Annotated in this window: 58 protein-coding genes, 1 tRNA gene and 1 pseudogene (1 of these 60 running past the window's edge); 35 read left to right on the plus strand and 25 right to left on the minus strand. The window is 60.5% G+C overall.

Features of this window, described 5'->3' with window-relative positions; translation table 11 throughout:
* Nucleotides 1–260 precede the first annotated feature (260 nt).
* Nucleotides 261–1,001 (minus strand): SIMPL domain-containing protein, encoded by a 741-nt coding sequence (locus tag ACIPSK_RS03830; RefSeq protein ID WP_162115911.1) that lies wholly within the window; start codon nt 999–1,001, stop codon nt 261–263.
* Nucleotides 1,002–1,355: 354 nt separating this feature from the next.
* Here ACIPSK_RS03830 and ACIPSK_RS03835 point away from each other — a divergent pair, with 354 nt between their 5' ends.
* Nucleotides 1,356–1,670: a GNAT family N-acetyltransferase gene (locus tag ACIPSK_RS03835; protein WP_409518766.1), complete on the plus strand. Its 315-nt coding sequence runs from the start codon at nt 1,356–1,358 to the stop codon at nt 1,668–1,670.
* Nucleotides 1,671–1,715: 45 nt separating this feature from the next.
* Here the strand turns inward: ACIPSK_RS03835 and ACIPSK_RS03840 are convergent, their stop codons facing one another.
* Nucleotides 1,716–1,862 carry a hypothetical protein gene (locus ACIPSK_RS03840; RefSeq protein WP_168724682.1) on the minus strand — a complete coding sequence of 49 codons (147 nt, stop codon included), beginning with the start codon at nt 1,860–1,862 and terminating at the stop codon, nt 1,716–1,718.
* A gap of 255 nt (nt 1,863–2,117) precedes the next feature.
* Between ACIPSK_RS03840 and ACIPSK_RS03845 the strand changes: the two genes are divergently transcribed.
* Entirely contained in the window at nt 2,118–2,309 is a 192-nt protein-coding gene (locus ACIPSK_RS03845) for a hypothetical protein (RefSeq protein ID WP_017965185.1), read from the plus strand.
* 73 nt (nt 2,310–2,382) lie between these two features.
* On the opposite strand, the gene ACIPSK_RS03850 is transcribed toward ACIPSK_RS03845, so the two are convergent.
* Nucleotides 2,383–2,577, minus strand: coding sequence for a hypothetical protein (locus ACIPSK_RS03850; protein WP_017965184.1), 195 nt, complete (start codon nt 2,575–2,577; stop codon nt 2,383–2,385).
* Between the two features lie 335 nt (nt 2,578–2,912).
* Between ACIPSK_RS03850 and ACIPSK_RS03855 the strand changes: the two genes are divergently transcribed.
* Nucleotides 2,913–3,617 carry an FkbM family methyltransferase gene (locus ACIPSK_RS03855; protein WP_162115912.1) on the plus strand — a complete coding sequence of 235 codons (705 nt, stop codon included), beginning with the start codon at nt 2,913–2,915 and terminating at the stop codon, nt 3,615–3,617.
* 252 nt (nt 3,618–3,869) lie between these two features.
* Nucleotides 3,870–4,400 carry a hypothetical protein gene (locus ACIPSK_RS03860; RefSeq protein WP_162115913.1) on the plus strand — a complete coding sequence of 177 codons (531 nt, stop codon included), beginning with the start codon at nt 3,870–3,872 and terminating at the stop codon, nt 4,398–4,400.
* 137 nt (nt 4,401–4,537) lie between these two features.
* Here the strand turns inward: ACIPSK_RS03860 and ACIPSK_RS03865 are convergent.
* Nucleotides 4,538–4,613, minus strand: a tRNA-Ile gene (locus tag ACIPSK_RS03865).
* A 198-nt stretch (nt 4,614–4,811) separates the two neighbouring features.
* Here ACIPSK_RS03865 and ACIPSK_RS03870 point away from each other — a divergent pair.
* Entirely contained in the window at nt 4,812–5,180 is a 369-nt protein-coding gene (locus ACIPSK_RS03870) for a response regulator (protein WP_162115914.1), read from the plus strand.
* A 99-nt stretch (nt 5,181–5,279) separates the two neighbouring features.
* Here the strand turns inward: ACIPSK_RS03870 and ACIPSK_RS03875 are convergent, their stop codons facing one another.
* The 3 genes from ACIPSK_RS03875 to ACIPSK_RS03885 all read right to left on the minus strand — a co-directional run bounded on the left by ACIPSK_RS03875 (nt 5,280) and on the right by ACIPSK_RS03885 (nt 6,966).
* Nucleotides 5,280–5,483, minus strand: coding sequence for a hypothetical protein (locus tag ACIPSK_RS03875; protein WP_017965177.1), 204 nt, complete (start codon nt 5,481–5,483; stop codon nt 5,280–5,282).
* Nucleotides 5,480–6,145 (minus strand): acyl-homoserine-lactone synthase, encoded by a 666-nt coding sequence (locus ACIPSK_RS03880; RefSeq protein ID WP_017965176.1) that lies wholly within the window; start codon nt 6,143–6,145, stop codon nt 5,480–5,482. Before ACIPSK_RS03880 ends, ACIPSK_RS03875 begins: the two co-directional genes overlap by 4 nt.
* A gap of 95 nt (nt 6,146–6,240) precedes the next feature.
* Nucleotides 6,241–6,966 carry a LuxR family transcriptional regulator gene (locus ACIPSK_RS03885; RefSeq protein WP_162115915.1) on the minus strand — a complete coding sequence of 242 codons (726 nt, stop codon included), beginning with the start codon at nt 6,964–6,966 and terminating at the stop codon, nt 6,241–6,243.
* A 123-nt stretch (nt 6,967–7,089) separates the two neighbouring features.
* On the opposite strand from ACIPSK_RS03885, the gene ACIPSK_RS03890 reads away from it, so the two are divergent.
* Nucleotides 7,090–7,284 (plus strand): hypothetical protein, encoded by a 195-nt coding sequence (locus ACIPSK_RS03890; protein ID WP_017965174.1) that lies wholly within the window; start codon nt 7,090–7,092, stop codon nt 7,282–7,284.
* A 115-nt stretch (nt 7,285–7,399) separates the two neighbouring features.
* Here ACIPSK_RS03890 and ACIPSK_RS03895 read toward each other — a convergent pair whose 3' ends face one another.
* The 3 genes from ACIPSK_RS03895 to ACIPSK_RS03905 form a co-directional block, all read right to left on the minus strand.
* Entirely contained in the window at nt 7,400–7,675 is a 276-nt protein-coding gene (locus tag ACIPSK_RS03895) for a hypothetical protein (protein WP_017965173.1), read from the minus strand.
* A gap of 158 nt (nt 7,676–7,833) precedes the next feature.
* Nucleotides 7,834–8,073 carry a DUF2934 domain-containing protein gene (locus ACIPSK_RS03900; protein ID WP_017965172.1) on the minus strand — a complete coding sequence of 80 codons (240 nt, stop codon included), beginning with the start codon at nt 8,071–8,073 and terminating at the stop codon, nt 7,834–7,836.
* Between the two features lie 25 nt (nt 8,074–8,098).
* Entirely contained in the window at nt 8,099–8,305 is a 207-nt protein-coding gene (locus ACIPSK_RS03905) for a hypothetical protein (protein WP_017965171.1), read from the minus strand.
* A 359-nt stretch (nt 8,306–8,664) separates the two neighbouring features.
* Between ACIPSK_RS03905 and ACIPSK_RS03910 the strand changes: the two genes are divergently transcribed.
* Nucleotides 8,665–9,048, plus strand: coding sequence for a hypothetical protein (locus ACIPSK_RS03910; protein WP_026154239.1), 384 nt, complete (start codon nt 8,665–8,667; stop codon nt 9,046–9,048).
* A 220-nt stretch (nt 9,049–9,268) separates the two neighbouring features.
* Nucleotides 9,269–9,682 carry a DUF4174 domain-containing protein gene (locus ACIPSK_RS03915; protein ID WP_017965169.1) on the plus strand — a complete coding sequence of 138 codons (414 nt, stop codon included), beginning with the start codon at nt 9,269–9,271 and terminating at the stop codon, nt 9,680–9,682.
* Between the two features lie 62 nt (nt 9,683–9,744).
* Here the strand turns inward: ACIPSK_RS03915 and ACIPSK_RS03920 are convergent, their stop codons facing one another.
* The gene (locus ACIPSK_RS03920; RefSeq protein ID WP_162115916.1) at nt 9,745–10,455 is read right to left on the minus strand and encodes a GntR family transcriptional regulator; all 711 of its coding nucleotides are present in this window, start codon (nt 10,453–10,455) and stop codon (nt 9,745–9,747) included.
* A gap of 266 nt (nt 10,456–10,721) precedes the next feature.
* On the opposite strand from ACIPSK_RS03920, the gene ACIPSK_RS03925 reads away from it, so the two are divergent.
* From ACIPSK_RS03925 to ACIPSK_RS03960, 8 genes are all read left to right on the plus strand, one after another.
* Nucleotides 10,722–11,810 carry an ABC transporter ATP-binding protein gene (locus ACIPSK_RS03925; protein ID WP_162115917.1) on the plus strand — a complete coding sequence of 363 codons (1,089 nt, stop codon included), beginning with the start codon at nt 10,722–10,724 and terminating at the stop codon, nt 11,808–11,810.
* 53 nt (nt 11,811–11,863) lie between these two features.
* Complete coding sequence (locus ACIPSK_RS03930; protein WP_162115918.1) at nt 11,864–13,162, plus strand: ABC transporter substrate-binding protein; 1,299 nt, start codon at nt 11,864–11,866, stop codon at nt 13,160–13,162.
* A 263-nt stretch (nt 13,163–13,425) separates the two neighbouring features.
* Nucleotides 13,426–14,340: an ABC transporter permease gene (locus ACIPSK_RS03935; protein ID WP_017965165.1), complete on the plus strand. Its 915-nt coding sequence runs from the start codon at nt 13,426–13,428 to the stop codon at nt 14,338–14,340.
* A 1-nt stretch (nt 14,341) separates the two neighbouring features.
* Complete coding sequence (locus ACIPSK_RS03940) at nt 14,342–15,163, plus strand: ABC transporter permease (protein WP_162115919.1); 822 nt, start codon at nt 14,342–14,344, stop codon at nt 15,161–15,163.
* A 1-nt stretch (nt 15,164) separates the two neighbouring features.
* Nucleotides 15,165–15,908 carry an aspartate/glutamate racemase family protein gene (locus tag ACIPSK_RS03945; protein ID WP_162115920.1) on the plus strand — a complete coding sequence of 248 codons (744 nt, stop codon included), beginning with the start codon at nt 15,165–15,167 and terminating at the stop codon, nt 15,906–15,908.
* A gap of 4 nt (nt 15,909–15,912) precedes the next feature.
* Nucleotides 15,913–16,524: a flavin reductase family protein gene (locus ACIPSK_RS03950; RefSeq protein ID WP_017965162.1), complete on the plus strand. Its 612-nt coding sequence runs from the start codon at nt 15,913–15,915 to the stop codon at nt 16,522–16,524.
* A 130-nt stretch (nt 16,525–16,654) separates the two neighbouring features.
* Nucleotides 16,655–17,152: a heme-degrading domain-containing protein gene (locus ACIPSK_RS03955; RefSeq protein ID WP_017965161.1), complete on the plus strand. Its 498-nt coding sequence runs from the start codon at nt 16,655–16,657 to the stop codon at nt 17,150–17,152.
* Nucleotides 17,153–17,284: 132 nt separating this feature from the next.
* Nucleotides 17,285–17,908: a DUF2799 domain-containing protein gene (locus tag ACIPSK_RS03960; RefSeq protein WP_162115921.1), complete on the plus strand. Its 624-nt coding sequence runs from the start codon at nt 17,285–17,287 to the stop codon at nt 17,906–17,908.
* 9 nt (nt 17,909–17,917) lie between these two features.
* Here the strand turns inward: ACIPSK_RS03960 and ACIPSK_RS03965 are convergent, their stop codons facing one another.
* Entirely contained in the window at nt 17,918–19,177 is a 1,260-nt protein-coding gene (locus ACIPSK_RS03965; RefSeq protein ID WP_162115922.1) for an AGE family epimerase/isomerase, read from the minus strand.
* A 273-nt stretch (nt 19,178–19,450) separates the two neighbouring features.
* On the opposite strand from ACIPSK_RS03965, the gene metH reads away from it, so the two are divergent.
* From metH to ACIPSK_RS03980, 3 genes and pseudogenes are all read left to right on the plus strand, one after another.
* Nucleotides 19,451–23,224, plus strand: a complete 3,774-nt coding sequence (metH, locus tag ACIPSK_RS03970) for a methionine synthase (RefSeq protein ID WP_446532628.1) — start codon at nt 19,451–19,453, stop codon at nt 23,222–23,224.
* Nucleotides 23,225–23,531: 307 nt separating this feature from the next.
* A pseudogene (locus ACIPSK_RS03975) lies at nt 23,532–23,764 on the plus strand (type II toxin-antitoxin system Phd/YefM family antitoxin).
* Nucleotides 23,761–24,162, plus strand: coding sequence for a PIN domain-containing protein (locus ACIPSK_RS03980; protein WP_162115924.1), 402 nt, complete (start codon nt 23,761–23,763; stop codon nt 24,160–24,162). The pseudogene ACIPSK_RS03975 and the gene ACIPSK_RS03980 overlap by 4 nt, the downstream one beginning before the upstream one ends.
* 3 nt (nt 24,163–24,165) lie before the next feature.
* On the opposite strand, the gene ACIPSK_RS03985 is transcribed toward ACIPSK_RS03980, so the two are convergent.
* Both ACIPSK_RS03985 and ACIPSK_RS03990 read right to left on the minus strand, forming a co-directional pair.
* Nucleotides 24,166–24,930 carry a GntR family transcriptional regulator gene (locus tag ACIPSK_RS03985; RefSeq protein ID WP_017965155.1) on the minus strand — a complete coding sequence of 255 codons (765 nt, stop codon included), beginning with the start codon at nt 24,928–24,930 and terminating at the stop codon, nt 24,166–24,168.
* Entirely contained in the window at nt 24,927–25,811 is an 885-nt protein-coding gene (locus ACIPSK_RS03990) for an N-acetylglucosamine kinase (RefSeq protein ID WP_162115925.1), read from the minus strand. The genes ACIPSK_RS03985 and ACIPSK_RS03990 overlap by 4 nt, the downstream gene beginning before the upstream one ends.
* A gap of 524 nt (nt 25,812–26,335) precedes the next feature.
* On the opposite strand from ACIPSK_RS03990, the gene ACIPSK_RS03995 reads away from it, so the two are divergent.
* The 5 genes from ACIPSK_RS03995 (at nt 26,336) to ACIPSK_RS04015 (ending at nt 31,682) form a co-directional block, all read left to right on the plus strand.
* The gene (locus ACIPSK_RS03995; RefSeq protein ID WP_162115926.1) at nt 26,336–27,595 is read left to right on the plus strand and encodes an ABC transporter substrate-binding protein; all 1,260 of its coding nucleotides are present in this window, start codon (nt 26,336–26,338) and stop codon (nt 27,593–27,595) included.
* A gap of 217 nt (nt 27,596–27,812) precedes the next feature.
* Entirely contained in the window at nt 27,813–28,760 is a 948-nt protein-coding gene (locus tag ACIPSK_RS04000) for a carbohydrate ABC transporter permease (protein ID WP_017965152.1), read from the plus strand.
* 9 nt (nt 28,761–28,769) lie between these two features.
* Nucleotides 28,770–29,609: a carbohydrate ABC transporter permease gene (locus tag ACIPSK_RS04005; protein ID WP_162115927.1), complete on the plus strand. Its 840-nt coding sequence runs from the start codon at nt 28,770–28,772 to the stop codon at nt 29,607–29,609.
* Nucleotides 29,606–30,670: a Gfo/Idh/MocA family oxidoreductase gene (locus ACIPSK_RS04010; RefSeq protein WP_162115928.1), complete on the plus strand. Its 1,065-nt coding sequence runs from the start codon at nt 29,606–29,608 to the stop codon at nt 30,668–30,670. Before ACIPSK_RS04005 ends, ACIPSK_RS04010 begins: the two co-directional genes overlap by 4 nt.
* Before the next feature lie 10 nt (nt 30,671–30,680).
* A complete protein-coding gene (locus ACIPSK_RS04015) occupies nt 30,681–31,682 on the plus strand; it encodes an ABC transporter ATP-binding protein (RefSeq protein ID WP_018074097.1) in 1,002 nt (333 codons plus the stop codon).
* Between the two features lie 95 nt (nt 31,683–31,777).
* Here the strand turns inward: ACIPSK_RS04015 and ACIPSK_RS04020 are convergent, their stop codons facing one another.
* The 6 genes from ACIPSK_RS04020 to ACIPSK_RS04045 all read right to left on the minus strand — a co-directional run bounded on the left by ACIPSK_RS04020 (nt 31,778) and on the right by ACIPSK_RS04045 (nt 37,260).
* Entirely contained in the window at nt 31,778–32,083 is a 306-nt protein-coding gene (locus ACIPSK_RS04020) for an NIPSNAP family protein (RefSeq protein WP_162115929.1), read from the minus strand.
* Between the two features lie 187 nt (nt 32,084–32,270).
* A complete protein-coding gene (locus ACIPSK_RS04025) occupies nt 32,271–33,332 on the minus strand; it encodes an ABC transporter ATP-binding protein (protein WP_162115930.1) in 1,062 nt (353 codons plus the stop codon).
* 12 nt (nt 33,333–33,344) lie between these two features.
* Nucleotides 33,345–34,133 carry an ABC transporter permease gene (locus ACIPSK_RS04030; RefSeq protein WP_026154237.1) on the minus strand — a complete coding sequence of 263 codons (789 nt, stop codon included), beginning with the start codon at nt 34,131–34,133 and terminating at the stop codon, nt 33,345–33,347.
* Nucleotides 34,130–35,023 carry an ABC transporter permease gene (locus ACIPSK_RS04035; protein WP_003561109.1) on the minus strand — a complete coding sequence of 298 codons (894 nt, stop codon included), beginning with the start codon at nt 35,021–35,023 and terminating at the stop codon, nt 34,130–34,132. Before ACIPSK_RS04035 ends, ACIPSK_RS04030 begins: the two co-directional genes overlap by 4 nt.
* 70 nt (nt 35,024–35,093) lie before the next feature.
* Complete coding sequence (locus ACIPSK_RS04040; RefSeq protein ID WP_162115931.1) at nt 35,094–36,197, minus strand: ABC transporter substrate-binding protein; 1,104 nt, start codon at nt 36,195–36,197, stop codon at nt 35,094–35,096.
* 190 nt (nt 36,198–36,387) lie between these two features.
* Nucleotides 36,388–37,260, minus strand: coding sequence for a MurR/RpiR family transcriptional regulator (locus ACIPSK_RS04045; RefSeq protein WP_017965144.1), 873 nt, complete (start codon nt 37,258–37,260; stop codon nt 36,388–36,390).
* Nucleotides 37,261–37,439: 179 nt separating this feature from the next.
* Here ACIPSK_RS04045 and ACIPSK_RS04050 point away from each other — a divergent pair, with 179 nt between their 5' ends.
* The 6 genes from ACIPSK_RS04050 (at nt 37,440) to ACIPSK_RS04075 (ending at nt 45,082) form a co-directional block, all read left to right on the plus strand.
* On the plus strand, nt 37,440–38,210 hold the full coding sequence (locus ACIPSK_RS04050) for an N-formylglutamate amidohydrolase (RefSeq protein ID WP_162116159.1): 771 nt from the start codon (nt 37,440–37,442) through the stop codon (nt 38,208–38,210).
* Nucleotides 38,211–38,330: 120 nt separating this feature from the next.
* Nucleotides 38,331–39,881, plus strand: a complete 1,551-nt coding sequence (locus tag ACIPSK_RS04055) for an amino acid permease (protein ID WP_017965142.1) — start codon at nt 38,331–38,333, stop codon at nt 39,879–39,881.
* A gap of 153 nt (nt 39,882–40,034) precedes the next feature.
* Complete coding sequence (locus tag ACIPSK_RS04060) at nt 40,035–41,399, plus strand: glutamine synthetase family protein (protein WP_162115932.1); 1,365 nt, start codon at nt 40,035–40,037, stop codon at nt 41,397–41,399.
* 206 nt (nt 41,400–41,605) lie between these two features.
* On the plus strand, nt 41,606–42,991 hold the full coding sequence (locus tag ACIPSK_RS04065) for an aldehyde dehydrogenase family protein (RefSeq protein ID WP_162115933.1): 1,386 nt from the start codon (nt 41,606–41,608) through the stop codon (nt 42,989–42,991).
* On the plus strand, nt 42,988–44,139 hold the full coding sequence (locus ACIPSK_RS04070; protein WP_162115934.1) for an iron-containing alcohol dehydrogenase: 1,152 nt from the start codon (nt 42,988–42,990) through the stop codon (nt 44,137–44,139). Before ACIPSK_RS04065 ends, ACIPSK_RS04070 begins: the two co-directional genes overlap by 4 nt.
* 229 nt (nt 44,140–44,368) lie before the next feature.
* The gene (locus ACIPSK_RS04075) at nt 44,369–45,082 is read left to right on the plus strand and encodes a ParA family protein (RefSeq protein ID WP_162115935.1); all 714 of its coding nucleotides are present in this window, start codon (nt 44,369–44,371) and stop codon (nt 45,080–45,082) included.
* Between the two features lie 73 nt (nt 45,083–45,155).
* Here the strand turns inward: ACIPSK_RS04075 and ACIPSK_RS04080 are convergent, their stop codons facing one another.
* Nucleotides 45,156–46,556 (minus strand): L,D-transpeptidase family protein, encoded by a 1,401-nt coding sequence (locus ACIPSK_RS04080; RefSeq protein ID WP_162115936.1) that lies wholly within the window; start codon nt 46,554–46,556, stop codon nt 45,156–45,158.
* Between the two features lie 469 nt (nt 46,557–47,025).
* On the opposite strand from ACIPSK_RS04080, the gene ACIPSK_RS04085 reads away from it, so the two are divergent.
* From ACIPSK_RS04085 to ACIPSK_RS04095, 3 genes are all read left to right on the plus strand, one after another.
* Nucleotides 47,026–47,865, plus strand: coding sequence for an aldose 1-epimerase family protein (locus ACIPSK_RS04085; RefSeq protein ID WP_162115937.1), 840 nt, complete (start codon nt 47,026–47,028; stop codon nt 47,863–47,865).
* Between the two features lie 71 nt (nt 47,866–47,936).
* Nucleotides 47,937–48,275 (plus strand): TIGR01244 family sulfur transferase, encoded by a 339-nt coding sequence (locus tag ACIPSK_RS04090; RefSeq protein ID WP_162115938.1) that lies wholly within the window; start codon nt 47,937–47,939, stop codon nt 48,273–48,275.
* Between the two features lie 71 nt (nt 48,276–48,346).
* The gene (locus ACIPSK_RS04095) at nt 48,347–48,691 is read left to right on the plus strand and encodes a RidA family protein (protein ID WP_018446572.1); all 345 of its coding nucleotides are present in this window, start codon (nt 48,347–48,349) and stop codon (nt 48,689–48,691) included.
* 147 nt (nt 48,692–48,838) lie between these two features.
* Here ACIPSK_RS04095 and ACIPSK_RS04100 read toward each other — a convergent pair whose 3' ends face one another.
* The 4 genes from ACIPSK_RS04100 to ACIPSK_RS04115 all read right to left on the minus strand — a co-directional run bounded on the left by ACIPSK_RS04100 (nt 48,839) and on the right by ACIPSK_RS04115 (nt 53,702).
* Entirely contained in the window at nt 48,839–50,497 is a 1,659-nt protein-coding gene (locus tag ACIPSK_RS04100) for a thiamine pyrophosphate-binding protein (RefSeq protein WP_162115939.1), read from the minus strand.
* 13 nt (nt 50,498–50,510) lie between these two features.
* Nucleotides 50,511–51,713, minus strand: a complete 1,203-nt coding sequence (locus ACIPSK_RS04105; RefSeq protein ID WP_162115940.1) for a CaiB/BaiF CoA transferase family protein — start codon at nt 51,711–51,713, stop codon at nt 50,511–50,513.
* 73 nt (nt 51,714–51,786) lie between these two features.
* Nucleotides 51,787–52,743 carry a DMT family transporter gene (locus ACIPSK_RS04110; protein ID WP_162115941.1) on the minus strand — a complete coding sequence of 319 codons (957 nt, stop codon included), beginning with the start codon at nt 52,741–52,743 and terminating at the stop codon, nt 51,787–51,789.
* 29 nt (nt 52,744–52,772) lie between these two features.
* Nucleotides 52,773–53,702: an alpha/beta fold hydrolase gene (locus ACIPSK_RS04115; protein WP_162115942.1), complete on the minus strand. Its 930-nt coding sequence runs from the start codon at nt 53,700–53,702 to the stop codon at nt 52,773–52,775.
* Between the two features lie 158 nt (nt 53,703–53,860).
* Here ACIPSK_RS04115 and ACIPSK_RS04120 point away from each other — a divergent pair, with 158 nt between their 5' ends.
* On the plus strand, nt 53,861–54,601 hold the full coding sequence (locus tag ACIPSK_RS04120; RefSeq protein ID WP_162115943.1) for a ribonuclease T2 family protein: 741 nt from the start codon (nt 53,861–53,863) through the stop codon (nt 54,599–54,601).
* Nucleotides 54,602–54,699: 98 nt separating this feature from the next.
* Nucleotides 54,700–55,448, plus strand: partial view of an energy-dependent translational throttle protein EttA gene (gene ettA / locus ACIPSK_RS04125; protein WP_162115944.1) — the 5' portion only. Its footprint extends 901 nt past the window's final position; the window shows 749 of its 1,650 coding nt (coding positions 1–749); its start codon is at nt 54,700–54,702; its stop codon lies beyond the right edge, outside the window.

Consider the following 55,448-nt stretch of genomic DNA (forward strand, 5'->3'; position numbering starts at 1 on the left):
GCTCATCCACGGTTGTAACCGGAGGGGGAAACGGGCGACTTCGTCACGCCTCTGGCTGGGTGGCCACCCAGCCAGAGGCTCAATCGCTTCCATCGCACATAAAATCTAACATGCAGATACAAGGGGCTGGTCTCGCCGATTTCCAGAGGCAAGATCTCGCGACACTGAACTCTGTTTGTGTCTCAATCCACAGGAAGCCGGTAGACACTGTCAGCAGTTCGAGCGCCGCGGATCTGAAAAGACACGCGGCGTTGTAATGATTATTGCTCGATGGCGAAGGTCACGGTGACGCTGACATTGTAATTGTTCTCGCCGCCCTGGACGGGAACGGCAGCGTCGGAGGCCTCCTTCATCATCGTGGCGCGATAGACCGGCTGCGGCATCGCGCGCGGCACATTCTCGTTGATCTCGAGAATGCGGCCGAGCTTGACGCCGGCGGCTTCACTCAGCGTCTTCGCCTTCTTGACGGCACTGGCGACAGCATCCTTGCGTGCCTCGTCGATCACGGCGTCCGGCTTGTCGTTGGTAAACTGGATATCGCCGCCCTGGTTGATGCCGAGGCTGACGGACTGGTCGATCACCGCGCCGAGCTTGGCGAGGTCGCGCAGGCGGATGGTGATCGAATTGATAGTCTGGTAGCCGATCAGCTGCGGCTGCTGCTGTTGGCCGTCGACCGGCTGCGGATAGTTGTATTGCGGCTGGATGGAAAAGCCCGAGGTCTGCAGGTCGCGCTCGGCGATGCCGCCGCTCTTCAGCGCGGCAAGCACGTCGTTCATCGCCTTGTTGTTTTCATCGAGCGCTTCGCGGGCGGTTTTCGCCTGTTTGACGACGGCGAGATTGACGACGGCCATATCGGGAGCGATGGATGATTCGCCGTCGCCGGTCACCGAAATTACCGGCTCGCGCGGTTTTGCCTCCTGCGCGAATGCGGGCGCTGCGGCGGCGGGCGGCAGCGCCAAAAGGGCGGTCATCAGGACAGTTCTGGTATAGTTCGGCGCCATGTTTTCATTCCTTGGTTGTCGTTTCCCTGAACAGCTTTCTGTCGGTTGATTGTGAAGCTATTGCGGCGGAAAAGACAGGCGCATGCGTAGCGAGAGAAAAATGTGTGGGATGCCTGCGTTGGAGCCTAAGCCCCAAGGACGTCCGCCGAGCCGAAACGGCTGGACCGGAACCGACGGCTCGCTATCATATGGCGACCATCGACGACGAGGAGGCACTGTTCGACACTCGATCCCGTCCCGGCCGAGATCGCCACCGCGATTTCCGACGGCATAAGTGCCTTCAACGAGAGCGCTGAGATCAGACGCGGGGCCTTCACCATCGTCTGGCGGGAGAGTGGAGAGCTTGCCGGCGGGATAACGCGGCTGTTTCCATCTCGGTTCTTTTGGGTCGCAAAATCGCTGCGCCTGAGCGGCATCGGCAGGAAGCTGATGGCGGCGGCGGAAGAAGAGGGCCGCCGCCGCGCCGCCGTCATGGCTTGCGTCTACACGCTCTCGACCCAGGCCCCGGACTTTATCCGAAGCTCGGATATGTCGAATTCGGCAGGGTCAGCGGGCATGCGGGAGGCCGGCCCGTTGACCGGATTTGGTTCCGGAAGGAATATTCCGCCGCGGACTGATCAGGAGCCGCAGACGGCTTCAACATCTGATGTCATTTGGGGTGACATGTGAGATCGCTATCGCGGGACGCGGGTCAGCTGATCGCCAATCGTCCGACTAGGCGCCGAAATCGTCCATGAAAGATGGATGGATGGCGGGCTTGCGCTCTTCGCGGGCGCTCCGAATACGCTGGGGAACAGCACCGAGACCGGCGACGAAACGGGTGAGGAGATTGCGGTTGAAAAGTTTCTGTATGGCACTCATGGCAGTTTACTCATTCTTTTTTTTGTTAGCCGGCAGCATATATTTTGCCCAGGCTGCCATAACAATGGGCAATTTTGCATGACAGTTATGTGACGGTGCATGGCTCGGGCGGGGCTGGCCTAAAAGGTGATCACATTGGCGTTAGAAGGGGCCGCCGAGAGCGTCGGGCGCTATAAATCCTCGTCTGTATTCGCCCTGGCGTGGTAGATTGCCCGCTTGGGGTAAAACTAGGCCCCTTCCGAAGGAGAAGCTCAGATGAACCGATTTTTCGCATTTATCGCGACCGGAACGCTGATCAGTCTTGCCACGATCATTTCGGCTTGCACTTCGTCCGGAAGCCTCGACCAGACTTCGTCGATCGGCGGCGGTTACTATGAGAGTCAGCCGCTCAACCCGGCCTGTGGGGGTGGGTTCAGGCCGAGTGATGGCCGCTCTTGTAGCTATTAGAAATCTGCGCCGATCGGGGATGATGCCGCCGGACGAAGCAGGGTGATTCAATCAGACTTCTAATTTCCCAGCGCTAGTAGCTGCATGGGCGATCATTGCCGAATCCATCGCGGCAGGCGGGCCGAAGGGCAAAGTCAGCACTATGAGCGGTATAGCCGATCGAGCCCGTTTGCATCGAGTCGTTTGGGCTGGTGCTGCAGGCCGATGCCGACATGGCAATGACGAAGACGGCGGTCATGGCCTCCAATAGTTTGCGAGTTTGAAGCATCTCCTCACCCCTCACTATCCAAGGTGTCCGTATAATCCTGGCAAATAGGGCCATGGGACGTCCTGATCACTGTCGTTGTCGATCAAGATTTTGTTATGGCGGAAAACCCCTTCACCAGCGCTCGCCGCCACGATCATGGTTGCATGGCAACGCCTACAGAAGGGATCCACGGCTAAGTCGGCTTCACCTAAAGAACTAGGCGTGGCGAAATGGCCGCGCAAGGCATCAACTATCGATGATCTAGCCACTGGTTGCCAATTCACCGAAGATGGAAAAATAGGGTCACGCCGCTCGACGAGCGGATAGCGCATGCGTTCGAGTTACCGGGAGCCTACATGCTTCATATCGCCAATATTGCTCCACCTCGGTTCAGGCTATGGACGCGCGCTTCACGAGAATGGCGCCATGGTGAGCCCGAGCTTCGGATCCTCGATAGATTATGCCGTCGGGGCCAGACTGCAATCGATATAGGTGCGAACTACGGTGTCTATTCTTGGTTCCTGTCCAAGTATGCGCGCGATGTCGTCGCCTTCGAACCCCAGCCTAACATGGTCGCTTTTCTGAAGGCTGCGCTTGGTTCGTCGGTTCGGGTCGAGCAGGTCGCACTGTCCGACAGCGCTGGCGTTGCAACGATGCGGATCCCTAGTGATCAGCTCATGGATGGCTGCGCCACGATTGAGGAGCAGAATACGCTTTCGACGCAAAGTGTCGAAGAAATTTCCGTTCCAACCCGGCGCCTGGATAGCTATCGGTTCGGCACTGTAGGCTTCATCAAGATCGACGTTGAAGGGCACGAACTGAAAGTGCTCGAAGGCGCGGAGGCTATATTGCACCGGGATCACCCAAACCTGCTCATCGAAGCGGAAGACCGGCATCGACCCAACGCCGTCGCCAGTGTGATCGACTATCTTAAGCCGTTTGGATATTCTGCCTATTGCCTGAAAGACCGAAAATTTCGTTCCCTGTCGATCGACGAGGTCCGGAAGAGCTCTTCCGAAACGCCTTACAACTACGTTTTTTCCATCCGCGGGGATCTATAAAGCGCCCTTTCGTGTGCCCCGTGCCCACGACCCCCTTCATTAGATGCTGTGATGGCGGCAGCCGATGTTTCGCCCCATATCGCCCCTATGGCCCAATCAATGACTGGCCTTCCATAGACCGAGCGAGCGGAGATTGCAGTTGGCGATTGCGGCCGACTGCTCACAGCCGGCGGCTCCGCTCTCCCTTCTGACACGCCGTGCCGAAAGATGCGGATCAAGGTTGCCTCGGCCACGCCTACAGATGTCGTTTGATTGGACAACAACTATATGGGGAGCCGCAGCCTGTCGAAGGAGTCCCATTCACCCGGTCGATTGCCGATCTGGAGTAGTAGGAGAGAGCGAAGGTCAAGCCCGGTCGACGACGAATTCGCCGAGGTGGTAGCCTTTAGCAAAGGAACTGAGGCGGCCGGCACAAGAGTGGATATCGCTTTTGCGTTGGGCATAGTCGGATCAGGCGCCCGCAAAGCCTTGAAGGTAATAGCTGAGATCCAGAACAAATTTGCCCATAAGCTCGAGATACATTCATTTGACCATCCCGATGTGACGAAGTTGATCGACAAACTTAAATATATCGACTTCGCGATTACCGGGCCGGGCGCCGAAGGCCTAATGCGCCTGTGGAATCGGTCACCGAACTCGGAGGTGACGTCTGGAAGCGGATGGCGTGCATCCGACAATCCTTTCGACCATCGGGGAAAGTTTGAGAAGACCTGTGGGTTTCTGCAGCATTCCTTGCGAACGAGCGTGCCGGGATCGACGCACCCAGATCTTCACGAGAAATGAGTACGCCCGGCGAAGGGCGGTTTGTGCGGCTCAGGACAAGACATTCGAATGCTTTTTTGAAACGGAAAATTCCGAAACCTGGTATCAAAATTCCGGGATTTGCGCCGGCTACACCGGCTGGATTGATACAAGAGGAATGGTGGGCCCGGAGGGACTCGAACCCCCAACCAAGCGGTTATGAGCCGCCGGCTCTAACCATTGAGCTACAGGCCCTTGGCGCCGTGTCCGGCGCTTGGATGCCGGGGCAATGGTTCCCGCAGCACGGTTTCCGCTCTAACGCAAATCTGGAGGAGCCACAAGCGGGGAGCGCATGCATCTGTGGATGATGCATATTTCGCGGGCAGCCCTGGAACCTTCTCGCGCGGGCGACACTTATTCAAGTCACATTCCGCATGAAGAGGGTGATCGCAGATGGTGGCTTTGAACAGCGCCGTGGTGCTCATCGTGGAGGACGAGCCGCTGATCCGGTTCAATATCCTCGATGTGCTGGAGGAGGTCGGCCATGTAGCGCTGGAGGCGGCGAATGCCGACGAGGCTCTGGTGGTGCTGAAAGGCAGGCAGGATGTCGATATCCTCTTCACCGACGTCAACATGGCCGGTTCGATGGACGGCCTGCAGCTTGCCAATCGGGTGAGGGCGATGCGTCCGAATATCGGCATCATCATCACCTCGGGCATGGTGAGGCTCGATCCGATGGCGCTGCCCGCCAATACCGCCTTCCTGCCGAAGCCCTACATGCACGACACGCTGATTTCAACGATCGATGCCCTGATGACGTAAGCACGCCGCGCAGCCGCAAAACGGGGACTGTTTTTGCGGCTGCGCGCGAGGCGCCGGGAGACATGCTCGTCTTCAGGCAGGGCGGAGGGGACCACACCCTCAGCTGAAGCTGCTCCTCAGCGCCTCGTTCTCATGATGGGCCTTCTTCTCGTAGATCGTGAACAGCGCCATCGAGAGGAGATAGGAGAGGAAGGGATCCCCTATCTGCGTGGCGATCTCGCGGGATGCAAGAACATGGCGCTCCAGCGCGCCGATATCCTTCTGCATTGCGGTCTGTGTGGCGGTTTCAGCGAGGCGGTTCATGCTGCCATCTCCAGGAATTGGGTCACGACCGAGCGGGCCGGCACGTGCCTGACATAAAGGGGTAGGGTGAGGCCGAGGGCGGCGCGCATCTTGCGCAGCACCCGGTTCGATACTTCGAAGGCGCCGCAGCAGACGGGATATTTGCCGTAGCCGTCTGCACGGCCGAGTTCTTCCACTTCGGCGCCGGCGCGCTTGTAGACGCGCTTGAGGTAGGGCTCGTAGTTGGAAATCATCGTATGGATGCCGTGATCGAGCGCGCATTCGCAAAGCGCAAGCAGCATCATGGAAAAGGCGCGGCCGGCGTCGACATTGGAGAAATCCTTGGCGATCGCCTCCTCGTCGATGCACATGCGCGTGCCTTCCCAGATGCCGGGGGCGATAAGATTGGCGGCATCGGGAAACGTCTCGCGGAAGACGTCGTAGAGAAGGGTCGGGCCTGTCGTCGGCATCAGACGCATGCCGCCATAGAGCCGGGTGCGGCTGTCGTTGCACCAGACGAGATAGGCGGGGGCGAGCGAATCGTAGCTGTCGCGTTCGTAGGGGCCGATGACGGGAACGTCCCAGCCGAGCGTATCGGCGAAGACCTTCTTGCGCAGGCGAAACATCTGGTCGAGTACGGCAGCGTATTTCTGATACTCATGTGCCTGAACGATAACGAACATTTTGCCCTCCAGCGTTTTCAAGTTCGTGGAAGGCAGAATGGTTCAGGCGGGCCGGATCGGAAATTCCCTCAGATGGGCCCCCTCAGATGAGGGGATCAGGGATTGATGATGCGTAGCTGCACGGCCCGCGAGGCGGCGGCCGAGATCGTGGCGCAGCCGAGCTTGAAGCGGGCGGTCTTCAGATAATCGCGGGTGGTATGCTCGGATATGCCGAGGATGACCGAAATATCCTTGTAATCCTTGCCCAGCGCCGTCCAGTGCAGACATTCGATCTCACGCGGCGACAATGCCGGCACCGGATCGTTTTCGCCATGCAGCTCGTAGACGGCCTTGCGGTGGATCAGGTGGGCGATCTCGATCCATTCATTGCGGCAGCGGCGGACGAGCTCGGCCCATTCCTCGGCCGGTATGCGGGCATTCAGCGACAAGAGCGCACGACGTTGCGCTTTGTCGGCGACGGGAATGGAGTAGCCGTTGCCGCCGATGCCGTGCTTCTGCGCATCGACCAGCATGGCATAAGCCTCGGGCGTCGGCTCGACCTCACTCCAATCGAAGGGCAGCTGGCGTTCGAAGCCCTGTTTGACGATGGGATCGACCTTCACATAGCTATTCAGGAGATAGCGGGAGACCCAGGCATCCGGATAGGTGGTGCGTACGAAGGGCGAATCGATCTTGGCCGCGATCGTCTGGGCGAGATGGTAAGTCACGAAATCAAGGGCATATTCTGCCTGGAGAATGCGGATGCCGGCATCCACATTGGCCGCAGCCTTGATCTGTTCGAAAGCGGGCTCGAACTTTTCGCTGTAGGTATTCTCAATCATTTCCACTGCCCCAATTCCCTCAATCCTACCGTGAGGACCGCCATAAATACAAGGCATCCCCACATATGCGGGGAATGACAATCCGGGCCCCATCTGCTAGCGCCTGTCATGAGGAGACCTCATATGGACAGCAAGAGACCATTCGCGATTGCCGAATGCCAACAGGCCGCCAAGGGCCTGAAATCCAGCTGGCAGGACATGGCAGGCTCCGAAGCGCTGATCCGCGCCCTCGTTGCCGAACGCAACGGCGACACGCCGCTGGCGCTGTTCTGGACCGAGGTCCACCGGGCGCTCTGCCAGGAAAGCAACGCTTTCTGACGATCGCCTTCCCGAGGGGCTCAGGCTTTTCTCCGCAATTTAGACAGGGCAATGATGCCAGTCGGCAGGAAAATCCCACCGCCATCTACCAGATTGCCGATGAAGACGTCTTCATTCATGTCGTGATTCGATTTCGCGGCGAAAGGATCGGGACGTAGCGTTCTGGATCTATGGTTAAGAAATCCGTATCGATTTCATCGATTTGTTCCAAAACGGTTGGCGAAGCGTTTGCAGCAGGAGCAATGGTGCTTGTGGAAACGGTTACATTCCGTCGCGCCTTTGTAGCGCCGGCAGAATTTCGGATATCATCACCGATGTATGGAATGGAATGACTGAAAAGCGTGTGCATCTGGTCTTCAAGACCCATCTCGATATCGGCTTTACCGACCATGCCGAGAAAGTCCGCGGCAATATCACGAGCGCTTCATTCCGCAGGCGATCGAGACGGGCAACCCCAATAAGTGGGGAGCGAATTTCCCGATGTGGTGGCAGGGAGATTTTCAGGCGCGCTTCCGGCTCAGCCTCGGCTGAGCCGGAGGCAGGGAAGGCTTAGCCGACCTTTGTCGAAGGATTGACCCAGTCCTGACGCGGCACTTCGGGCCGCTGCGGTTTCGGACGAAACTTCACCAGCACCTCGCGACCATCGACAGAGGCTTGCGTGCGTTCCAGCGCATCGCGTTCGGAAACGGCCTGGCGCCAATGCTCGTCATCGCGGCCATCGGGCCGGCCCTGTTCTTCCCAAATCGCGTAAGCTCTCTTGCTGATCCATTCGTGGCGTCTGTCGCTCATCGATCCATTCCATTCATCAAAAGCGTTATTCGGCAATTCTGTCCTGCAGGACCGGTGGCCGGCGCTTGGCTGCCATCAGCAGGTCGAGCTCGATCGAGGAGGGCCCGAAACGGGTGAACAGGCTCTCAGCCTGGTCGTTTCGGAGGCCGTATTTGGAGGCGAATTCATCAAGGCTGTAGGGACGGCCGCGCAGGATTCTGCTCCGGCGCTCCGGTTCACGTATTTGCGTCATTGGTGGTAACCCCAGTCGGTTTGGCGGATGCGGGAACAAAACAGATTACAATGCCAAAAGTTCCGTGATTTCCAGCGATCTCTGCCCTTTGTCCCATTCCGGACCGATCTCAGGCGGGAGGCAAAAATATTTGACGAATGGCGCACGCCAAGAAAATTTCCACTAAAACATGCAAGAATATCATGGCGTTATGGAATTTGCTTCCATGCGCTGGGATAAATGGGCTTTACCCCAGCGCGTTACCCTATAGAATCAATCGTGTTATTCGGTTCGCAGGGGCAGCAAAACGTTCCGTTCCCCGCGTTTGGCGCGACCGATACCGGAGGACTTTGGCTTCAATCCATCAAGAGGAGACAGACATGATCAATGCACTGCCGCCACTTCATGACGGCCATGCGCCGTTCGACCTCCAGCAGCTGTTTCGCGAAGCGCTCTATGCCTTCGAGGAATGGGACAGTGAATTGACCGAACCGATCGTGACCTACGAAGGACGGGTCATGCCCATCAGCTTCGTTTTCGAAGCCATGCGCGAATGCACCGACATCGTGCCGATGAACATCGTCGGCGCCGTCACCGAACGGCTGACCAAGCCGTGGGAAGGCGAAGGCCCGCTCGACCAGATGACCTTCTCGACGGCGGCGCGTGTCATGCGCGTTTTGGTGCGCAAGCGCCTTCACGTCACCGGGGTTGCGGATATCGTCGCCGTTTCGGCCCACGCGTCCGAAGACCAGGGCCGCGACTGATAGGGTGAGGATCGCGGCCATGGCTGCGATCCTTTTTCGCTTTTTGGCGGAACCTCGCTTATTCCCAGCCGTTTAATTCGGCAGGCACAGCCCGCCACTACAGCGCCCTTTCCGAGAGTCGCAAAGGGCGCTGTAGCACGTGGAATTGCTGCATGATCCATTCCTAGATCGATCCCGATTTAAGAATTATGCAGTGGTGACGGGCGAGGAATGAAGCACCATGCTAAAATCTATTGTTCATGAAATCATCGGTACACCCAGGCGTGAGCCTGAGCTTCCGCAATCGCTCGAGCAGTTTCGCGATAGGAAACGGGTGCTGATCATCTTTGCCGATGCGCAAGATGACCGCGCGCTTATCCAGGACGAATGGCTGCGCAAGGCGCATATGCGCTTGATCGAGGAAGACGTCGAGGTGTTCAGCATCGCCGGCGGCGGCGCGTTTGCGCTGTTCGACGATGACTGGGAACTCGATGCCGACGATATTCGCGAGCGGCTGCAGGGGCCGCCGTCCGGCGAGTTCGGGCTGATCCTGATCGGACGCGACGGAACCGTTAAGCTGCGCTCGAGCGAGCCGATGAGCGCCGAGGATATCTTCGCTGCCTTTGAGATGTTGCCGAAGAAGACGCCTTGGTAGCGTTTCGAAAGCCATTTGAAGCGGGCGCGGTGAAGCATCCGCGTCCCGCGTCTTTTGCATGTTCAGAGTTCGAAGGCTTCCTTGAGGCCCAGGCTCTTGCGTTCGCGCAGGTCGAGATCGGCCTCGATATGGGCGATGTGATGCAGCATCAGCTGGCAGGCGCGGTCGAGTTCGTCGGCTTCGATCGCCGAGATGATGTCACCGTGTTCGGAATGGCCGCAGCTCGATGCGGTCGACTGCCCGTAGAGCGCAATCACCAGAGACGAGCGGGCGACAAGCTCTTCCATGAAGCGCTGCATGATTGAGTTTCCCGATAAGGCCGCCAGCATCAGATGAAAATCGCCCGATGCCTTGATTTCGGCGCGGCGCGCCGTCTGGCCACGCTCGCTCATCAGGCGGCCTTCTTCCAGCAGAAGCTGTCGCAGATGGGTAATGTCATCAGGCGTGATCCGCGCCGCTGCCTCGCGCAAAATGCCGGGTTCGACCAGCCGGCGGGCGGAAAAGATCTGACGAGCCTCTTCCGGCGAGGGATAGGCGACGAAGGCGCCGCGGTTCTTCTCGACGCTGACAAGACCTTCATAGGACAGCGCCTGCAGGGCGGCGCGGGCAAGCGTGCGGCTAACATTGAAGAGATTGCCGACGTCGCCTTCCGAAAGCTTGGTGCCGGGCGAGAGCCTGCGCTCGACGATCGCTTCGCGAATGGCATCGCGGATCTGTTGCGCGCCTGTTTCGGCGGAGTCTTCGGCCTGCTGAGCCTTGGCGGCGGATTTCATGAAATTTATTTCCCGATGGTCGGCAAAGCATAGCCATGTTCGCAGCAAAAGTTAAACAGATTTTGTCCCGGAACTGGTGGTTAGATTGTATACGATAATTTGCACAAATTGCGCACGATAGCCTAAATCATGTGCAGATAGCGCTGCGCCTATAATTTGCTCTCTCAATGGCGCTTTTGATAAAGTCATTGTGTTGCAATGGCTTACCTCAAGACAAGGAGTCTGGCACGGCAGATGCATCGTCTTTTCCGAACAGGGGAACGCAGATGTCGAAAGCGGCAGAGATCGATATAGTATCCGTTTCGAAGGCCTATGGCGCGACGATGGCGGTCCATGCGATCAGCTTGAAGATTCCGGCCGGCTCCTATTGCTGCTTCCTCGGTCCGTCGGGCTGCGGCAAGACCTCGACGCTGCGCATGATCGCCGGCCATGAGAGCATCTCGTCGGGCGACATTAGGCTCGGCAATGTCGTTGTTACCGATTTTCCGCCGGCCAGGCGCGGCACGGCGATGATGTTCCAGTCCTACGCGCTCTTCCCGCATCTCGATTTGATCGACAACGTCGCCTTCAGCCTCAAGATGAAGGGCGTCGACAAGCAAGAGCGCCGGGCCAAGGCGCTCGAGATGCTGAAGCTGATGCAGATGGAGGGTTATGCCAACCGGCGTCCGGCCCAGCTTTCCGGCGGCCAGCAGCAGCGCGTCGCGCTGGCGCGCGCGCTCATCACCGATCCGGAAGCGCTGCTGCTCGACGAGCCACTGTCGGCGCTCGATCCGTTCCTGAAGATCCGCATGCGTGCCGAACTCAAGAAACTGCAGAAGACGCTCGGCATCACCTTCGTGCACGTCACCCACAGCCAGGAAGAGGCGATGGCGCTCGCCGACGTTATCGTCATCATGAATGACGGCCGGATCGAGCAAGCGGCGGCACCGCGCGAGGTCTTCGAGCGGCCGGCGACGGCCTTCGTCGCGCGGTTTATGGGCGATCACAACGTGCTGTCCGGCCGGGTGACCTCGAGCGAGAACGGCGTGCTCGTCATGACCGTACCGGAAGGTCAGAGCTTTTCCGTGCGCGGGACGGGCAGGGAGATCGGCGAGCCGGTCGATATCGGCATCCGCACCGACCGCGTGCGGCTGCAGGTGGCGAGCGAATGGACACTCGGCTTCGATGGCATCGTCTCCAACATCGAATATCGCGGCTCTTCCGTGAAGATCACCGTTCTCGGAGCCGGCAGCGACGACTTCACCGTTATCGCTGACGACGCTGAATATTTCGCCCGGCCGGTTGCTGTCGGCGACACCGTTTCGCTCAGCTGGGCGCCCGAAGATGCCGTGCTTCTCGGCCGACCTTCTGCATAAACCATCACCATCAAGAACCATGAACCCTCCATATCAAGAAAAGGGGAACTGACATGACGACTGAAACGACATCGACCAAGGCGGAGAAGGGTCTTTCCCGCCGCACGCTGCTGAAGACGGGTGCTGCCGCCGTCGGCGCCATCGCCGGCTCCGGCGCGATCACCGGCTTTCCCACTATCTGGGCGAAGACGAACATCACGCTCCGCCAGTTCGGCACCGGCGTTTCCAACATCAATGCCATCGCCGAGAAGTGCAAGGCCGATCTCGGCATCACGCTGGAGATGACGGCGACCGATTCCGACGCCGCCGCCCAGCGCGCCGTCACCCAGCCTGATAGCTACGACATTGCCGACATCGAATACTGGATCGCCAAGAAGGTGTTCCCGACCGGCGTCATGCAGCCGATGGATGTCAAGAGGCTGAAATATTACGACAAGATCGTACCGCTGTTCATCAACGGCAAGCTGAAGGCAGACAGCGTCATTGCCCAGGGCACGGCGCCGCACACGGTCGGCTTCGTCGAGGCGCAGGGTTCCAAGAAGTTCGCCAAGGAGCCGACACAGTGGATGACGATGGTTCCGACCATCTACAATGCCGACACGCTCGGCATCCGCCCCGACCTCACCGGCCGTCCGATCACCAGCTGGGCCGATATTCTCGATCCGGCCTTCAAGGGCAAGACCGCGATCCTCAACATCCCGTCGATCGGCATCATGGATGCGGCGATGATCATGGAAGCCTCGGGCAAGATCAAATATGCCGACAAGGGCAACATGACCAAGGAAGAAATCGACAAGACGATCGAGTTCCTGATCAAGACCAAGGGCGACGGCCAGTTCCGCGCCTTCTGGAAGTCGTTCGACGAAAGCGTCAACCTGATGGCCTCGGGCGAAGTCGTCATCCAGTCGATGTGGTCGCCGGCTGTCGCCGCCGTCCGCTCCAAGGGCATCGCCTGCACTTTCCAGCCGCTCAAGGAAGGCTACCGCGCCTGGGGCGGCGGTCTCGGCCTTGCCTCGCATCTCAAGGGCGCGGAGCTCGATGCCGCCTATGAATACATCAACTGGTACACATCGGGCTGGGTCGGCGGCTACCTCAACCGCCAGGGCTATTACTCCGCCTGCATGGACACCGCCAAGCAATTCATGTCGGCCGATGAATGGGGCTACTGGATCGAAGGCAAGCCGGCTGCCGGCGACATCCTGTCGCCTGAAGGCAAGGTCATGGAGAAGGCCGGCGCCGTTCGCGACGGCGGCTCCTTCGAAGCCCGCATGGGCGCGGTGGCCTGCTGGAACTCCGTCATGGACGAGGACCGCTACATGGTCCGCCGCTGGAACGAGTTCATCGCGGCCTAAGGCAGGTCGAGAGGGCGGAGAGCTACTGTCTTTCGCGATGCTCAAGAGGTCGCTTCGCTCCGCCCCCTCATCCGACCCTTCGGGCCACCTTCTCCCCGCTGGGGAGAAGAGGGAGTCCGTGGCCACGTCGTGAGACAAAATCAAGGTTCGCGGTGGCCTAGGCGCTGCCGCGAATCTCTTCTCCCCAGCGGGGAGAAAGTGCCGGCAGGCGGATGAGGGGGCGGCACGCACCTTCGTTCCAAATCAGAACGGAGAACCGGATCATGGCGACCATCGCAGCGGAAACGGAGGAGGATGGGCAGGGCGCGCGCGGCGGGCGTGGGCTGAGGCTTTCTCCATCGGCGATATCCTATCTCCAGGCGACGCCGCTGTTCGTCATTCTCGGCTTCTTCTTCCTGCTGCCGATCGCCATGATCGCCGTCGTCAGCTTCTGGGACTACGACTTTGCCGGCCTCTATCCCGATTTCCTGACGATGAACTACACCGAGACGCTCGGTTCGTGGGTGACGTGGAAGACCTATCTCAACACGCTGAAATTCACAGCGATCGTCTGGTCGCTGACGCTCGTCATCGGCTTCTGGGTCGCCTATTTCCTGGCCTTCCACATCCGCAAGACCTCGACGCAGATGATCCTCTTCCTCGTCTGCACCGTGCCGTTCATGACGTCGAATATCATCCGCATGATCTCGTGGATCCCGGTGCTCGGGCGCAACGGCCTCGTCAATTCGACGCTGATCGAGATGGGCATCATCCCCAAGCCGATTGAATGGCTGCTCTATTCCGATTTCGCCGTCGTGCTCGCCATGGTGCATCTCTATACGCTGTTCATGGTGACGCCGATCTTCAACACGCTGATGCGCATCGACCGGTCGCTATTCGAGGCGGCGCGCGATGCCGGCGCCTCCGGCTGGCAGGTGTTATGGAATGTCGTCATCCCGCTCGCCAAGCCCGGCATGGCGATCGGCACGATCTTCGTCGTCACGCTCGTCATGGCTGATTTTTCGACGGTACAGGTGATGTCCGGCGGCCAAAGCGCCTCGGTGGCGCTGATGATGAAGAACCAGATGTCGCTGCTGCAATATCCGGCCGCTGCCGCCAACGCCGTGGTGCTGCTTGCCGTCGTGCTGTTGATGGTCGCGGCCATCCTGCGCGTCGTCGACATCCGCAAGGAGCTTTGAGATGAACCACGAAAAACGCGGCCTTGAATTCTATTTGCTGGCGATCTTCTTCATCATCTTCGTGCTGTTCCTCTACGGCCCGCTTTCGGCGATCCTGATCCTCTCTTTCCAGGGGCCGGACGGCGGCCTGACCTTCCCGATGAACGGCGTTTCCACGCACTGGTTCTTCAACCTGTTCGAGAAGCAGGCGGTCGGCGATTTCGGCGCCTCCTTCCGCCGCTCCTTCACTCTCGGGCTGATGGTGATGGCGGTGACGGTCGTCGTGTCGCTGCTCGCCGGCCTCGCCTTCCGGCGCCGTTTCCCAGGTTCGACAGCCCTGTTCTACGCCACGGTCGCAAGCCTCGTCGTGCCGTCGATCATCATCTCGCTCGGCATCGGCGTCGTCTTCCAGGAGGGTGGCCTCAAGCCTGCCTGGTATTCGTCGGCCTTCGGCGCCCATCTGACCTGGACGCTGCCTTTCGGCGTGCTGATCATGTTTGCCGTCTTCAACCGTTTCTCGCCGGCTTATGAAGAGGCGGCGCGTGACCTTGGCGCCAGCTCCTGGCAGACGTTCTGCCATGTCGTGCTGCCTATGATCGCCCCCAGCCTGATCGGCGTCGGCCTGTTCGGCTTCACGCTCTCCTATGACGAATTCGCCCGCACGCTGATGACATCAGGCACCTACAACACGCTGCCGCTCGAAATCTATGGCATGACGACCAACGTCACGACGCCGGTGCTCTATGCGCTCGGCACGGTGACGACGCTGTTTTCCTTCACAATCATTCTCCTTGCGCTCGGCATCATGACGATGCTCAGCCGGCGGCAGGCAAAGATAAACTGACATGCGCATCCTCATCGTCAATCCGAACACCACGGCCTCCATGACCGACAAGGCCGCGACCGCCGCGCGTGCGGTGGCGGCATCCGGTACGGAGATCATCGCCGCCACCTCGCGCATGGGGCCGCTTTCCATCGAGGGACATTACGACGGGGCCTTAGCGATCCCCGGTCTGCTCTCCGAACTCAAGGAGCGACAGGCGGCGGGTTATGACGCGGCCGTTATCGCCTGCTTCGACGATACCGGGCTCGAAGCGGCGCGAACCTTCGCCGATGTGCCGATCCTCGGGCTCTGCGAATCTGCGGTGGTGACGGCGGGCTTTCTGGCGCAGCGCTTCACCGTGGTGACGACGCTGGAGCGGTCGCGGGTGCTGATCGACAATCTGGTGCGCCGCTACGGCATGGGCGACCGCGCCAAGGTGCGCGCCTCCGACATCCCGGTGCTGGAGCTGGAAGATCCGGCCTCGGGTGCGATCGGCAAGCTCAGGGCCGAGATCGAGCGGGCGCTTTTGGAAGACGGCGCCGAGGCGATCGTGCTCGGCTGCGCCGGCATGACCGATCTGGCGCGAGAGCTGCAGGAGATCTACGGCGTGCCTGTCGTCGATGGCGTTACCGCCGCCGTCAAGCAGGCCGAAGCGCTGGTGTCGCTCGGACTTTCCACCAGCAAGCGCGGCTCCTACGCCTCGCCGCTGCCGAAACCTTTTGCCGGGGCGATGAGCGGTTTCTCGCCGGTCCTCAAGGTCGGCTGAACCGATGTCCGTCTCTTTCGATTTCAAGCAGCTCACCGAGCGCCAACGCTACAAGCTGATGATCGGCACGATCATCCCGCGGCCGATCGCGCTGGTGACGACGGTCGACGAGAATGGCCGGATCAACGCCGCACCCTTCAGTTTCTTCAACTGCCTTTCGGCCGATCCGCCGATCCTTGCGATCGGGGTCGAGAACAATGCCGACATGTCGTTCAAGGACACCGGCCATAATATCCGCATGACCGAGGTGTTCACGGTCAATATCGTCTCCTTGGCCATCGCCGAGGCGATGCATGTCTGCGGCGCCAAATATCCGCGCGGCGTCGACGAGCTGAAGGAAGCCGGCCTGACGGCGATGCCGGGCGAAAAGGTCGCCTCGCCCTTCATCGCCGAGGCGCCGGCCGCTTTCGAATGCCGGCGGCATGTGACGCTGGAGCTCGGCCGCTCACGGCAGATCGTCATGGGCGAGATCGTCTATGCGCATTACCGCGACGGGGTCGTTGATCCGGAAAGGCTGCATGTCGATCCGGCTGCGGTCGATGCGATTGCGCGGCTCGGCGGCGATACCTGTGCCACCATCCGCGACCGTTTCGAGATGCTGACGCCGAAGCTTTGACACAGAGCATTTCCGTTTGCGCAGTTTTGCTGGAATTGCTCCAGGGATAGGTCCAAGTTTTTGCTTTACTTTTTTGCTCCTCGCGAGAATGGTCGGCTACGGATCATCGCGGCAGAGGAGCGCTTTACCCATGATAATCGAGGACGATCTCAGCCGGATCGCGGAGCAGGAGAAAGTGCTGAGCTTCGATGCCTTCGACCTGACGACGGCATGGCAGCTCGGCAAACTCCTGCAGGAACTCGCCACCGAGCGCGGCCTCGGCATCGCGATCGACGTGACCTTGCATTCGATGCCGGTCTTCTATGCGGCGCTGCCGGGTGTAACGCCTGATAACGTCAACTGGGTCCGGCGCAAGCGCAATATGGTGCTGCGTTATTTCCGCAGCAGCTATGCCTGCGGCCTGAAGCTGCAGAAGGATGGCAAGACGGTCGAGGATAACGGGCTTTCCGGCGCCGACTATGCGCCACATGGCGGTAGTTTCCCGATTAACGTCAAGGGTACCGGCTGCATCGGCGCGGTCACCGTCTCAGGACTGCCGCAGCGTGACGACCACAATCTCGCGGTCGAGGCGCTGGCGCTGATGCTCGCCAAGGATCTGGATACGCTACGGCTCGCCCCGACGCTTTGAAGAGGCCTCTCCCGCCGTAATTTTGACAGAAAAAAGCCATGAAAACTGCAAAATCGCGTCGCCGCTCCGGTGACGCGGGCTTGTCCCGCGGCTAGGATGCGGCATCGCCCTCCTCATCCTACCCGGGACACCATGATCCGCTTGTTTCTTGCGCTTGCCGCCACCATCGGCTTCGGCCTTTTCCTTGTCTCCTGCAATACGCTGTCCAAGGAGGAATGCGTCGCCGCCGACTGGCGGGTGATCGGCGAGAGCGACGGGGCGGCAGGCTACGAGCCGCAACAGCGCTTCGCCGCACATGCAAAGTCCTGCGAGCGGATCAAGATCGTGCCCGATCAGACGATCTGGTTTCAGGGATATCAGACGGGGCTGGTGCGCTACTGCACGCCACTCAGCGGGCTTGCGCGCGGCCAGGCGGGCAGCGGCTACGCCAATGTCTGCCCGCCGGAGACCGCGCCCGGTTTCCTGCGCGGCTTCGGCCTCGGCAGCAAGCAGCACGAGCTGCAGGCACGCCTTAGCTCGATGCAGAACGATTATAGTTCGAAGGAGACTGATATCGACGATCTTTCCGACAAGCTGCGGGATGCCAAGGATGGCGACCGCACGGAACTTCGCCGGCGGATCGAGGATCTGGAAGACGACATGCACGACATCCGCCGCGATCAGCGCGACGTGCAGGACGAACTCGACCGTATCAGCAGTGACGTCGGATGGTTCCAGCGGAACCCGAACGCCGAACTGCCGGCGCCGGGTTACTGATCCCCGACCTCAGAGCTTCCCGCCGGCCTCGGCGATGCCCTTTGTCAGGCTGCCCGTTGCCGGGAAAAGCGGAATGAGGCAGGCCTGCAGGGCGTGATAGATATCGCCTTTGCCGGGGAAGAGCGAGTGGGAGGGAACGAGATGTTCCGTCAGCTCCTCGTGCCAGCCGCCGTTCTTGTGATCGATGAAGGCGCGCTCGATCACGTTCCAGATCTTGCGGTAGCTCTCCTCATGGAAATCGCTGGGCAGGTGCTCGTTGAGGAAATGTGCGGCAGCCGCACCTTCGCAGGCTGGCCACCAGAGCTTGTTGCGCTTGGCGGGCTTGTCGTCCCAATCGAGCGTATAGAAGAAGGCGCCCTTGTCGTTGTCCCAACCGAGCGCCATGGATTGGGCGAACAGCGCCTTGGCCGCATCCGGCATCCATTCGATCCGTTTGCCGCCGAGCGCCCAGAGCTGCAGGATGAGGCGGGCCCATTCCAGCCAGTGGCCGGGCGTCGTGCCGGCCGGGCGGAACATTTCGTTCGGATGATAGTAAGTCTTGTCGAGGTTCCATTCGGCGTCGAAATGCTCGGCAACGCGCCAGTCCACCGAACCGGCGGCGCGGCGGATGACGAGATCGGCGATGCTTTCGGCCTTGGTCAGGTATTCCCTGTCGCCGGTGGCTTCGAAGGCGGCCATCAGTGCTTCGGTCAGGTGCATGTTGGAGTTCTGGCCGCGATAGGCGCCGCCGTCGAGCGGCTGCCAGTCGGCGGTGAATTCCTCGGCGATGGCGCCGTGCTTCGCTTCCCAGAACTTCGTGTTGAGGATCTTGGTGATATCGGCGAGCATGCCGTCGGCAAGCGGATGGCCGATGGTCTTTGCCGCTGAGGCGGCGAGCAGCACGAAAGCATGGCCATAGCCCTGCTTGTTGGAATCGACGGGACCGTCATTGTTGAGCGACCAGAAATAGCCGCCGTTTTTCCGGTCGCGATGATGGTTCCAGATATAGTCCATGCCGTGGTCGACGACGTCGGAGGCTCCGGGGCGCCCGAGCAGCGCACCGATCGAGAAGCAATGCACCGCGCGCGCCGCGATATGGATGCCGCGAACCTGGCCCTCGGCGTCGAGAGGCCTACCTTCGTCGTCGAGATCGTAAAAGCCGCCCTTGGGATTGACCGAATTGTGCTGGAAGAAATCGAAGAGACCGTTCGCTTGGGTCAGCAGCCAGCCGCGGTGATAGGCGCGGGTCGTCCAGTTTCCAAGCACGGCGTTGCCGGTTGCGGGTGCCATGATGCTCCTCCGATTTCGTGCACAAAGCGTTGTAAACGCCTATATAGGGGTCGGACGAGTCTGTCATCCGGCTATCGCATTGGCCCGCAAAGCGGGATCGTTCTTCGGAGGCACGATGCGTCGATTCAAAACTATTACAACGTCCTTTGCGCGTCTGAAAAGACGCGCGGCGCTGTAGGCTTACAAAGCACGAAATTGACAGGCATATATTGACATAAAGATATCTTTATGTGATTTGGACTGTCTGGTCTTACGACGTCAAGGAGCCTTCCCGTGTTTGATAATCTCTTTGGTCCGGAAACGGGCAAACGTGACGGCAGTGAAGTTTTCGCAGCTTTGAGACAAGCCGCGAGCGAGCGCATCCTTGTTCTCGACGGCGCCATGGGCACGCAGATCCAGGGTCTCGGCTATGACGAAGACCAGTTTCGCGGGACGCGCTTCATCGGCTGCGCCTGTCACCAGAAGGGCAATAACGACCTTCTGATCCTGACCCAGCCGGACGCGATCGAAGAGATCCATTACAGATACGCCAAGGCCGGCGCCGATATTCTCGAGACCAACACCTTCTCTTCGACCCGCATCGCGCAGGCCGATTACGAGATGGAAGGTGCCGTCTATGACCTCAACAAGGAAGGTGCGGAGATCGTGCGCCGGGCGGCACAGCGCGCCGAGCGCGAGGATGGCCGCCGCCGTTTCGTTGCCGGCGCCATCGGGCCGACCAACCGCACCGCCTCGATCTCGCCCGATGTCAACAACCCCGGTTTCCGCGCCGTCACCTTCGACGATCTGCGTTCCGCCTATGGCGAGCAGATCGACGGTCTGATCGACGGCGGCGCCGACATCATCCTGATCGAGACGATCTTCGACACGCTGAACGCCAAGGCTGCGATCTTCGCCTGTGAGGAGCGCTTCGAGGCCAAGGGCGTGCGCCTGCCGGTGATGATCTCGGGCACGATCACCGATCTTTCCGGCCGCACGCTGTCTGGTCAGACGCCGTCGGCCTTCTGGAATTCGGTGCGCCATGCCAATCCCTTCACGATCGGCCTCAACTGCGCGCTCGGCGCCAATGCGATGCGCCCGCATCTGCAGGAGCTTTCGGGAGTTGCCGACACCTTCATCTGCGCCTATCCGAATGCCGGCCTGCCAAACGAATTCGGCCAGTATGACGAAACGCCGGAGCTGATGGCGGCGCAGATCGACGGCTTCGCTCGCGAGGGCCTCGTCAACATCGTCGGCGGCTGCTGCGGCTCGACGCCGGAGCACATCAAGGCGATCGCCGAGACCGCTGCGAAATACAAGCCGCGGCCGATTCCGGAGCATCGCCCCTTCATGTCGCTGTCGGGCCTCGAACCTTTCGAACTGACCAAGGACATCCCCTTCGTCAATGTCGGCGAGCGCACCAACGTCACCGGCTCGGCCCGCTTCCGCAAGCTGATCACCAACGGCGATTTCACCGCAGCGCTCGACGTCGCCCGCGATCAGGTCGAGAACGGCGCGCAGGTGATCGACATCAATATGGACGAAGGGCTGATCGATTCCGAAAAGGCGATGGTCGAGTTCCTCAACCTGATCGCCGCCGAGCCTGACATCGCCCGTGTGCCTGTGATGATCGACTCGTCGAAATTCTCGATCATCGAATCCGGCCTGAAGCGCGTCCAGGGCAAGCCGATCGTCAATTCGATCTCGCTGAAGGAAGGCGAGGAGAATTTCCTCGCCCAGGCGCGGCTGCTGCACAATTACGGCGCTGCCGTTGTCGTCATGGCCTTCGATGAGACGGGGCAGGCGGACAGCTACCAGCGCAAGGTGGATATCTGCACGCGCGCTTACAAGCTGCTGACCGAAAAGATCGGCTACCCGCCCGAGGACATCATCTTCGACCCGAACATCTTCGCTGTCGCGACCGGCATCGAGGAGCATAATAACTACGGCGTCGACTTCATCGAGGCGACGCGGACGATCCGCGAGCGCATGCCGCTGGTGCATATTTCGGGCGGTGTTTCGAACCTGTCCTTCTCGTTCCGCGGCAACGAGCCGGTGCGCGAGGCGATGCACGCCGTGTTCCTCTACCATGCCATCCAGGCGGGTATGGACATGGGCATCGTCAATGCCGGCCAGCTTGCTGTCTACGACAACATCGATCCCGAACTGCGCGAAGCCTGCGAGGACGTGGTGCTGAACCGCCGTCCCGACGGAACCGAGCGGCTGCTCGAAATGGCGGAGAAATTCCGTGGCGGCGCGGCACGCGAAGGCCGCGTCCAGGATCTTTCCTGGCGCGAATGGAGCGTCGAGAAGCGCCTCGAGCATGCGCTGGTCAACGGCATCACCGAATATATCGAGGCCGATACCGAGGAGGCGCGCCAGCAGGCCGCTCGGCCGCTGCACGTCATCGAAGGGCCGCTGATGGCCGGCATGAACGTCGTCGGTGACCTGTTCGGCTCGGGCAAGATGTTCCTGCCGCAGGTGGTCAAGTCGGCGCGCGTGATGAAGCAGGCGGTGGCCGTGCTGCTGCCCTACATGGAAGAGGAAAAGCGTCTCAATGGCGGCGAGGAACGCCGGTCGGCCGGCAAGATCCTGATGGCGACGGTCAAGGGCGACGTGCACGATATCGGCAAGAACATCGTCGGCGTCGTGCTTGCCTGCAACAATTACGAGATCGTCGACCTCGGCGTCATGGTGCCGGCGACGAAGATCCTCGAAACGGCCATTGCAGAGAAGGTCGATGTCATCGGCCTCTCCGGCTTGATCACGCCGTCACTCGACGAAATGGTGCATGTCGCCGCCGAGATGGAGCGCCAGGGCTTCGAGATCCCGCTTTTGATCGGTGGGGCAACGACCAGCCGCGTGCACACGGCCGTGAAGATCCATCCCGGCTACAACAAGGGTCAGACGGTCTACGTCACCGATGCGAGCCGCGCCGCCGGCGTCGTCTCCGCACTGCTGTCGCCGGAAACGCGCCAGAGCTATGTCGACGATATCCGCACTGAATATGCCAAGGTGGCGGCCGCCCATGCGCGCAGCGAGGCCGAGAAGGTGCGCCTGCCGTTGCCCCGGGCTCGCGAGAATGCCCACAAGATCGACTGGTCTGCCTACCAGCCGGTGAAGCCGCAGTTCTTCGGCACGCAGGTGTTCGAGGATTACGATCTGGCTGAGCTTGCCAAATACATCGACTGGACGCCGTTCTTCCAGACTTGGGAGCTGCGCGGCCGCTACCCCGCCATTCTCGACGACGAGAAGCAGGGCGAGGCGGCGCGTGCGCTCTGGGCCGATGCGCAGGCGATGCTGAAGAAGATCATCGACGAGAAGTGGTTCCGCCCGCGCGCCGTCATCGGCTTCTGGCCGGCCGGCGCGGTCGGCGACGATATCCGGCTGTTCACGGACGAGAGCCGCAAACACGAGCTTGAGACCTTCTATACGCTACGCCAGCAGCTTTCGAAGCGGGACGGGCGGCCGAACGTGGCGCTCTCCGACTTCGTGGCGCCTGTCGCAAGCGGAGTTCAGGATTATGTCGGCGGCTTCGTGGTGACGGCGGGGATCGAGGAAATCGCCATCGCCGAGCGTTTCGAGCGGGCGAACGACGATTATTCGTCGATCCTCGTCAAGGCGCTGGCCGACCGCTTCGCCGAAGCTTTTGCCGAGCGCATGCACGAGCAGGTGCGACGCGAATACTGGGGCTATGCCAAGGACGAGACGCTCAGCAAGGAGGATCTCATCACCGAAGCCTATGCCGGCATTCGCCCGGCGCCCGGTTATCCTGCTCAGCCCGACCACACCGAAAAGGCAACACTGTTCAAACTGCTAGACGCCGAAAAAGCGGCCGGCGTGAAGCTGACGGAAAGCTATGCGATGTGGCCCGGCTCCTCGGTCTCCGGCCTCTATATCGGCCATCCCGACTCCTATTATTTCGGCGTCGCCAAGGTGGAGCGCGATCAGGTGGAAGACTATGCGGCCCGCAAGGGCATGCAGGTTTCGGAAGTCGAGCGCTGGCTCGGACCGGTGCTGAACTATGTGCCGCGCAAGGCGGACGAGCAGATCGAGGACGCGGCCTGATTGCCGAGTCTTCGCGGTCGCTTAGAGCATGATGCCGAAAAGTGTGAGCGGTTTTCGGACGACATCATGCTCTAACTATATAATGTAGAACAGGATTCAGATTTTAGGCCGACCCGGCCTAAAATCATCCTGTTCTATCGCGGCGTCCTCAGAGATTGATTCAATCAATGAAAAGCCGGAAGGTGTTCTCCTTCCGGCTTTATGACTTTGATGCCGCTCATAATTACCCGCATTCAGGCTATTTGAATTTGACGCGGAATTGACGATGAGGTGGTATGCTTAGCCAAGTTAGCTAATGAGAGCGACGATGCAAGTTACCATCCATGCCGCAAAGACCAATCTGTCGAAATTGATCGACGCTGCCCTTTCCGGTGAGGAGTGGTGATCGCCAAGGGACGCAAGCCTGTCGTGAAGATCATTCCGATTGTGCAGTCTTCCTTCAAGATCGGGCTGCTCAAGGGACAAGTTGTTGGAAGCGGCCCCGACTTTTTTGAGCCAATGGATCAGGACGAGCTTGCGCTTTGGGAAGGGGGCGAGTGAACTCGCTCCTGCTCGACACCCATGCTTGGGCATGGTCGCTGATCGGCGATGAGCGGCTCTCGGCCAAGGCAATTGCTCTGATCGAAAAAGCGGAGACGATTTTCGTCAGCCCAATATCGCTATTTGAAATCGGGCAGAAGGTTGATCTCGGCAAATGGCCGGAGATGGAGCCTTTCATTGGCCGGTTGCCGGAACTGCGGCATGAACAGGGTGGCATTGCCGCGGCATTGACACCGGAAATCTGTCTGACCGCAGCCATGATGGACTGGACACATCGCGATCCGTTCGACCGGTTTCTTGCCGCGACCGCCATGCAGAATGGGATACCGCTTATCTCCGCCGATGCGATCTTCGATGATCTTGTCGGAAATCAGCTCTGGATCGCCCGCTTCTGGTAGGGCTTACGTCACTGCTATCGTCAGTTCCGCGACAAAATCATAGGCATCGCCGCGATAGAGCGAGCGGGTGAATTCGACGGCGCGGCCAGAGCCCAGGTAGGAGATACGCTCGATCGACAGGCCGGCCGCGCCGACGGAGACGCCGAGAAGCTGGGCGTCGGCCTCCTTCATATTGGTTGCCGAGATACGCTGCACCGCGCGCACCGGGCGGACCTGGAGGCGTTCGAGCTCGGCATAGAGCGAATTGGTGACGGCTGCGGGATCGGGCAGGAACTCGCCGGAGACGCTGGCATTCTCGATCGCCAGCGGCTGGTCGTCGGCGATGCGCAGACGGGAGAGACGCGAAACCTTGACGTCGGTACCGAGGCCAAGGATCATCATCTCGTCGGGCGAGGGGGTGTGGATGCCCTTATGCAGCCATTCGGAGCGCGAGGACATGCCGCGGCGCGCCATATCCTCGGTAAAGGAGGTAAGCTGCGACAGGCGCTGCTCGACCTTGGAGACCGGCTTGGCGACGAAGGTGCCCGAACCGTGACGGCGCACCAACAGGCCGTCGGCGACGAGTTCGTCGATCGCCTTGCGCACGGTGACGCGGCTGACGGCGGCGAATTCGGCGATGTCGCGTTCCGGCGGCAGCGCATCGCCGTGACCAAGCGTGCCGGTGCGCACGGCTGTTTCGAGCGTGCGGCGCAGCTTGACGTAGAGCGGCCCCGTGCCGGCTGCCTGCAGGCGCTCCAGAGAAAGGAGGGTGGCGAGGTCATCGGTCATGCCGCACCTCTCTGGCCGTCGTTCATGAGCTTGACCGCAAGCTCCACTGCGCCCTGCAGGGCATCGCCCTTCGGTCTGGCAAGCAAAGGCTTGTAACGTTCAGAAAGCCACGGCTCATAAGCTTCGGCAAGACCGCCGAGCAGGCAGATCGACGGGCATTCGGGCCAGAGCAGTGCTTCGAGACTTTCGCCGATCGCCGTTGCCGCCTCCGTGACGATGGCGACTGCCACGGCATCGCCCTTAGCCGCATGTTCGAAGACGGTGGGGGCGTAAAGGGCAAAATCCTTCGGTCTTGCCGAATGGGCGAATTCGGCGATGCGCTCGGGATCGTTGCCGTATTCGGTCATGACCGCGTCGGTGATCGGCGATGCCGGGCGCACCCCGTCATGGGCGAGCAGCGATCGTTCCAGGAGATCGCGGCCCAGACGGGCACCGCTTGCCTGGTCGCCGACAACGAAACCCCAGCCGCCGATGCCGTTCAGCCGGCCATCCCTACGGGCATTATAGACCGAGCCGGTGCCGAAGGCGCCGACGATGCCGTCGGCATCGCCGAGCGCGCCCTGCAGGGCGATCAGCGCATCGGTGACAACGCGGCCTTCGGCAAAGGGCAGGGCCTTTTCGATTCGCCTGCCGTAATCGCCGACATTGGCGCCGGCGACGCCGACGACGGCTGCGACGGAGGAAAGGGTTTCAGCGGCAAGCCCGGCATCGCCGAGCGCCTGCCGGGCGGATTCGATGATGTTGAGAAGAGAATTTTCCAGATCCGACAGAATGTTGGCAGGGCCGGCTTTGCCGCGGCCGATGACATTGCCGTTCCTGTCCGTGACTGCGGCCCGGCAGCTCGTTCCGCCGCCGTCTATGCCGATTGCAAGCTCCGTCATCGGGCCTCCGAATGTGCCGTTCGCCATCGTTTTCAATACAATACCAAAAAAATACCATTTACCAAGTGGGAATGATGGAGAAAACCCATCTTTTTATCATGTTGATATTATTTAATAAAATTTTTAAATCGATTTTATCTGGCCAAAAAGTTAAATTCGTCTGGACAATTGGTATTTTTTTGGCCTTAATTCGGTAACAAGGGAACAGCATTTCGAGGCCCACGAAAATCGGCAGCTAAGCCAAGCCGGAACCGCTTCGAGGATGATCAAGAGAACGACCTACCGGCCCGTCAAGCTGGTGGCGAAGCTCAGGCATTCATCGGCTTTCCCCATCATTTCGCCGCTCCCGTGTAGCCGGGAAGGCGCACAGTTCGGCCGCAGGCGTCCGCCTTCGTGTCCGTCGAGCTTTCGGGATCGGCATTGCTGACGGTCCTCCAAGGGGCGTTGGGTGTTGCCTCAGACACACCGATTGCTTGTTTCAGATCGAAAACAGCGCCTAGCGGCGCTTAAAACAGGAGAGGGAAATGAAAAACACTGCTCTGAAAAGCTTGCTGCTTGCCTCCAGTCTGCTGACTTCAGCGGGGCTCGTCCATGCCGCCGACGTCACGCTGACGGTCGAAAGCTGGCGTAACGACGACCTGCAGATCTGGCAGGAAAAGATCATCCCGGCCTTCGAAGCCAAGAACCCGGGCATCAAGGTCGTCTTCTCGCCGACCGCGCCGACCGAATACAACGCCTCGCTGAACGCCAAGCTCGATGCCGGCTCCGCAGGCGATATCATCACCTGCCGTCCGTTCGATGCCTCGCTCGAACTCTTCAACAAGAAGCAGCTCGTTGACATCACCAGCCTGCCTGGCATGGAGAACTTCTCGCCGGTCGCCAAGGCCGCCTGGAGCACCGACGACGGCAAGTCGACCTTCTGCGTGCCGATGGCTTCGGTCATCCACGGCTTCATCTATAACAAGGATGCCTTCGACAAGCTCGGCATCTCGGTGCCGAAGACCCAGGACGAATTCTACGCAGCGCTTGACAAGATCAAGGCCGACGGCACCTACATCCCGCTCGCCATGGGTACGAAGGATCTCTGGGAAGCCGCCACCATGGGCTACCAGAACATCGGCCCCAACTACTGGAAGGGCGAAGAGGGGCGCAAGGCTCTGATCGAAGGAAAGCAGAAGCTGACGGATCCCGAATGGGTCAAGCCCTTTGAAGAGCTTGCCAAGTGGAAGCCCTATCTCGGCGACGGCTTTGAAGCCCAGACCTACTCCGATAGCCAGAACCTATTCACGCTCGGTCGTGCAGCGATCTATCCGGCCGGTTCATGGGAAATCGCGCTGTTCAACAGCCAGGCTCAGTTCAAGATGGGTGCTTTCCCGCCACCGGTTCCAAAGGCAGGTGACACGGGCTACATCTCCGACCACCCGGATATCGGTGTCGCCCTGAACGCGAAGAGCACCCATGCCGAAGAAGCCAAGGAGTTCCTCAGCTGGGTCGCTTCGCCGGAGTTCGCCGATATCTACGCCAACTCGCTGCCGGGCTTCTTCAGCCTGAACTCCACCGCGGTCAAGATGTCCGATCCGCTTGCTCAGGAATTCGTTTCCTGGCGCGGCCCGTACAAGTCGACGGTGCGCTCGACCTACCAGATCCTGTCACGCGGCACGCCGAACCTTGAAAATGAGACCTGGGTCGAATCGGCCAACGTGATCAACGGCACGGATACGCCTGCGGTTGCTGCCGAAAAGCTCCAGAAAGGCCTCGACAGCTGGTACAAGCCGGCCAAGTGATGTGATCAGGGGCGGCGTTTGCAGCCCCTCATCCGGCCTGCCGGCCACCTTCTCCCCGCTGGCGGGGAGAAGGAGACTCGCAGCGATCTCCCAGCCCGATATCGTTTCTCAGCAGGGGCGTTTCCTCTCTTTCCAGGTGGCAGAGAGTTAGGGTGAGGCGCAATCGTTTCCACCTGTGCTGCGCCTTGCGGCCAGTCGACAAGAACAGGCAAAAGCCATGAGCGAAACCGACAACGCGGTCGATATCGTCCCGATCAGGCGCCCGGTGCGCTGGCACATCTTCGTCTTCATGCTGCCGGCCTTGATCGTCTATTCCGCCGTCATGGTTTTGCCGCTCATCGAAACGCTCAGGCTTTCGCTCTACAATACGGTCGATGGGCAGCCGGCCTTCGTCGGACTGGCGAATTTCAAGGTGCTGTTCGGCGATGCGCGCTGGGCGCGCGATTTCTGGAATGCGCTGGTCAACAACCTGATCTTCTTTGCCATCCACATGTGCGTGCAGAACCCGATCGGCGTGGCGCTTGCCGCCCTGCTTTCGGTGCCGAAGCTGCGCGGCGTTGCCTTCTACCGCACGGCGATGTTCCTGCCGACGCTACTCTCCTTCGTCATCGTCGGCTTCATCTGGAAGCTCATCCTTTCGCCGATCTGGGGTGTAGCTCCCTGGCTGATGAGCCTTGTCGGCATGAAGTGGGCCTTCGCACCCTGGCTCGGGCAATCCGGTCCTGCGCTGATCGCCGTGTCGCTGATCTCGAACTGGCAATATATCGGCATTCCGATGATGCTGATCTATGCCGCATTGCTCAGCATCCCCGAAGAGGTGATCGAGGCGGCGGAATGCGACGGCATCACCGGTTGGGCCCAGTTCTGGAAAATCAAGCTGCCGCTCATCCTGCCGGCGATCGGCATCATCTCGATCCTGACCTTCGTCGGCAATTTCAACGCCTTCGACCTGATCTATACCGTGCAGGGGGCGCTCGCCGGACCTGACATGTCGACCGATATTCTCGGCACGCTGCTTTACCGCACCTTCTTCGGTTTCCAGCTTCAGCTAGGAGACCGCTCGATGGGCGCGACGATCGCCACGGTGATGTTCCTCATCATTCTCGCCGGCGTCTCACTTTATCTCTTCGTCATCCAGCGGCGCATGCGTCGCTACCAGTTCTGAGGAGCGCGCATGTCCAAGGCACGCACATCTCCCATCCGCACCGGCCTCGTGCATCTGGCGCTCAGCGCCTATACGCTGGTCGCGCTGTTTCCCGTTTTCCTGACCATCGTCAACTCGTTCAAGGATCGTGCCTCGATCTTCCGCGAGCCGCTGATGATCCCGACGCCGTCGACCTTCAGCCTCGTCGGCTATCAGACGGTGCTCGGGCAGGGCGATTTCGCCACCTATTTCCAGAACAGCTTCATCGTCACGATCGTCTCGATCCTGCTGGTGCTGCTGTTCGGCGCCATGGCGGCCTTTGCGCTCTCTGAGTATCGCTTCCGCGGCAATATGCTGCTCGGCCTTTACATGGCGATCGGCATCATGATCCCGATCCGTCTCGGCACGGTGGCGATCCTGCAGGGCATGGTGGCGGCCGGCCTCGTCAATACGCTGACGGCGCTGATCCTCGTCTATACCGCGCAGGGCATACCGCTGGCGATCTTCATCCTGTCGGAATTCATGCGCACGGTTTCGGACGACCTGAAGAATGCCGGGCGTATCGACGGGCTTTCCGAATATGCGATCTTCTTCCGCCTGGTGCTGCCGCTGGTGCGCCCGGCCATGGCGACGGTCGCCGTCTTCACCATGATCCCGATCTGGAACGATCTCTGGTTCCCGCTGATCCTCGCACCTTCCGAGGCCACCAAGACGGTGACGCTCGGCTCGCAGATCTTCATCGGCCAGTTCGTCACCAACTGGAACGCGGTGCTCGCGGCGCTGTCGCTGGCGATCCTGCCGATCCTCATCCTCTACGTCATCTTCTCGCGGCAATTGATCCGCGGCATCACGTCAGGAGCCGTCAAGTGAGCCAATCCGAAAAGCCGATCCGCGTCCTCGTTGCCGGCCTCGGCAACATGGGCCGCAGCCACGCGCTCGCCTATCACAACAATCCGGGCTTCGAGATCGTCGGTCTCGTCAACCGCTCGACGCCGCAATTGGAGCCCGAGCTGCAGGGCTATACGATCCATCCCGATTTCACGACGGCGCTCGCCGAGCTGAAACCGGACCTCTGCTCGATCAATACCTATTCCGACAGCCATGCTGATTATGCGGTCGCCGCTTTCGAGGCTGGCTGTGATGTCTTCGTTGAAAAACCGCTGGCAACCACGGTCGCCGACGCCGAGCGCGTCGTCGCCGCAGCGGGGAAGGCCGGGCGCAAGCTGGTGATCGGTTATATCCTTCGCCATCACCCTTCCTGGATGAAGCTGATCGAGGAGGCGCGCAAGCTCGGCCCGCCTTACGTCTTCCGCATGAACCTCAACCAGCAGTCCAGCGGCCCGACCTGGGCGACGCATAAGTCACTGATGCGCACCACCTCGCCGATCGTCGATTGCGGCGTGCATTACGTCGACGTCATGTGCCAGATCACCGACGCAAGGGCTGTCGAGGTGCGCGGCATGGGGCTGCGCATGTCGGAAGAGATCGCCGCCGACATGTATAATTACGGTCACCTGCAGGTGCTGTTCGAGGATGGTTCCGTCGGCTGGTACGAGGCCGGCTGGGGGCCGATGATCTCGGAAACCGCCTTCTTCGTGAAAGATGTGATGTCGCCAAAAGGCGCGGTGTCGATCGTCATGGATCCGAACGCCAAGTCCGACGATATCGACACGCACACCAAGACCTCGGTGATCCGTCTGCACACGGCCGAGACAGGCTCGGACGGCAAGTTCATCCGACCCGATCAGGACATGACGATGGAAGGTGAGCCCGGTCATCAGGCGCTCTGCGACCTGGAACAGGCCTTCATGCTGAGGGCGATCCGCGAGGATCTAGACCTAGGCCGCCATATGGCGGATGCGGTAGCGTCGCTGCGCATCTGCCTTACCGCCGACGAGAGCGTGCGTACCGGCCAGCCGGTCAGATTATAAGGAAAGACCTGTGGGATCGCTTCAACTCAAATCCATCCGCAAGACCTATGGCACGCATGAGGTGCTGAAAGGCATCGACCTCGAGGTCAAGGACGGCGAATTCGTCATCTTCGTCGGGCCGTCGGGCTGCGGGAAATCGACGCTGTTGCGCAGCATTGCAGGCCTCGAAGACGTCACGTCGGGTGCCGTCGTCATCAATGGCCGCGATGAGACGCTGACGCCACCGGCCAAGCGCGGAATCGCCATGGTGTTTCAGTCCTACGCGCTCTATCCGCATCTGACGGTCAAGGACAATATGGGGCTTGGCCTCAAGCAGGCCGGCACCGCCAAGGACGAGATCGACAAGCGTGTCAGCAAGGCATCCGGCATGCTTTCGCTGGAACCCTATCTGGCGCGACGGCCGGCCGAACTCTCCGGCGGTCAGCGCCAGCGCGTCGCCATCGGCCGTGCCATCGTGCGCGAACCGGAACTCTTTCTTTTCGACGAGCCGTTGTCGAACCTCGATGCGGCGCTGCGCGTCCAGACCCGCCTCGAAATCGCCCGACTGCACCGCAGCCTGAAGGCGACGATGATCTATGTCACCCACGACCAGGTCGAGGCGATGACGCTTGCCGACAAGATCGTCGTTTTGAATGCCGGGGCGATCGAGCAGATCGGTTCGCCGATGGAACTCTACAAACGACCGGCCAATGTCTTCGTCGCCGGCTTCATCGGCTCGCCGCAGATGAATTTCATCGCGGCCGAGAAAGTCGGCGATCACAGTGCCAAGACGATCGGCGTGCGTCCCGAACATATGACGCTGTCGCGCGAGCAGGGGACTTGGGCTGCGAAGGTCGTGCATGTCGAGCATCTCGGCGCCGACACGATCATCTATCTGGAATCCGACCAGTGCGGCCTGCTGACCGCGCGTCTTTTCGGCGAGCACCAGTATGAGCCGGACGAGATCGTCTATGCGACCCCGGACCAGGCGCATGTACACCGTTTTGACGTCGACGACCAGGCGATCCGCTGAACGCATGACAGAACGAAAGCCCTCGAAGTAGTTTCCGACTTCGAGGGTAGTTCCGCGTGCGGGCTTTTCAGTTACAGTCGACGTGCACGGTTCGATCAGCCGAGCACGGGTCGCATGAAGCTGCGTTCATAGCTGACGATACTGCGGTTGCGTTTGTCGAGTTCGAAAGCGGCCTGACATTCCGGATCGCTTGCCATGTGGGTGCGATAGTCCTCATAGGCGGCAAGGCTCGGGAAGGAAAACAGTGCTACGGCAATGTTATTGGCGCCTTCGGACGGCAGGAAATAACCGTGATGGCTGCCGCCCATCCTGTTGACGATCGGAATCCAGAGCCGGGCATATTCTTCGAATTCGGCAAGCTTGTACGGATCAATCACATAACGCAGGTGGCAGGTAATCATTGATATATCCCATCGCGCAAAAATGTCGGGCGGCGAGCTGCTCAGCAGGTTTGGTTTGCTCAACTTCTGGCACTGGTTCAAGTGCCTTGCGGTGATGGCTGCATCACGTTTGCTGACGGGTCGGACGAGTTGAAATGAAAAAAGGCGCCGTTTTGCGGCGCCTTTTGTCTGAGCGGCATTGGCGAAATCAGTCGCGGATGATGAGCAGGTCGGCTGCCATGAAACGCAGCGTTACCGTTTCGCCAGCCTGCGGCGGGGTAGTGCCCGGGCTGTTGAACATGTCGAAGGAGATGACGTTGCCGCCGACATTCATGCGGGTGCGGATGACCGACCCCAGGAAGTGAGCCGAAACGACCTGGCCGGTCAGCGCCGTGTCGCTCTTGACGCTGTCGGAGAGCGAGCCCGCTTCCGGGCGTAGCGCCAGCGAGATGGTTTCTCCGGCCTTGTGGGCGGCGACCGACTGCTTCAGCGTTATGCCCTGATCGCCGATCTGGATGCGGTTGGTATCGGGATCGACGACCTTGGCCTCGATGATGTTCAGCGTGCCGACGAAGGAGGCGACGAAGCGCGTTGCCGGCGTATTGTAGATCTCGAAAGGCGAACCGATCTGGTCGGCCTTGCCGGCATTCATGACGACGATACGGTCGGAGATCGACAGGGCTTCTTCCTGATCATGGGTGACGAAGACCGTGGTGATGCCGAGCTGCTGCTGGATCTGGCGGATTTCCTCGCGCAGCGACACGCGAATCTTGGCGTCGAGTGCGGAGAGCGGCTCGTCGAGCAGCAACACTTGCGGCTTGACGGCCAGCGCACGGGCAAGGGCTACTCGCTGCTGCTGGCCACCCGACAGTTGATAGGGGAAGCGGTCGGCCAGGTGATCGAGCTTGATCAGGCCGAGCATTTCCTTGACGCGGGCGTCGATTTCAGGTTTTGGGGCGCCGGCGACCTTGAGACCGAAGGCGACATTGTCGTGTACCGTCATGTTGGGGAAGAGCGCGTAGGCCTGGAACACCATGCCGATGTTGCGCTGGTTGGGCTTCAGCGCGCTTTGGTCCTTGCCGTTGATGGTCAGCGTGCCGCCGGTTGGCGTTTCGAAGCCGGCGATCATGCGCAGGACTGTCGTCTTGCCGCAGCCCGACGGTCCGAGGAAGGAGACGAACTCACCCTTCTCGATCGTCATGTTGAAGTTCTTGACGACCTGAACCGGGCCGAAGGATTTCTGAATGTTGGTCAGCGTGAGAAAAGACATGAGCCAGATACCTTAAGCCTTTGCCGGGCGGGCTTTGCCGACGCGGGAAACGATGTTGAGCAGGCCCATGCTGAGCCAGGTGATCGAGAAGGCGATGACGGCAAGCGCCGAAGGCTCATAGGCCTTGTTGGCGCCGACGAGCTGCAGGTAGGGACCGAAGGCCGGACGGTTCAGAAGTGCGGCAAAGGTGAATTCGCCCATGACGATCGCGAGCGTGATGAAAGCGCCTGAGAGCACGCCGCTCATGACGTTCGGGAAAATGCATTTGAACATGATGGTCGTCCATCGAGCGCCGAGGCTTTCGGCCGCTTCCGTCAGCGTGCGGACGTCGATGGCGCGCATGGCGGTATCGACGGCGCGGTACATATAGGGCAGCGACAGGGTGATATAGGAGAAGACCAGCAGGATGTTGGTGCCGGTCGTCGAACCCGTCAGCGGCAGGTAGGACGACGAATTATACATCCTGAGGTATCCGAAGACGATAACGATTGCCGGAATGACAAGCGGCAGCAGGGTGATGAATTCGACGACCGGACGCATCTGCGGCAGCCGCAGCCGCACCCAATAGGCTGTCGGCACGACGAGCAGCATGCCGAAGACGATGGTGAGCAACGCCATCAGCATGGAATAGCCGAAGGTCTCCCGGAACTGAATGTCGGAGAATACCGACTTGTAGGCATCGAGGCTGTATTCGCCGCGACGCATGCGCAATGAAAACTCGATTGTGCCGATCAACGGGATGACGAAATAGGATGCACCCAGAATGACGGCGATCCAGGCTCCGAGACGCTGAGCTTTCATTTCTGCCACCGTTCTGCGCGCATGCGCAGCATGAGGTAAAGGACGTTGGAGACGCCGGTGATGACGATCATGCCGAGCGCGATGGCGTAACCGAGATTGGCATTGTGCAGAACGTCGCCGCGGATCTGCGCATAGAGCAGGATCGGCACGATGTTCAGCGAGCTGCCGGTCAGCGCGAAAGCGGTGGCAATGGCGCCGAAAGCGTTGGCGAAGAGCAGCAGCGTCGTGCCCAGCAGGCTCGGCCAGAGGATCGGCAGCGCGACCATCGTCCAGTACTGGCGGTTGGTGGCGCCAAGGATCTGTGAGGCTTCGCGCCATTCCTTCTTCATGCCGTCGAGGGCGGGCGTCAGAATCAGCACCATCAGCGGGATCTGGAAATACATGTAGGTGATGGTGAGGCCGAAGAAGGACAGCAGATTAAAGCCGGTGCCGTAGAGATTGAAGCCGAACCATTCGCGCAGGAAAATCGTCACAAGCCCGGTGCGGCCGAGCGTTGCGAGAAAGGCGAAGGCGAGCGGCACGCCGGCAAAATTCGAGGCGACGCCGGAGAAGGTCAGCAGCGTCGAGCGGACGGAGGCAGGCAGGCCGCCGAGCACGACGGCCCAGGCGAGGAAGAAGCCGATCAGCGCACCGCCCAGAGCCGACGCCACCGACACACGGATACTGATCGAGTAGGCGCTCATGATGGATGGGGTAAACAGATCACCGATATTCTTCAGCGTCAAATCGCCCTCGGGCGTCAGGAATGCGCCCGCCACAAGATAAAGCGTGGGGATGATCAGGAACAGCAGGGAGAAAATGATGAAGGGTGCAATGCCCAGCCAGTCGATCACGCGATCTCTGTTGATCAAGGGGGCGCTGCGCACCATAGGCGTTGAAACGGTGCTCATGGAAAAGCTCATCCTGGGGCGTCGGAGTGAGAAACCTCCCCGCCTTGCGGCGGGGAGGCAGGATCAGAGGTTACTTGACGGCGGCGCCGACGACGGAATCCCAATTCTTGGTGATCGCTTCCTTGCCGGCAGACTGTTGTTCGAGCGTCGGGAAGACAGCCTTTTCATAGGATGCAGCCGGCGGCAGCTTGTCGAGCAGTTCCTTCGGGATCTTGTTGTTCTTGGCAAGATCGTTGAAGCGGATCGGGTGGCAATAGCCCTTCAGCCAGCCGAGCTGACCTTCGTCGGAATAGAGGTATTCCATCCAGAGCTTCGCAGCGTTCGGGTGCGGAGCGAAGGCGGAGATAGCCTGGACGTAGACGCCGGCAACGACGCCTGTCTTCGGAACGACGACCTCGAAGGGAGGGTTGCCCTTCAGGCTTTCGCCCCAGGAGAGGGCGTTGTAATCCCAGGCAATGATGATCGGCGTCGAGCCCTGGGCGAACGGAGCCGCCTTGCCGACGACCGGCACGAAATTACCGCTCTTGTTCAATTCGGCGAAGAACTTCAGGCCTTCTTCGCCTGCCTTGGCCGCGTCACCGCCGGATGCGGAAAGACCAGCGGCATAAACGCCCTGGACAGCCTGGTTGGCGGCGCGCGGATCGCCCGCGAGGGCGACGCTGTTTGCGTAGTCGCTCTTCTTCAGATCGGCCCAATCGGCCGGCGATTCCTTGACGAGATCCTTGTTCACGAGGAACGAGAGAACGCCGTAATAATCGCCGTACCAGTAGCCGTCGGCATCCTTGGCGGTATCCGGGATGGAGTCCCAGGTGGAGACCTTGTAAGGCTGGATCAGGCCGTCTTTCTTGGCGGACGGGCCGAAAGAGAGGCCGACATCGATGACGTCAGGAGCCTGCGGGCCGGTGTTGCCCTTGTTGGCCTTGATGGCTTCGACTTCGTCGCCCGAACCCGCATCCGGGTTGAGCTCGTTGACCTCGAGGCCATACTTGGCCTTGAAGCCGGCAATGACCTCGCCGTAACCGCACCAGTCGTGCGGAAGAGCGATCGTCGTCAGGGTGCCTTCCTTCTTGGCGGCGGCGATAAGTTCAGCGCTCGGCTCGGCAGCGGCAATCGCGGTCGAAGCCACGATCATCGCAGTAGAAAGCGACAGTAGTCGAGAAATGTTAGAGATCACTGTTGTTCTCCTTCGGGTTTTCAGTGTCTGGCGATGCTGTTAATGAGATTACATGAAGCTTGTGTGACAGTTGGATGACGTTAATTCTGCTGCGAATAGCGGAGGTTGCAGCAAATGTTTTATTTGCGACAACGCCGTCTGCTTTCGCCAAAATCCGTCATTGTTTTTCTTCTGTTTTAGTCTTGTCCTCCTAACCCGGTTTGCGGAAAAGCCTGGTCTGCTCGAACAGGCCCTCCAGTGTCTTCATGCGTTCCTTCGTCTCGTCCCAGGTCGAATTCTGAACGGCCTCGATCAGCGCTTCGACGATGAAAAGGGTGACGACGGAGGAATCCCAGGCCGACGGCGCCTCGATCCGGACGCGGAAGGCATGCCTGGCGAGCTTGGCGGCAGGCGAGCCCCACTGGTCGGTGAAGACGACGATTTCGGCGCCGCGTTTGCGGGCGGCGGTGGCGAGGCTCACCATCTCCTGCTCGTAGCGGCGGATATCGAAGATAATCAGGATGTCGCCGGCATTCATGTTGAGGGCATATTGCGGCCAGCTGCTGGAATTCGACGACAGCAGCGTCGTTGCCGGCCGGATCACCTGCATGTGGGTGAAGAAATACTCTGCAAGCGCGCCGGTGATGCGGCCACCGACGAAATAGAGGCCACGCTTGCGGTCGGAAAGCAGCGCGGCGACGCTGTCGAAAGTCGCGGTGTCGAGATCGGTCAGCGTCTGGCGCAGATTGCCCATGATCGCATCGGCGAAACGGTTGAGAATATGCGTGCCCGGGGCATTCTGCGCCCAGCGGTCGTGCTTGGCGATCGGGTTCGAGATCGTCGCCTCGACTTCCTGATGCAGATGCGCCTGAAAGTCCGGATAGCCCTTGAAGCCGAGTTTCTGCACCATACGCACGACGGTTGGCGTCGAGACGCCGGCGTTCTCGGCGATCGTGGTAATGCTGCCGAGGCCGGAGACCGGATAATTGTCGAGCAGGCTTTCGGCCAGCTGCTTCTCGGCACGCGTCAACACCCCCAAATGCGAGTGTATGACGTCCGAAACCGTCTTCGACGCAACTGTCACGTAACTATGCTCCCCGGGATGGTCTGGCGCCACTTTCCCACTCAAAGTTAACAACGCTGTCACAATCCATGTCAACTACTGTCATGAAAAGAAATTTTCAGCAGATGCTTGACACCGGCCGAAACCTGAAGAATTCTTTTCTTCATCAAGAATTTGTTAAGGGAAAAGGAGTGGCGCCTTTGGTGCTGGCCCGGCCGAAAATCCTCAGTGAAGCGGACGGTGACTGCGTCGGGATCGAACGCATCCACGGCCGGAGCCCGGTGCTTCTGATTTGCGAGCACGCCTCGAATGCCCTTCCAGCCCTTTTCGGCGATCTCGGCCTGCCCAGCGAAGCGCTCTCCAGTCACATCGCCTGGGACCCGGGCGCGCTTGCCGTCGCCCGCAACATATCGCAAGCGCTCGACGTGACGCTCGTTTACCAGCGGTTCTCCCGGCTTATCTACGACTGTAACCGGCCGCCCAGTTCACCCGGCGCCATGCCAAAGACCAGCGAGATCTACGCCATTCCCGGCAATAAGAATTTGAACCCCGAAGAACGGCTTGCGCGCACCGACGCGCTCTATGTGCCTTTCCACGACGCCATTCGCGGGCTGATCCGCGATCGTCGGGCGAGGGGGCAAGACAGCATCATCGTGACGATGCACAGCTTCACGCCGGTCTATCACGGCCACGAACGCGCCGTCGAACTCGGCATATTGCACGATGAGGACAGCCGGCTGGCCGACCGCATGCTGGAGGCTGCGGCCGAGGCGCCGCTTTACAGAACGGAACGCAACGAGCCTTACGGGCCTGAGGACGGCGTCACTCACACGCTGATCCTGCACGGGCTTTCGAACGGCTTGCGCAATGTGATGATCGAGGTCCGCAACGACCTCATCGCAGACGATATCGGTCAAGGGGTCATGGCCGACTATCTGACAGGTCTGCTCCAGCAAAGCCTGGAAGCCTGAGATAAAAAGAAGACCCGAGGGAGCAGTTTAACTGCGGACGTCCGGATGGCGCAAATGCCGCGGACAATTGGCACTGAACCGGTCGCAATTCCGCGGCCCGGTCGTGAACAGGGGGAAGTCATGTCGGACTATACCGAACTGGACAAGAAGCAGGATGTACACATCCTGCATTCCATGGGTTATGCCCAGGAACTCGAACGACGCATGAGTTCGTTCTCGAATTTCGCAATCTCGTTTTCGATCATTTGCATCCTTTCCGGCGGCATCAATTCGCTCGGGCAGGCGACTTCGGGCGCCGGTGGTGCTGCGATCGGTATCGGCTGGCCTCTCGGCTGCTTAATATCCTTCATCTTCGCCCTCGGCCTCGCACAGATCGGCTCCGCTTATCCGACGGCCGGCGGGCTTTATCACTGGGGTTCGATCCTCGGGAATCGCTTCACCGGCTGGCTGTCGGCCTGGCTCAACCTGCTCGGTCTCGTCACCGTGCTTGGCGCCATCAATGTCGGCACTTTCTACTTCTTTTTCGGCGCTTTCGGTCCGCAGTTCGGCATCGAGGACACGCTTCTTCACCGAGTCGTCTTCGTGGCGATCATCACGGCTCTGCAGGCCGGCATCAACCATTTTGGCATTGGTCTCACCGCCAAGCTCACCGATTTTTCGGGGTATCTGATCTTCGCGACGGCGCTGCTGCTGACGATCGTCTGCCTGGCGGCTGCTCCTAGCTGGGATATTTCGCGCCTGTTCACCTTCGCTAATTATACCGGCACCGAAGGCGCATCGCTGGTTTGGCCGGGCACCGTCTCGACCGGCATGGCATTCCTGCTCGGCCTGCTGCTGCCGATCTACACCATCACCGGCTACGATGCCTCGGCGCATACCTCGGAAGAGACCGTCAAGGCCGCCGTCTCCGTACCGCGTGGCATGGTTTCGGCGGTACTCTGGTCGGCGCTATTCGGTTACATCATGTTGTGCGCCTTCGTGCTGATGATCCCGAACATGGACGATGCGGCAAAGCAGGGCTGGAACGTGTTCTTCTGGGCGATGGACGCTCAGACGAACCCAACGATCAAGAGCATTCTCTACTTCCTGATCTTCGTCTCGCAGTTCCTCTGCGGGCTTGCGACCGTCACCTCGGTTTCGCGCATGATCTTCGCCTTCTCGCGCGACAAGGGCCTTCCGGCATCGTCGGCCCTCGCCAAGGTCAGCCCAAATTTCCGCACGCCGGTCGCCGCCATCTGGACGGGCTCGATCCTTTCGGTCCTCTTCGTTTGGTTCACCTCGGCAATCACCATTGCCGGCACGCCGGCCTATTCGATCGTCGTGTCGTGCACGGTCATCTTCCTGTTCCTGTCCTTCGCAGTGCCGATCGCGCTCGGCCTTGTCTCGATTGGAACGGCGAAATGGCCGACGATGGGGCCGTGGGATATGGGGATCGGGCTGTATAAGGTGATCGCGGTTCTTGCCATTATTTCGATGATCCTGATCTTTTATATCGGCATCCAGCCGCCGAACGACTGGGCGCTGGAGATTACCGTCGGCTTCCTCGTGCTGACAGGCATCGTCTGGTTCGCATTTGAAAACCGCCGCTTCAAGGGCCCGCCGATCGGCGACGATATCGCGAAGCGTCAGGCTGAAATCGCCGCGGCTGAAGCGGCGGTCGGCGAAGCCTGAGAAACAAGCTTCCCTCTCAAATGGCGGGGCCGCACTCTGCGGCCCCATCACCGGTCCAACGAAAAGGCATCCGGCCGCCCAATTCCGGCGATGGCATGCCATTTCGTTGCCCCGGTTTCCGATTTTCCCATTTCTCGTTCAGGCGGATCAATCATGAGCAGCTACACAATCGACGATCTCAGGAAGGATGTTGCCGAAGGGCGCATCGACACGGTTCTGGCCTGCCAGGTGGATATGCAGGGCCGGCTGATGGGCAAGCGTTTCCAGGCGGAATATTTCGTCGAGAGCGCCTGGAAAGAAACACACAGCTGCAACTACCTGATCGCCACCGACATGGAGATGGAGACCGTCTCCGGCTACAAGGCGACGAGTTGGGAGAAGGGCTACGGCGACTACACGATGAAGCCGGATCTTGCGACGCTGCGTCGTATTCCCTGGCTCGAAGGCACCGCGCTGGTGCTCTGCGATATGCTTGACCACCATACGCACGAGGAGGTCGCCCACTCGCCGCGCGCGATCCTGAAGAAGCAGGTGAAGCGGCTCGAGGATATGGGCATGAAGGCCTACATGGCCTCCGAGCTCGAATTCTTCCTGTTCGACCAGAGCTACGAAGCGGCGCAGGCTTCCGGCTACCGCAACCTCAAGCTCGTCAGCGCCTACAACGAGGACTACCACATCTTCCAGACCACCAAGGAGGAAGAGGTGATGCGGGCGATCCGCACCGGGCTGCAGGGCGCCGGCATTCCGGTTGAGAACTCCAAGGGTGAGGCATCGGCCGGCCAGGAGGAGATCAACGTGCGCTACGCCGATGCGCTCGCCATGGCAGACCGGCACGCGATCATCAAGAACGGCTGCAAGGAGATCGCCTGGTCGAAGGGCAAGGCCATCACATTCCTCGCCAAGTGGAATTACAATGCCGCCGGCAGTTCCTCGCATATCCACCAGTCGCTTTGGAGCCTGGAGGAAAAGCCGCTATTCTTCGACCATACCGGCAAATACGGCATGTCACCGCTGATGCACAATTACATCGCCGGCCTTCTCTCCCATGCGAGCGAGATTACCTATTTCCTGGCGCCCTACATCAACTCCTACAAGCGCTTCATGGCCGGCACGTTTGCACCGACCAAGGCGATTTGGAGCAAGGACAACCGGACGGCCGGCTATCGCCTGTGCGGCGAAGAGACCAAGGGTATCCGCATCGAGTGCCGCGTCGGCGGCTCCGATCTCAATCCTTATCTCGCCTTCGCCGCGCTGCTTGCCGCCGGCATTGACGGCATCGAGAACAAGCTCGAACTCGAAGCCCCCTTCGTCGGCGACGCCTACGGCGGCAAGGGCGTCCGCGAAATCCCGCGCACGCTGCGCGCGGCCACGACTGAAATGACGGAATCGGCTATGCTGCGTAAAGCCTTCGGCGACGACGTGATCGATCATTACACCCGCGCTGCCGAATGGGAGCAGGAAGAATACGACCGCCGCGTCACCGACTGGGAAGTGGCGCGCGGTTTCGAAAGAGCTTAATAGGCATTTGCGATTTGCTTGCCCCTCACCCTCACCCTATCCCCGTAAAAACGGGGAGAGGGGACGTGCCAAACGCAGCGTCAATGTTGGGGAATGCCGGTGCGGTATGTCCCCTTCGCCCCGTTTACGGGGAGAAGGTGCCGGCAGGCGGATGAGGGGCCACGGCTTCACGCAAATTTTGAAAGTACGAGGACAGGAAACAGATCATGGCAATGATCCAATGTATTTCACCGGTTGACGGGTCGGTCTATGCCGAGCGTGCAGCCCTTTCTCTCGATGCCGCCAAGGATGTGGTGGCGCGCGCCCGCAAGGCGCAGAAAGCCTGGGCGAAACGGCCGCTCGAAGAGCGTGTGCAACTGGTGCTGAAGGGGGCCGCGCGGTTGAACGAGATGGCCGACGTCGTCGTGCCGGAGCTTGCCTGGCAGATGGGCCGGCCGGTTAAGTATGGCGGCGAATACAAGGGCTTCAACGAGCGCTCCAACTATGTCGCTTCGATCGCGGCGGATGCGCTGGCGCCTGTCGTCGTCGAGGAGAGCGAGCGTTTCGAGCGCCGCATCGAGCGCGAGGCGCATGGCGTCGTCTTCGTCGTCGCACCGTGGAACTATCCCTATATGACGGCGATCAACACGATTGCGCCGGCGCTGATGGCCGGCAATACCGTGGTGCTGAAACATGCCTCGCAGACGCTGCTGGTCGGCGAGCGACTGGTGCAGGCCTTCATCGAGGCCGGCGTTCCCGAGGATGTGTTCCAGAACGTCTTCCTCGATCATGAAACGACGTCGGCGCTGATTGCCGCCGGCAGCTTCAATTTCGTCAACTTCACCGGATCGGTCGAAGGCGGGCGGTCAATGGAGCGGGCGGCTGCCGGCACCTTCAACGGCCTTGGCCTCGAGCTCGGAGGCAAGGATCCGGGTTATGTCATGGAGGACGCCGATCTCGAGGCGGCCGTCGACACGCTGATGGACGGCGCGACCTACAACTCCGGCCAATGCTGCTGCGGCATCGAGCGTATCTATGTGCATGAATCGCTCTACGATGCCTTCGTCGAAAAATCGGTTGCCTGGGTGTCGAACTACAAACTCGGCAATCCGCTCGATCCCGATACGTCGCTCGGGCCGATGGCGCATAAGCGCTTCGCCAAGGTGGTGCGCGAGCAGATCGCCGATGCGGTTTCCAAGGGCGCCAAAGCGCTTGTCGATCCCAAGCTTTTCCCTCAGGATGACGGCGGCGCTTATCTCGCCCCGCAGATCCTCGTCGATGTCGACCACTCCATGGCCTTCATGCGCGAAGAGACTTTCGGTCCGGCAGTCGGCATCATGAAGGTGAAGAGCGACGAGGAGGCACTCGCTTTGATGAACGACAGCCAGTACGGGCTGACGGCCTCGCTCTGGACGCAAGATGTCGAGCGGGCAGGGCGGCTTGGGCGCGAGATCGAAACCGGCACCGTTTTCATGAACCGCGCAGATTATCTCGATCCGGCGCTTTGCTGGACCGGCGTCAAGGAGACCGGCCGCGGCGGCTCGCTGTCGATCATCGGCTTCCACAATCTGACGCGCCCGAAATCCTTCCATCTGAAGAAAGTCACAGGATGAGCAGCAACATCACCGCAAACTGGAGCTATCCGACATCGGTCAAGCTCGGCCGGGGCCGCATCGCGGAACTGGCCGACGCCTGCAAGAGCCTCGGCATCAAGAAGCCGCTGCTCGTCACAGACCGGGGCCTTGCCTCGATGGCGATCACCAAGACTGCGCTCGATATCCTAGAAGATGCCGGTCTCGGTCGGGCGATCTTTGCCGATGTCGATCCGAACCCGAACGAGAAGAACCTCGAAGCCGGCGTCAGGGCTTTCAAGGACGGCGGCCATGACGGCGTCGTTGCCTTCGGCGGTGGCTCCGGCCTCGATCTCGGCAAGTGCGTCGCCTTCATGGCCGGCCAGACGAGGCCGGTCTGGGACTTCGAAGATATCGGCGACTGGTGGACGCGTGCGAGCCTTGAGGGGATCGCCCCGATCGTTGCGGTGCCGACAACGGCAGGCACCGGGTCGGAAGTCGGGCGCGCCAGCGTCATCACCAATTCCGAAACCTATGTGAAGAAGATCATCTTCCATCCGAAGTTCCTGCCTGGCGTCGTCATTTCCGATCCGGAACTGACGGTCGGCATGCCGAAGATCATCACGGCCGGCACGGGCATGGATGCTTTCGCCCATTGCCTGGAGGCCTATTCCTCGCCATTCTATCACCCGATGTCAGCCGGCATCGCGCTCGAAGGCATGCGTCTCGTCAAGGAGTTCCTGCCGCGCGCCTATCGGGAAGGCACCGATCTGGAAGCCCGCGCCAACATGATGGCCGCTGCCGCCATGGGAGCGGTCGCCTTCCAGAAGGGGCTCGGCGCCATCCACGCGCTGTCGCACCCGATCGGCGCCGTCTACAACACCCATCACGGCATGACCAATGCGGTGGTGATGCCGGCGGTGCTGCGCTTCAACCGCAAGGCGATCGAGGAGAAGATCGGCCGCGCCGCCGCCTATCTCGGCATCTCGGGCGGTTTCGACGGGTTCTACGACTATGTGCTGAAGCTCCGCTCGGAACTCGGCGTGCCGGAGACGCTGTCGGCGATGGGAATCGCAGCCGACCGCATCGACGAATTGTCGGCCATGGCGATCGAAGATCCGAGCGCGGGCGGCAACCCGGTTGCAATGACGCTGGAAAATACCAAGGCCCTTTTCAAGGATTGCTTCTGACAAGATAAGAGCGGACCAACAGACTGGCCTGGAAAACCTCGGTTTTCCAGGCTTTTTTCGTTACGGTGGCATCCCTATTTTTAGGGATGTGAAAAATACCGGCTGCAGTTTCGCCGCGCGTGTTTCGAATTTGTTAACCATGATTAGAAAGGATGCATTAACCGCACAATGCTCCGATGGTGCGTAAAAGAGCGATTCCGGCTCGCACCATCCCTTCCGAGGACCGAACATGCCTGTCATCACATTCGCAAATACCAAGGGCGGCGCCGGCAAGACGACCGCTGTTTTGCTGCTCGCGACCGAGCTTGCCCGCAAAGGCTATCGCGTCACCATTCTCGACGCCGACCCGCAGCACTGGATTTCGCGCTGGCACGAAATATCAGGTCATGTGGCCAATCTTTCGGTGATCGATTTCGTCACGACTGCGTCGCTGCCGGTGCATATCAGCGAGAACAAGCACAATACCGACTATTTCATCGTCGATCTGCCCGGTGCGCGCAATCCGTTGCTTGCCACCGCCGTCGGCCTTTCCGATCACGTGCTGATCCCGATCCAGGGCTGTGCGATGGATGCGCGGGGCGGCGCGCAGGTGCTCGAACTGCTGCAGTACCTGGATGAGAAGGCCGGCATCAAGATCGGCCATTCGGTGGTGCTCACCCGCGTCAATTCGATGGTGACGACGCGGGCGCTGCAAGTCGTCAAGTCGCTGCTCAGCGAGCGGCATGTGCCGGTGCTGGATACGGCTATCATCGAACGCTCCGCCTTCCGCGACATCTTCGACTGTGGCGGCACGCTGCACACGATCGATCCGATGCGTGTCAGCAATCTCGACAAGGCACGGGAAAACGCCACCTGTTTTGCCGAGGAAATGATGCGCAAGCTGCCGGTGAGGCTGACGGCATCCGCCCGCGTGACGAGCCCGATGGTCCGCTCCGCCGCCTGAATATCTCCTGAATGAAACGACAAGGCCGCCGGAGCGATCCGGCGGCCTTGTCGTTTCTATCGTCAGAATGATTTCAATCGACGAATTCGACCGTCACTCCCGGCTTGACCATTTTGGCAAGCTCTGTCGCATCCCAGTTGGTCAGACGGATACAACCGTGGCTCTGGGTGCGGCCGATCTTCGAGGGTTCGGGCGTGCCGTGAATGCCGTATGTCGGCTTGGAAAGCGCCATCCAGACGGTGCCGACTGGGCCGTTCGGGCCGGGCGGGATGTTGAGGATCTTGTCGTTGGCGCCCTGCTGGAAATTGATCTTCGGATTATAGGTATAACCGGGATTGAGGGCGACACGCTCGACATTTACCAAGCCCGACGGAGAGGGGGTGTCGGTGGAGCCGATCGACGCCGGATAGGCGGCGAGGAGATTGCCGGCGCCGTCATAGGCGAAGACCTGCTTGCGGCCCTTGTCGGCGATGATGCGGGCAACTTCGCCGCTCTTCGGCTCGCCCGGATTGACGACCTTGATGATGGTGCCTGCAACTGTGAAATCGGCGCCGGGGTTCATCTCTTTGAGAAAGGCCTCATCCATGTGGAAGCGTTCGGCCAGCATTTCGGTGGTCGAGGTGTAGGCGAGCGACGGCAGCAGCGCCTTGTGCGAATAATCTTCCGGGATCTCGGCAACGAAGGGACCGGCGGCATCGGCCGGCGTGATCGTGTAGCTGACGACGGGCAGGCCGCCGTTCATGCGCAGCTCTTCGAGAATGGCATCGGTGTCGTTGGGATCGAGCTTCGAGCCGGTCATCTGGTCATAGGCATAGATGCCCTTGGTGACGTTCGAGCCCATATGGCCGTCGATGACGCCCGGAGAGATGCCGGCGCGATCAAGGAAGACCTGCAATGCGACGATCTCGGGCTTCGACTTGTTCTTCAGCGTGATGACGGGCTCATCAGGCGCGGCCCTGGGCTGATCGGCGGGCGGGATCTGCTGGTCGGGGTCGATCGAGGCATAGTCGCCGCCAGGCTGCGGATTGCCGATGCTGTTGTCATCGGGATAGGGCTCGTCGCCGAGCGGCTGACGTTCGATCGCCGCATCGCGCGGAATACCGCCGGTGACGGCGCCGCGCTCGGAATAACGTGTATCGCCATCGGGATTGTTGTCGGGATAATAGGGATCGTTGCCGTAATGGTCGTTATAGACTTCCCGCGGGCCGGGCCGCGGCGGATAGTAGCCGCGGGCGCGCATCTCGGTGGCGACGACATTGCCATAGTCGTCGATCAGCACGCGATTGCCGCTACGGTCGCGGGCGTAGATATAGCCAGCTGGAACATAATCGAGGATTTCGCCGCTTGGCGTCACAAGCACGATATCGCTCTGGCGGCGATCGCGGAACTGCTGTGCGCCTGCCTCCGGCGCTGTAGCCGCAAGGGCAGCCAGGACGGCCGCGAAGTAAAAGGCCGACTTCAAAAAGCGATTCACGTCTCATACCTCGAACAGTGACTGGCAGACACACACCTGCGAATTTTGACGCTAGTATGGAATTTATGAAAGCGTACTGAACAAAATATGAAAATCACTAAGATTTCCTTTTACTCATAAACGTTTGCGTCCTTGTGGCAGTTCCGCAAAATCCACGATTGCTGCAAAAGCACAAGATGGAGACGACGCCGATTGACGAATGGCGACGCGAAACCTAACGCTAGCGCATCCTGCTTTCCGAAAATCGGATTGGATTTTCGGAAAGCAGGATGCGTCGATTCAAAGTGTTAGCGTCATTTGTGCGTCCGAAAGGACGCACGGGCTCTAGAACAGGATGATTTTAGGCCGGGTCGGCCTAAAATCTGGATCCTGTTCTAAGTTATACAGTTGGAGCATGATGTCGTCCGAAAACCGCTCACACTTTTCGGCATCATGCTCTAAGAGCCGACAATTCCCCGAGGAGACTGTGATGATCGAATTTGCCGCCGCAAGCGGGCCGCGCCTGATGCTGGACGAAACATCGGTGCTGGATATCGGCGGATGTATCGTCGACGGCGTCGACATCGCGCCGAAACGCGCCATTCCCGACGACGGTGATACGCGAATCGATCACTCGCTCGAGGGCTTTCTCTTCACCTGCGGGCCGGATCATATCCGCCACCGCCAGCCGATCCCGGGCCGGGATGATGGCAAGGTCTACCCGCTGCACGGATCGGCCGCCGGCCATGCGGCAAAGGTGCTGTGGACGAAATTCGAGAATGGCAACGCCGAATGCCGCGCCGATATCGACATCACCACCATCGAAGGATTGCCGCAGCGCATCGAGCGGCTGTGGCGGATCGATGGGGCGACCGGCGAGGTGCGGCTCGAGGATCTGGTCGTCAATACGAGCGATCGGACGGTGCCGACCTTCCTGATGTATCACATGAACACTGGCGCTAAATGGCTGGACGAGGGCACACGGCTTGAAGGCCAGATGCTGGAGAATGGCGGTTTCCCCTGGGCATTCGGGGAGGAGCCGGGTGGCATCTTCTGCGTCGCGGCGCCGGCTGCGGAGGAGGGTTTTGCGGAGGTCCGCCTCGGACCGATCGCCGCAATCGGCGGTAGGACGCTGCGGGTGCGCTTCCGCGCCGACACGCTGCCCCATCTGCAGGTCTGGCGGAACCAGAAGGCGCCCGCCCATATCATCGGCATCGAGCCGGTTTCGCATCGCTGGATATCGCGCGACGAGCTTCAGGCAGCCGGCGAGTTCAACATGCTGGCGCCAGGAGAGAGCCGCAGCTATGCGCTGACCTTTGCTTTCCTATGAGCGAAGTGTTGTTGACGCTGGCAGACCTCCGTCGTAGACCTTCAACCCACGATTTTTGAGGAGACAAGACGATGGATATTCGCCAGATCGACGATGAATATTCGGTTTCAGGCCAGATCACGCTGGAGGACCTCGACGAGATCAAGGCGCTGGGGTTCAAATCGATCGTCTGCCACCGTCCCGACCACGAAAGTCCCGACCAGACGTCGTTCTCCGTCATTGAGGCGCGCGCCAAGGAGCTCGGCCTCGAGATCGCCCATGTGCCGGTTGGACCGATGGGCGTGACCGAGGAAGCCGTACAGGGCATGGTCGATGCGCTCGATGAATTCCCGCGGCCGATGCTCGGCTATTGCCGCTCTGGCGCACGCTCGACGGCGATTTACCAGAAGACCCACCATATCCGTAATTGAGCCGGTTCCGGGGCCGATTTTGCGGCGTTGAACCTCAGCGCCGCCACCTGCCATTCACTCAGGAGACTATAATGAGCATCAAGCGTATCGACGTCGGCTCGCGCATGAGCGGCGCCGTCATTCACGGCAACACGGTCTATCTCGCAGGTCAGGTCGGCGAGGGCGAAAGCGTCACCGATCAGTGCAAGTCCTCCCTTGCCGAAGTCGACCGCCTGCTGGCTGCATCAGGCAGCAGCAAGTCGAAGATCCTGCAGACGATCATCTACCTGTCCGATATCGCCGATTTCGCCGAGATGAACGCCGTCTGGGAAGGCTGGATCGATCCGGCCAATCCGCCAGCCCGCGCCACCAGCGAAGCCAAGCTCGCTGCGCCGAAATACAAGGTCGAGTTCATCATTACGGCAGCACTCGACTAAAGCAACTCCAGGAAAAGTGCGAAGCGGTTTTCCGTCCGGAAGTGCGCAAAAACAAAAGGTTAGAGCGGCTCTGCGCTTCTATGAAAAGCTGAACCGCTCTAAGTCGCACCATTTCGATTGCCTGAAGCCGGTGAGCGCTGCGCGTGCTCACCGGCTTTTTGTTTGCGCGATTTCGGAAAGCGTGCGTGTCGGCGTGATCGCTTCGGGATCGAGCTTGACCTCGATGATTGCCGGCTTGCCGCTGGCGCGTGCTCGCTCAAAGGCCGGGGCGAAATCCGCCGTCGTTTCCACCGTCTCGCCGTGGCCGCCATAGGCGCGGGCAAGGGCTGCGAAGTCGGGATTGGTCAGATCGGTGCTGCTGACGCGGCCGGGATACTCGCGCTCTTGATGCATGCGGATCGTGCCGTAGATGCCATTGTTGACGACGACTGCGATGATCGGCAGGCCATAGCGGATGGCGGTGGCGAATTCCTGGCCGTGCATCAGGAAGCAGCCGTCGCCGGCAAAGCAGATAACCTCGCGCTCGGGAAACAGCCGCTTGGCGGCCACCGCCGCCGGCAGGCCGTAACCCATTGACCCGGAGGTGGGGGCGGCCTGAGTGTTGAAGCGGCGAAAACGATGGAAGCGGTGCACCCAGGTGGCGTAGTTGCCCGCACCGTTGGTGAAGATCGTCTGCGGTCCGGTATTGGCCTCCAGCCATTCCATGATCGGCCCCATATGGACGGCGCCCGGTCCACTCAAGGGCGGCTTCGACCAGGCGAGATAGGCCTGGTGCAGGCGCGCGGTGCGCTCGGTCCAATGTGGTTTGGCCGGCGCTTCCAGATCGGCGAGTGCGGCGACGAAATCGGCAGGTGCGGCGCAAATGGCAAGATCCGGACGGTAGATGCGGCCGAGCTCGGAAGGGTCGGGATAGATATGCACCAGCGATTGCTGGGGGTAGGGGATATCGATCAGCGTATAGGACGAGGACGGCATTTCCGACATGCGGCTGCCAAGCAGGATCAGCAGGTCGCTTTCCTTGATCTCTTTTGCCAATGCAGGATTGATGCCGATGCCGACATCGCCGGCATAGCAGGGATGGAGATGATCGAACAGCATCTGCCGGCGGAAGGAGCAGCCGACAGGCAGGTGGAAACGCTCGGCGAAGCTCTGAAAATCGGCGACCGCATCGGCATCCCAGCGCGTGCCGCCAAGGATTACCATCGGACGCTCGGCCTTCAGCAATCTTACGTAGAAATCGTCGATCTGGCGGCGGCCGGGATGGGCCTCAACATTGGCATAATGCCTGGCGCGGGGTGCTTCGACCTCATCGCGCAGCATGTCCTCCGGCAGCGTCAGCACGACAGGGCCGGGCCGGCCGGACGTTGCGGCCGCAAAGGCGCGAGTGACGAACTCGGGAATGCGGGCGGCATCGTCGATCTCGCCCACCCATTTGGCGAATTCGGTGAAGGCGCGGCGGAATTCGACCTCCTGGAAGGCCTCGCGCTCGCGTGCTTCCCGCTGCACCTGACCGATGAACAGGATCATCGGGATCGAGTCCTGCCTTGATATATGCAGGCCGGCGGAGGCGTTGGTGGCGCCGGGGCCGCGGGTCACCATGCAGATGCCGGGTTCGCCGGTCAGCCTGCCCCAGCAATCCGCCATCATCGCCGCTCCGCCCTCCTGGCGGCAGACGAGGACGTCGATATCGCTGTCGCGCAACGCGTCGAGCACGGCGAGGAAGCTCTCGCCGGGCACGCAGGAGAGACGTTTGACACCGTTCGCCTTCAGCGCCTCGACGATCAGTTCCCCGCCCGTCTTCTTCATGACGATGCCTTCCTCATGACGATGCCTTTCTCTCGCGCTCGGCGAGTTCCGCCAGAATTTCTGCCTGGTGTTCGCCGAGACGCGGGCTCGGCCTGATATAATGCAGCGGCGTCTCCGACAGCACCACGGGCGTCCTGACACCGGGGATCACGGTGCCGGCGGCATCCTCAAGGTCAATGCGCAGGCCGCGGGCCCGCACCTGCGGATGGGCGAACATTTCCTCGATCGTGTTGATTGCGCCTGATGGAACCGCGTTCTCTTCACAAGCCTTCAGCAGATCCGCCTTCTGCCATTTCAGCGTCTCGGTGGAGACGAGGCGGTGCACTTCGCCGCGATTGCCGACGCGGGCCTTGTTGGTGGCGAAACGCTCGTCACCGGCGATGGTCTCCAGGCCGAGGATGGTGCAGAGGCGGCGGAACTGGCCGTCATTTCCAACTGCGAGAATGAGATACCCGTCAGCCGTCGGCACGACCTCATAGGGCGAGATATTGGGATGGGCGTTGCCGAGGCGGGTCGGCGCCTCGCCGGAAACCAGGTAATTCATGTTCTGGTTGGCGAGCACGGCCGATTGCACATCGAGCAGGGCCATGTCGACCAACTGGCCTTCGCCTGACTTCAGGGCGTGGATCAGGGCGGCTTCGATCGCCGAGACGGCATAGATGCCGGTGAAGATATCGGCGATGGCAACACCTGCCTTCATCGGCTGGCCGTCCGGCTCACCGGTGATCGACATGAAGCCGGACATGCCTTGGACGATGTAATCGTAGCCGGCGAAGCTGGCGTAAGGGCCGTTCTGGCCGAAGCCGGTGATCGAGCAATAGACGAGCTTCGGGTTCAGCTTGCGCAGACTGTCATAATCGAGCCCGTATTTGACGAGGCCGCCGACTTTGAAATTCTCGATCACCACATCGGCGGTGGAGACGAGGCGGCGGACGAGATCCTGGCCTTCGGCGCTCTTCAGGTCGGCGGTGACGGAGCGCTTGCCGCGATTGGCGGCGTGGTAATAGGCGGCCGAGAGGTTGTTGCCGTCGGCGCCCTCGACGAAAGGTGGCCCCCATTGGCGCGTATCGTCGCCGCCGTCTGGATTTTCGACCTTGATGACGTCGGCGCCGAGATCGGCGAGCATCTGTCCCGCCCAGGGGCCGGCGAGCACGCGGGCAAGCTCGATCACCCGGATGCCGGCAAGCGGCGGTTTTTTCGTCACGGTCTCCGTCATGTTCCTCCGGCAGGTTCAGAGCATAGTGCCGAAAAGTGTGAGCGGTTTTCGGAATTGTACTCTCATTCTAGATTTACGGCGTCCACGTCGCCTCTGATGTATCGGATACCGGTTTCGATGCAAAGCGCCGCTCGCGCCAGAGGATATAGAAGCCAGACGCCATGATGATTATGATGCCGAGCCATTTGAGCGCGTTCGGGAAGTCGCCGAAGACCAGCCAGGCGAAGATCGTTGCCGAGACGATCTCGAAATATTGCAGCGGCGCCAGCGTTGAAGCCGGTGCTGCGCGATAAGCATAGACGCCAAGGATGCCCGATATGGCGGCCATGGCGCCGACGCCGGCGAGATAGAACCAGGCGCGGCCTTCCGGCATGACCGGATCGAAGATGTCGGAGCCGGTTCCCCGGCTGAGATAAAGCAGGATGATGCAGAAGAGCAGGCCCCAGATGCCCATCTGGAACTGCATCGACCAGGGATCTTCCCTATGCGAGAGCACGCGGGTCATCAGCACGAAGATCGCAATACAGAAGGCGCTGACGACAGGCAGAAGAGCGATGTAGCCGACCTCTTCGAAACTCGGCTGGATGATCAGCATCGCTCCGAAGAAGCCGACGCCGCAGGCCGTGTAACGCCGCCAACCGATCATCTCCTTCAGGAAGATACCGCCGAGGATCGTCAACATGATCGGTTCGACGAAGAAGATCGCTATTGCGTCAGCGACCGCCATGTATTTCAGCGTAGTGACGAAGGAGATCATCGAGATCGTGATGATCGCGCCGCGGATCGCGTGGAACAGGCTCTGGCGCCAGGAAAAATCGGCGAAGCTGCGCCGCCACACGACGATTGGCAGCATGCAGAGCGCTTGCACGGCGAAGCGGGCGGCGGTGATTTCGGCGGACGGGACGGTGACGATGGCAAGCTTGGCGAAGATATCGATGATCGGCGAGAACATCACCGAGATAAACATCAGCGCAAGCCCCATCGTCACGTCGGAGGCGGACGAAACAGGGCGGGCGGAGGTGCTGTTCATGATGAAATCCCTGTCAGGAAATTGGTCGCTCAGGATCCTGCGACGGCCCTGTCGCACCAGTCCGCGAAGGCGGCGATCGCCGCATCCGCGCCGATCTCATTTAGTGTTTCGTGACGCATGTCCTGATATATCTCAGTGCTGATACGGGAGAAGCCTTGTCCTTTCAAATGGTTTGACAGCCAGAGCAGGGCTTTTCCACGCTCCGTCGCAGGATCCTGCCCGCCTCCGACGAGATGGACCGGCATGTCCCGCGGCAGCCGGTCGAGGTGGATTTTCTGCGGCGCGCGGAAGGTCAGTTCGAAGAGATCGAGCCAGAGAGAGACTGAGGCGTCGAAGCCGCAGAGCGGATCGGTGACATACTTGTCGACTTCATCGGGAAGACGCGACAGCCAGTCGAACTCGGTGCGGCGGCCGGGAATGGATTTGCCCCAGGTGCCGAAGGTAAGCTTCGGCAGCAGGCCGCTCGGCACGTCGGAGCCCTTCAGCATGCGCTCGGCAAGCAGGATCGCCTGGGCGGCGCGGCCGGCAAGGCCGACGGCGAAATTCGAATTCCAGATCGCGACGGCGTCGAAGTCGGCCGGAGCCGTGACGGCAGCGTTGAGGGCGATGAGGCCGCCCATCGAATGGCCGAAGAGGATCACAGGCAGGCCGGGATGGCGGGAGGCCGCATAACCGCGCATAGCGATGACGTCGCCGGCCACCTTTTCGACCCCACCCCGCCAGGCAAATCGACCGATCGGCGCATCCGGTGCCGTCGTCTCGCCGTGGCCGCGATGATCGTGGGCATAGACGTGATAGCCGCGCGCCGCCATCGCCTCGGCAAAGGAGCGGTATCGTTTCGAATGTTCGGCCAAGCCGTGCGATATCAACAAGATGCCGCGTGCTGCAGCTTCGGCCTTGGCATGGTGATATGCCAGCGACGCCCCAGGCACGGCCAACCTTTGCGTTTCAGCAAACATATGGATCCTCCCGGCGGCAACAGACCAGATCGCTGGGTAATTGCAACATCGGCGCTTAATTATCCGACAATAAATTGTGGCCCTGTTGCGATTCAGGGTTGCGGCCTTTCGATCTTCGTGCTTATTTGTTCCTGTATTGTTCTTTTTTGGGGGTTGAAATGAGCAGCATGCAGTTGCGTACCTTGACGTTTGCCGTGTCGATGGTTGTTGCCGGCGCCGCCGTGGCGCAGGAGGCCGGCGGGCGCACCCGCTTCATTCTGGCGGCGAGCTGGCAGCCGGCCTTTTGCCAGACGAACCAGAAGAAGGCCGAATGCGCAAGCCAGACCGGCGAGCGCCCCGACGCGACGAACTTCTCGTTGCACGGGCTTTGGCCGATGCGGGAGGATTATTGCGGGGTGAGCGCCGAGCAGAAGACCGCCGACAAGGATGGCGACTGGAACAAGCTGCCGGAGGTCACGCTTGCGGCCGAGACGAAGACGGCGCTGGCAAAGGCGATGCCCGGCACGGAATCCGGCCTGGAACGGCATGAATGGGTGAAGCATGGCACCTGCACGAAGATGAGCGCGGACGACTATTTCGGTGTCGGTGTGCATCTGGTGGGCGCACTGAACGCGTCGGCCGTGCGCGATCTCTTCGCTGCCAATATCGGCAAGCCGGTCAAGTCCGAAGCGATCAAGGCGGCTTTCGACAAGAGTTTCGGGCCGGGCGCCGGCGACCGCGTCAAGATGAGCTGCCGACGGGCCGGCAATGTAAGGCTGATCAGCGAGCTGACGATCGGGCTTTCGGAAGCCGCCGGGGCGGCATCGGCGAAAAGTACGGGCCTCGCCGATCTGATCCAGGGTGCGGGAAAAACGTCGTTCGGTTGTGACGAGGGCGTCGTCGATGCTGCGGGCTTTTGACCGGAAATCCTGAGTAAACCGGGTTTCGGCGTTGCCCGCAGGCGCTGTTTCGCCTACATAGCGGCACAATCGAAGTTTCCCGCCCGGAGCAGCGCAGCATGGCACGTCAGTTCATCTATCATATGTCCGGCCTTAACAAGGCCTATGGCAACAAGAAGATCCTGGAGAATATCCACCTTTCGTTCTACCCGGATGCCAAGATCGGTATCCTTGGTCCGAACGGCGCGGGTAAATCCACCGTGCTGCGCATCATCGCAGGCCAGGACAAGGAGTATACCGGCGAAGCCTGGCTCGCCGAAGGTGCGACCGTCGGCTATCTGGAGCAGGAGCCGCATCTCGATGCAAACAAGACGGTGTTCGAGAACGTCATGGAAGGCGTTGCCTCGAAGACGGCTGTCCTCGATCGCTACAATGAATTGATGATGAACTATTCCGACGAGACGGCGGAAGAGGGCGCCAAGCTTCAGGACGTCATCGATAGCCAGAACCTCTGGGATCTGGAAAGCCAGGTCGAAATGGCGATGGAAGCGCTGCGCTGCCCGCCGCGCGACGCCGATGTCACCAGCCTTTCGGGTGGTGAGCGACGCCGTGTCGCGCTCTGCCGCCTGCTGCTTTCGCAGCCGGACCTGCTGCTGCTCGACGAACCGACCAACCACCTGGACGCCGAAACCATCGCCTGGCTCGAAAAACATCTACGCGACTATCCGGGCGCCGTGATGATGATTACCCACGATCGCTACTTCCTGGACAACGTCACCGGATGGATCCTCGAACTCGACCGCGGCCGTGGCATTCCCTACGAGGGCAACTACTCGGCCTACCTGCAGGCGAAAGCCAAGCGCATGCT

The organism is Rhizobium sp. LARHSG275 (genome assembly GCF_052871115.1).

Bases quoted from the DNA above. Each gene is read 5' to 3' on its own strand.
- ACIPSK_RS04105 (WP_162115940.1), bottom strand. From the start codon at position 51,713: ATGACGGAGACCGTGACGAAAAAACCGCCGCTTGCCGGCATCCGGGTG.
- ACIPSK_RS04025 (WP_162115930.1), bottom strand. From the start codon at position 33,332: ATGTCTTTTCTCACGCTGACCAACATTCAGAAATCCTTCGGCCCGGTT.
- ACIPSK_RS03925 (WP_162115917.1), top strand. From the start codon at position 10,722: ATGTCGAAAGCGGCAGAGATCGATATAGTATCCGTTTCGAAGGCCTAT.
- ACIPSK_RS03985 (WP_017965155.1), bottom strand. From the start codon at position 24,930: ATGACCGATGACCTCGCCACCCTCCTTTCTCTGGAGCGCCTGCAGGCA.
- ACIPSK_RS04090 (WP_162115938.1), top strand. From the start codon at position 47,937: ATGGATATTCGCCAGATCGACGATGAATATTCGGTTTCAGGCCAGATC.
- ACIPSK_RS03950 (WP_017965162.1), top strand. From the start codon at position 15,913: ATGTCCGTCTCTTTCGATTTCAAGCAGCTCACCGAGCGCCAACGCTAC.
- ACIPSK_RS03830 (WP_162115911.1), bottom strand. From the start codon at position 1,001: ATGGCGCCGAACTATACCAGAACTGTCCTGATGACCGCCCTTTTGGCG.
- ACIPSK_RS04000 (WP_017965152.1), top strand. From the start codon at position 27,813: ATGAGCGAAACCGACAACGCGGTCGATATCGTCCCGATCAGGCGCCCG.
- ACIPSK_RS03905 (WP_017965171.1), bottom strand. From the start codon at position 8,305: ATGACGCAAATACGTGAACCGGAGCGCCGGAGCAGAATCCTGCGCGGC.
- ACIPSK_RS03900 (WP_017965172.1), bottom strand. From the start codon at position 8,073: ATGAGCGACAGACGCCACGAATGGATCAGCAAGAGAGCTTACGCGATT.
- ACIPSK_RS04115 (WP_162115942.1), bottom strand. From the start codon at position 53,702: ATGTTTGCTGAAACGCAAAGGTTGGCCGTGCCTGGGGCGTCGCTGGCA.
- ACIPSK_RS03855 (WP_162115912.1), top strand. From the start codon at position 2,913: ATGCTTCATATCGCCAATATTGCTCCACCTCGGTTCAGGCTATGGACG.
- ACIPSK_RS03895 (WP_017965173.1), bottom strand. From the start codon at position 7,675: ATGGTCGGTAAAGCCGATATCGAGATGGGTCTTGAAGACCAGATGCAC.
- ACIPSK_RS03885 (WP_162115915.1), bottom strand. From the start codon at position 6,966: ATGATTGAGAATACCTACAGCGAAAAGTTCGAGCCCGCTTTCGAACAG.
- ACIPSK_RS03965 (WP_162115922.1), bottom strand. From the start codon at position 19,177: ATGGCACCCGCAACCGGCAACGCCGTGCTTGGAAACTGGACGACCCGC.
- ACIPSK_RS03955 (WP_017965161.1), top strand. From the start codon at position 16,655: ATGATAATCGAGGACGATCTCAGCCGGATCGCGGAGCAGGAGAAAGTG.
- ACIPSK_RS03845 (WP_017965185.1), top strand. From the start codon at position 2,118: ATGAACCGATTTTTCGCATTTATCGCGACCGGAACGCTGATCAGTCTT.
- ACIPSK_RS03935 (WP_017965165.1), top strand. From the start codon at position 13,426: ATGGCGACCATCGCAGCGGAAACGGAGGAGGATGGGCAGGGCGCGCGC.
- ACIPSK_RS03990 (WP_162115925.1), bottom strand. From the start codon at position 25,811: ATGACGGAGCTTGCAATCGGCATAGACGGCGGCGGAACGAGCTGCCGG.
- ACIPSK_RS04060 (WP_162115932.1), top strand. From the start codon at position 40,035: ATGAGCAGCTACACAATCGACGATCTCAGGAAGGATGTTGCCGAAGGG.
- ACIPSK_RS03910 (WP_026154239.1), top strand. From the start codon at position 8,665: ATGATCAATGCACTGCCGCCACTTCATGACGGCCATGCGCCGTTCGAC.
- ACIPSK_RS04085 (WP_162115937.1), top strand. From the start codon at position 47,026: ATGATCGAATTTGCCGCCGCAAGCGGGCCGCGCCTGATGCTGGACGAA.
- ACIPSK_RS03920 (WP_162115916.1), bottom strand. From the start codon at position 10,455: ATGAAATCCGCCGCCAAGGCTCAGCAGGCCGAAGACTCCGCCGAAACA.
- ACIPSK_RS03995 (WP_162115926.1), top strand. From the start codon at position 26,336: ATGAAAAACACTGCTCTGAAAAGCTTGCTGCTTGCCTCCAGTCTGCTG.
- ACIPSK_RS04100 (WP_162115939.1), bottom strand. From the start codon at position 50,497: ATGAAGAAGACGGGCGGGGAACTGATCGTCGAGGCGCTGAAGGCGAAC.
- ACIPSK_RS03840 (WP_168724682.1), bottom strand. From the start codon at position 1,862: ATGAGTGCCATACAGAAACTTTTCAACCGCAATCTCCTCACCCGTTTC.
- ACIPSK_RS03870 (WP_162115914.1), top strand. From the start codon at position 4,812: ATGGTGGCTTTGAACAGCGCCGTGGTGCTCATCGTGGAGGACGAGCCG.
- ACIPSK_RS04070 (WP_162115934.1), top strand. From the start codon at position 42,988: ATGAGCAGCAACATCACCGCAAACTGGAGCTATCCGACATCGGTCAAG.
- ACIPSK_RS04110 (WP_162115941.1), bottom strand. From the start codon at position 52,743: ATGAACAGCACCTCCGCCCGCCCTGTTTCGTCCGCCTCCGACGTGACG.
- ACIPSK_RS04075 (WP_162115935.1), top strand. From the start codon at position 44,369: ATGCCTGTCATCACATTCGCAAATACCAAGGGCGGCGCCGGCAAGACG.
- ACIPSK_RS04055 (WP_017965142.1), top strand. From the start codon at position 38,331: ATGTCGGACTATACCGAACTGGACAAGAAGCAGGATGTACACATCCTG.
- ACIPSK_RS03930 (WP_162115918.1), top strand. From the start codon at position 11,864: ATGACGACTGAAACGACATCGACCAAGGCGGAGAAGGGTCTTTCCCGC.
- ACIPSK_RS03875 (WP_017965177.1), bottom strand. From the start codon at position 5,483: ATGAACCGCCTCGCTGAAACCGCCACACAGACCGCAATGCAGAAGGAT.
- ACIPSK_RS04065 (WP_162115933.1), top strand. From the start codon at position 41,606: ATGGCAATGATCCAATGTATTTCACCGGTTGACGGGTCGGTCTATGCC.
- ACIPSK_RS03890 (WP_017965174.1), top strand. From the start codon at position 7,090: ATGGACAGCAAGAGACCATTCGCGATTGCCGAATGCCAACAGGCCGCC.
- ACIPSK_RS03850 (WP_017965184.1), bottom strand. From the start codon at position 2,577: ATGCTTCAAACTCGCAAACTATTGGAGGCCATGACCGCCGTCTTCGTC.
- ACIPSK_RS04005 (WP_162115927.1), top strand. From the start codon at position 28,770: ATGTCCAAGGCACGCACATCTCCCATCCGCACCGGCCTCGTGCATCTG.
- ACIPSK_RS04035 (WP_003561109.1), bottom strand. From the start codon at position 35,023: ATGAGCACCGTTTCAACGCCTATGGTGCGCAGCGCCCCCTTGATCAAC.
- ACIPSK_RS04030 (WP_026154237.1), bottom strand. From the start codon at position 34,133: ATGAAAGCTCAGCGTCTCGGAGCCTGGATCGCCGTCATTCTGGGTGCA.
- ACIPSK_RS03915 (WP_017965169.1), top strand. From the start codon at position 9,269: ATGCTAAAATCTATTGTTCATGAAATCATCGGTACACCCAGGCGTGAG.
- ACIPSK_RS03945 (WP_162115920.1), top strand. From the start codon at position 15,165: ATGCGCATCCTCATCGTCAATCCGAACACCACGGCCTCCATGACCGAC.
- ACIPSK_RS04095 (WP_018446572.1), top strand. From the start codon at position 48,347: ATGAGCATCAAGCGTATCGACGTCGGCTCGCGCATGAGCGGCGCCGTC.
- ACIPSK_RS03960 (WP_162115921.1), top strand. From the start codon at position 17,285: ATGATCCGCTTGTTTCTTGCGCTTGCCGCCACCATCGGCTTCGGCCTT.
- ACIPSK_RS03940 (WP_162115919.1), top strand. From the start codon at position 14,342: ATGAACCACGAAAAACGCGGCCTTGAATTCTATTTGCTGGCGATCTTC.
- ACIPSK_RS04020 (WP_162115929.1), bottom strand. From the start codon at position 32,083: ATGATTACCTGCCACCTGCGTTATGTGATTGATCCGTACAAGCTTGCC.
- ACIPSK_RS04120 (WP_162115943.1), top strand. From the start codon at position 53,861: ATGAGCAGCATGCAGTTGCGTACCTTGACGTTTGCCGTGTCGATGGTT.
- ACIPSK_RS03880 (WP_017965176.1), bottom strand. From the start codon at position 6,145: ATGTTCGTTATCGTTCAGGCACATGAGTATCAGAAATACGCTGCCGTA.